Source organism: Micromonospora sp. NPDC049107 (genome assembly GCF_040648595.1).
Classification (GTDB): domain Bacteria; phylum Actinomycetota; class Actinomycetes; order Mycobacteriales; family Micromonosporaceae; genus Micromonospora.
The window spans coordinates 228640-285851 of the sequence record NZ_JBEZEC010000001.1 but is presented as its reverse complement, the minus strand read 5'-3'; the positions used below and the strand labels follow the sequence as shown (position 1 = coordinate 285851).

General features: G+C 72.7%; 40 protein-coding genes. 21 read left to right on the top strand and 19 right to left on the bottom strand.

All coding sequences use genetic code 11. From position 1 onward, the window contains the following. Positions 1–152: 152 nt before the first annotated feature. Positions 153–686, bottom strand: coding sequence for a pyridoxamine 5'-phosphate oxidase family protein (locus AB0B55_RS01140; protein WP_357125690.1), 534 nt, complete (start codon positions 684–686; stop codon positions 153–155). Between the two features lie 70 nt (positions 687–756). Between AB0B55_RS01140 and AB0B55_RS01135 the strand changes: the two genes are divergently transcribed. Next, the gene (locus AB0B55_RS01135; protein WP_357125687.1) at positions 757–2667 is read left to right on the top strand and encodes an ABC transporter ATP-binding protein; all 1911 of its coding nucleotides are present in this window, start codon (positions 757–759) and stop codon (positions 2665–2667) included. A gap of 80 nt (positions 2668–2747) precedes the next feature. Here AB0B55_RS01135 and AB0B55_RS01130 read toward each other — a convergent pair whose 3' ends face one another. Both AB0B55_RS01130 and AB0B55_RS01125 read right to left on the bottom strand, forming a co-directional pair. Next, a complete protein-coding gene (locus tag AB0B55_RS01130) occupies positions 2748–3305 on the bottom strand; it encodes a PepSY domain-containing protein (protein WP_357169282.1) in 558 nt (185 codons plus the stop codon). A gap of 97 nt (positions 3306–3402) precedes the next feature. Next, entirely contained in the window at positions 3403–3882 is a 480-nt protein-coding gene (locus tag AB0B55_RS01125; protein WP_357169279.1) for a GNAT family N-acetyltransferase, read from the bottom strand. Positions 3883–3953: 71 nt separating this feature from the next. Between AB0B55_RS01125 and AB0B55_RS01120 the strand changes: the two genes are divergently transcribed. Continuing rightward, positions 3954–4862, top strand: coding sequence for a LysR substrate-binding domain-containing protein (locus AB0B55_RS01120; RefSeq protein ID WP_357125678.1), 909 nt, complete (start codon positions 3954–3956; stop codon positions 4860–4862). On the opposite strand, the gene AB0B55_RS01115 is transcribed toward AB0B55_RS01120, so the two are convergent. From AB0B55_RS01115 to AB0B55_RS01105, 3 genes are read right to left on the bottom strand one after another with little or no spacing between them, the layout of a single operon-like run. Continuing rightward, positions 4846–5400: a DUF5872 domain-containing protein gene (locus AB0B55_RS01115; protein ID WP_357125675.1), complete on the bottom strand. Its 555-nt coding sequence runs from the start codon at positions 5398–5400 to the stop codon at positions 4846–4848. The genes AB0B55_RS01120 and AB0B55_RS01115 overlap by 17 nt on opposite strands. 28 nt (positions 5401–5428) lie before the next feature. Next, positions 5429–6715, bottom strand: coding sequence for a HAMP domain-containing sensor histidine kinase (locus tag AB0B55_RS01110; RefSeq protein WP_357169276.1), 1287 nt, complete (start codon positions 6713–6715; stop codon positions 5429–5431). Continuing rightward, on the bottom strand, positions 6712–7407 hold the full coding sequence (locus tag AB0B55_RS01105; RefSeq protein WP_357125669.1) for a response regulator transcription factor: 696 nt from the start codon (positions 7405–7407) through the stop codon (positions 6712–6714). The genes AB0B55_RS01110 and AB0B55_RS01105 overlap by 4 nt, the downstream gene beginning before the upstream one ends. A 103-nt stretch (positions 7408–7510) precedes the next feature. Here AB0B55_RS01105 and AB0B55_RS01100 point away from each other — a divergent pair, with 103 nt between their 5' ends. Beyond that, a complete protein-coding gene (locus AB0B55_RS01100; RefSeq protein WP_357169273.1) occupies positions 7511–7975 on the top strand; it encodes a septum formation initiator in 465 nt (154 codons plus the stop codon). A gap of 57 nt (positions 7976–8032) precedes the next feature. On the opposite strand, the gene AB0B55_RS01095 is transcribed toward AB0B55_RS01100, so the two are convergent. Both AB0B55_RS01095 and AB0B55_RS01090 read right to left on the bottom strand, forming a co-directional pair. After that, positions 8033–11968 (bottom strand): ThuA domain-containing protein, encoded by a 3936-nt coding sequence (locus tag AB0B55_RS01095; protein WP_357169270.1) that lies wholly within the window; start codon positions 11966–11968, stop codon positions 8033–8035. A gap of 150 nt (positions 11969–12118) precedes the next feature. Then, a complete protein-coding gene (locus AB0B55_RS01090) occupies positions 12119–12712 on the bottom strand; it encodes a hypothetical protein (RefSeq protein ID WP_357169266.1) in 594 nt (197 codons plus the stop codon). Positions 12713–12835: 123 nt separating this feature from the next. Between AB0B55_RS01090 and AB0B55_RS01085 the strand changes: the two genes are divergently transcribed. After that, a complete protein-coding gene (locus AB0B55_RS01085; RefSeq protein WP_357169263.1) occupies positions 12836–13444 on the top strand; it encodes a class I SAM-dependent methyltransferase in 609 nt (202 codons plus the stop codon). A gap of 113 nt (positions 13445–13557) precedes the next feature. Here AB0B55_RS01085 and AB0B55_RS01080 read toward each other — a convergent pair whose 3' ends face one another. Beyond that, positions 13558–14169 carry a TetR family transcriptional regulator gene (locus AB0B55_RS01080; protein WP_357125721.1) on the bottom strand — a complete coding sequence of 204 codons (612 nt, stop codon included), beginning with the start codon at positions 14167–14169 and terminating at the stop codon, positions 13558–13560. Between the two features lie 66 nt (positions 14170–14235). Here AB0B55_RS01080 and AB0B55_RS01075 point away from each other — a divergent pair, with 66 nt between their 5' ends. The 12 genes from AB0B55_RS01075 (at position 14236) to AB0B55_RS01020 (ending at position 32890) form a co-directional block, all read left to right on the top strand. Continuing rightward, a complete protein-coding gene (locus AB0B55_RS01075; RefSeq protein WP_357125654.1) occupies positions 14236–15177 on the top strand; it encodes an NmrA family NAD(P)-binding protein in 942 nt (313 codons plus the stop codon). Positions 15178–15793: 616 nt separating this feature from the next. Then, positions 15794–16609 carry an alpha/beta fold hydrolase gene (locus AB0B55_RS01070; RefSeq protein WP_357125651.1) on the top strand — a complete coding sequence of 272 codons (816 nt, stop codon included), beginning with the start codon at positions 15794–15796 and terminating at the stop codon, positions 16607–16609. Then, a complete protein-coding gene (locus AB0B55_RS01065; protein ID WP_357169260.1) occupies positions 16606–23238 on the top strand; it encodes a condensation domain-containing protein in 6633 nt (2210 codons plus the stop codon). The genes AB0B55_RS01070 and AB0B55_RS01065 overlap by 4 nt, the downstream gene beginning before the upstream one ends. Positions 23239–23250: 12 nt before the next feature. Next, entirely contained in the window at positions 23251–24639 is a 1389-nt protein-coding gene (locus AB0B55_RS01060) for an MFS transporter (protein ID WP_357169257.1), read from the top strand. Beyond that, entirely contained in the window at positions 24636–24866 is a 231-nt protein-coding gene (locus AB0B55_RS01055) for an acyl carrier protein (protein ID WP_355048096.1), read from the top strand. Before AB0B55_RS01060 ends, AB0B55_RS01055 begins: the two co-directional genes overlap by 4 nt. Then, on the top strand, positions 24863–26566 hold the full coding sequence (locus AB0B55_RS01050; protein ID WP_357169253.1) for a hypothetical protein: 1704 nt from the start codon (positions 24863–24865) through the stop codon (positions 26564–26566). Before AB0B55_RS01055 ends, AB0B55_RS01050 begins: the two co-directional genes overlap by 4 nt. Continuing rightward, positions 26563–27591 carry a 3-oxoacyl-[acyl-carrier-protein] synthase III C-terminal domain-containing protein gene (locus tag AB0B55_RS01045; protein WP_357125637.1) on the top strand — a complete coding sequence of 343 codons (1029 nt, stop codon included), beginning with the start codon at positions 26563–26565 and terminating at the stop codon, positions 27589–27591. Before AB0B55_RS01050 ends, AB0B55_RS01045 begins: the two co-directional genes overlap by 4 nt. Before the next feature lie 38 nt (positions 27592–27629). Continuing rightward, a complete protein-coding gene (locus AB0B55_RS01040; RefSeq protein WP_357169250.1) occupies positions 27630–29513 on the top strand; it encodes an HAD-IIIC family phosphatase in 1884 nt (627 codons plus the stop codon). Continuing rightward, positions 29506–29754: an acyl carrier protein gene (locus AB0B55_RS01035; RefSeq protein WP_357125631.1), complete on the top strand. Its 249-nt coding sequence runs from the start codon at positions 29506–29508 to the stop codon at positions 29752–29754. Before AB0B55_RS01040 ends, AB0B55_RS01035 begins: the two co-directional genes overlap by 8 nt. Then, complete coding sequence (locus tag AB0B55_RS01030; RefSeq protein WP_357125628.1) at positions 29751–30689, top strand: thiamine pyrophosphate-dependent dehydrogenase E1 component subunit alpha; 939 nt, start codon at positions 29751–29753, stop codon at positions 30687–30689. The genes AB0B55_RS01035 and AB0B55_RS01030 overlap by 4 nt, the downstream gene beginning before the upstream one ends. Beyond that, positions 30682–31695 (top strand): transketolase C-terminal domain-containing protein, encoded by a 1014-nt coding sequence (locus tag AB0B55_RS01025; protein WP_357169247.1) that lies wholly within the window; start codon positions 30682–30684, stop codon positions 31693–31695. Before AB0B55_RS01030 ends, AB0B55_RS01025 begins: the two co-directional genes overlap by 8 nt. Then, positions 31688–32890, top strand: coding sequence for a 2-oxo acid dehydrogenase subunit E2 (locus AB0B55_RS01020; RefSeq protein WP_357169244.1), 1203 nt, complete (start codon positions 31688–31690; stop codon positions 32888–32890). Before AB0B55_RS01025 ends, AB0B55_RS01020 begins: the two co-directional genes overlap by 8 nt. Positions 32891–32898: 8 nt before the next feature. Here AB0B55_RS01020 and AB0B55_RS01015 read toward each other — a convergent pair whose 3' ends face one another. The 3 genes from AB0B55_RS01015 to AB0B55_RS01005 all read right to left on the bottom strand — a co-directional run bounded on the left by AB0B55_RS01015 (position 32899) and on the right by AB0B55_RS01005 (position 35235). Further along, positions 32899–33369, bottom strand: coding sequence for a hypothetical protein (locus tag AB0B55_RS01015; RefSeq protein WP_357169241.1), 471 nt, complete (start codon positions 33367–33369; stop codon positions 32899–32901). Positions 33370–33450: 81 nt separating this feature from the next. Further along, a complete protein-coding gene (locus AB0B55_RS01010; RefSeq protein WP_357169238.1) occupies positions 33451–34677 on the bottom strand; it encodes an MFS transporter in 1227 nt (408 codons plus the stop codon). 78 nt (positions 34678–34755) lie between these two features. Continuing rightward, positions 34756–35235, bottom strand: a complete 480-nt coding sequence (locus tag AB0B55_RS01005; RefSeq protein WP_357169235.1) for a hypothetical protein — start codon at positions 35233–35235, stop codon at positions 34756–34758. 400 nt (positions 35236–35635) lie between these two features. Between AB0B55_RS01005 and AB0B55_RS01000 the strand changes: the two genes are divergently transcribed. Continuing rightward, a complete protein-coding gene (locus AB0B55_RS01000) occupies positions 35636–36397 on the top strand; it encodes a hypothetical protein (RefSeq protein WP_357125610.1) in 762 nt (253 codons plus the stop codon). Positions 36398–36736: 339 nt separating this feature from the next. On the opposite strand, the gene AB0B55_RS00995 is transcribed toward AB0B55_RS01000, so the two are convergent. Genes AB0B55_RS00995 through AB0B55_RS00980 form a run of 4 tightly spaced genes read right to left on the bottom strand, consistent with a single transcriptional unit; the run spans position 36737 to position 45783 of the window. After that, on the bottom strand, positions 36737–36928 hold the full coding sequence (locus tag AB0B55_RS00995) for an MbtH family protein (RefSeq protein ID WP_355048249.1): 192 nt from the start codon (positions 36926–36928) through the stop codon (positions 36737–36739). Then, the gene (locus AB0B55_RS00990; RefSeq protein WP_357169232.1) at positions 36921–40010 is read right to left on the bottom strand and encodes a type I polyketide synthase; all 3090 of its coding nucleotides are present in this window, start codon (positions 40008–40010) and stop codon (positions 36921–36923) included. Before AB0B55_RS00990 ends, AB0B55_RS00995 begins: the two co-directional genes overlap by 8 nt. Next, complete coding sequence (locus AB0B55_RS00985; protein WP_357169229.1) at positions 40007–43294, bottom strand: amino acid adenylation domain-containing protein; 3288 nt, start codon at positions 43292–43294, stop codon at positions 40007–40009. Before AB0B55_RS00985 ends, AB0B55_RS00990 begins: the two co-directional genes overlap by 4 nt. Continuing rightward, positions 43291–45783 carry an amino acid adenylation domain-containing protein gene (locus tag AB0B55_RS00980; protein ID WP_357169226.1) on the bottom strand — a complete coding sequence of 831 codons (2493 nt, stop codon included), beginning with the start codon at positions 45781–45783 and terminating at the stop codon, positions 43291–43293. Before AB0B55_RS00980 ends, AB0B55_RS00985 begins: the two co-directional genes overlap by 4 nt. Positions 45784–46081: 298 nt before the next feature. Between AB0B55_RS00980 and AB0B55_RS00975 the strand changes: the two genes are divergently transcribed. Continuing rightward, positions 46082–48379, top strand: coding sequence for a BTAD domain-containing putative transcriptional regulator (locus AB0B55_RS00975; protein ID WP_357169224.1), 2298 nt, complete (start codon positions 46082–46084; stop codon positions 48377–48379). Between the two features lie 153 nt (positions 48380–48532). On the opposite strand, the gene AB0B55_RS00970 is transcribed toward AB0B55_RS00975, so the two are convergent. Next, complete coding sequence (locus AB0B55_RS00970) at positions 48533–49606, bottom strand: glycerophosphodiester phosphodiesterase family protein (protein WP_357125595.1); 1074 nt, start codon at positions 49604–49606, stop codon at positions 48533–48535. A 176-nt stretch (positions 49607–49782) separates the two neighbouring features. Beyond that, positions 49783–51849, bottom strand: coding sequence for a PQQ-dependent sugar dehydrogenase (locus AB0B55_RS00965; RefSeq protein WP_357125592.1), 2067 nt, complete (start codon positions 51847–51849; stop codon positions 49783–49785). Positions 51850–52914: 1065 nt separating this feature from the next. On the opposite strand from AB0B55_RS00965, the gene AB0B55_RS00960 reads away from it, so the two are divergent. After that, positions 52915–53958 carry a polysaccharide deacetylase family protein gene (locus AB0B55_RS00960; RefSeq protein WP_357125589.1) on the top strand — a complete coding sequence of 348 codons (1044 nt, stop codon included), beginning with the start codon at positions 52915–52917 and terminating at the stop codon, positions 53956–53958. A 141-nt stretch (positions 53959–54099) separates the two neighbouring features. Next, on the top strand, positions 54100–55563 hold the full coding sequence (locus tag AB0B55_RS00955; protein ID WP_357125586.1) for a PepSY domain-containing protein: 1464 nt from the start codon (positions 54100–54102) through the stop codon (positions 55561–55563). Between the two features lie 47 nt (positions 55564–55610). On the opposite strand, the gene AB0B55_RS00950 is transcribed toward AB0B55_RS00955, so the two are convergent. Next, entirely contained in the window at positions 55611–56078 is a 468-nt protein-coding gene (locus AB0B55_RS00950) for a MarR family transcriptional regulator (RefSeq protein WP_357125583.1), read from the bottom strand. Between the two features lie 98 nt (positions 56079–56176). Here AB0B55_RS00950 and AB0B55_RS00945 point away from each other — a divergent pair, with 98 nt between their 5' ends. After that, positions 56177–57022 (top strand): SDR family oxidoreductase, encoded by an 846-nt coding sequence (locus AB0B55_RS00945; protein ID WP_357125580.1) that lies wholly within the window; start codon positions 56177–56179, stop codon positions 57020–57022. Positions 57023–57212: the final 190 nt, after the last annotated feature.

The window sequence follows — 57212 nt, the reverse complement described above, 5'->3', positions numbered from 1 at the left end:
GGGGGGGGGCCCCCGGGCGGGGGGGGGGCGGGGGGGGGGGCGGGGGGCCCCCCCCCCCCCCCCCCCAACGCCGCCGGTCGTCGTCCGGGCCCGCCGCAGGCCGGCCAGCTCTTATGAAACAGGCCCTAGTGCGCTGGGCCATTTGTCAGGGCCTAGGTGCACTGCCGCGCGGGTGGCGTGCGGCGCCAGACCTGGCGGGGTGCGAACCCTTCACGTCGCAGCCAGTGCTCGGTATAGACAATCCGCTCGGGCTCAACGACCACAAGGGTGTCTTCGGGCGGCTCGGACACCGAGCGTCCCCGCTCGGCGTGCTCGTTCTCCCATCGGAACGCCTCCCAGTAGTGCGTACGGTCCGGATGCGCCGGATCGAGCACCCGGGCGGTACCGAACACCTGCGCCCCACGGCTGCTGGCCAGCCCGACCAGCGGCGCGAAGATCCCGACGGACACTCGCGGATCGGCGGCGATGTTGCGCATCTTGGGCGAGCGCGGCGAGGCCGTGAACAGCACCGTGAAGCCGAGCGGGTAGTACCGCACCGGGGTGGCCAGCGGGCCGTCCGGACCCGTGGTCGCGAGTACGCACATGTTCTGCGACGACAGCAGGTTGAGAATGCGCTCGTCGAGCCGTTCACGATCGAGCCGCCCAACCGGCGTGGGCCCGGCCAGCCATGGATTGGTCAATGGCACGCGGGAACCTTATCGCGCGGCTTGACCTGAAGCTTGGATGAGGTCCTAGCCTCCGGTATCGGAGGTACGCATGAGCATGGAAGTTACCGCGTGGACGTCTCTGCGCCACGCGATGAACGCGCGGGACGAGCGACCGCTGTCCCGCGCCACCCTGAAGCGGATCGCGCGGTTCGCCCGGCCGCACCGCGCACTGATCGTCAGATTCCTGCTGTTGAGTGTGGTGACGGCAGTCCTCACGGTGGCGTCGCCGATTCTCGCCGGTCGGGTGGTCGAGGCGATCGTCGACGGCGCCGACGGCGGCGTCGTGGTCCGGTTGGCCGTACTGATCGCGGTGATCGCCCTCGCCGAGGCCGGCCTCGGGCTGGTGACCCGATTCCTCTCCGCCAGCATCGGTGAGGGGCTGATCGTTCAACTGCGGACGGCTGTCTTCGACCACGTCCAACAGATGCCGGTGGCGTTCTTCACGCGGACCCGCACAGGTGCGCTGGTCAGCCGCCTGAACAACGACGTGATCGGCGCGCAGCGCGCGTTCAGCGACACTCTGTCCAGTGTGGTCGGCAACGCGGTCACGCTGATGCTGACGTTGGCCGTGATGCTCAGCTTCTCGTGGCAGATCACGCTGTTGGCGCTCGTCCTACTGCCGATCTTCGTGCTACCGGCCCGCCGCATGGGCTCACGGCTCGCCCGCTTGCAGCGTGAGGCCGCCGAACACAACGCGGCCATGAGCACCCGCATGACGGAACGGTTCTCCGCGCCCGGCGCCACCCTGGTCAAGCTGTACGGGCGACCGGCCGAGGAGTCCGCCGAGTTCGCCGCCCGGGCACGGCGGGTACGGGACATCGGCGTCCGTACGGCGATGCTGCAGTGGGTCTTCATCACCGCGCTCACCGTGGTCGGCTCGCTGGCGCTGGCCCTGGTCTACGGGCTGGGCGGCCTGTACGCCCTGCGCGGCAGCCTCGACGCCGGGACCGTGGTCGCCCTCGCGCTGCTGCTGTCACGCCTCTACGCGCCGCTGACGTCGCTGGCCAGCGCCCGGGTCGAGGTGATGAGCGCGCTGGTGAGCTTCGAGCGGGTCTTCGAGGTCCTCGACCTCAGGCCGCTGATCCTCGACAAGCCCGACGCCCGCCCCCTCCCCGACGGACCGGTCGCGGTCGAGTTCGACGGGGTACGGTTCGGCTATCCGTCCGCGGACCGGGTGTCCCTCGCCTCCCTCGAGGACGTGGTGAAGCTCGACACGCGCGGCGGCGAGGACGTGCTGCACGAGGTGTCGTTCCGCGCCGAGGCGGGTCAGATGGTCGCGCTCGTGGGCTCCTCCGGGGCGGGCAAGTCGACGATCGCGCAGTTGGTGCCCCGCCTGTACGACGTCGATGACGGGACCGTGAAGCTCGGCGACGTCGACGTACGCGACCTGTCCGCCGAGTCGATCCGGACGGCGCTGGGCGTGGTCACCCAGGACGGGCACCTCTTCCACGAGAGCATCCGCGCCAACCTGGCGTTCGCCCGGCCCGACGCCAGCGAGGACGAGATGTGGGACGTGCTGCGGCGGGCCCGACTCGACGACCTGATCCGTACGCTTCCCGATGGTCTCGACACCATCGTCGGCGAACGCGGATACCGCCTGTCCGGCGGCGAGCGGCAACGGTTGACCATCGCGCGACTGTTGCTGGCCCGGCCGCGCGTGGTCATCCTCGACGAGGCCACCGCGCACCTCGACTCCACGTCGGAGGCCGCGGTCCAGGACGCCCTCGCCGAGGCCCTGACCGGTCGCACGAGCGTGGTCATCGCGCACCGGCTGTCCACCATCCGGGCGGCCGACCAGATCCTCGTCGTGGAGGCCGGCCGGATCGTCGAACGCGGACGACACGGCGACCTGCTCGCGGCGGGCGGTCGCTACCACGAGCTGTACCGCACCCAGTTCGCCCAGGAGCAACCGACGGCCCAGGAGCAACCGACGGTCCAGGAACAACGCGTGCCGATCTAGACCACCGCGCCGGGGCATCTGCTCCACGACGTCGCCGCCCGCCTCGGGTCGCCCCCGGGGCGGGCGGCGAGATTCGACGATCAGTCGTCGTCGCCGTCGTCGCTGTCGTCGCCGTCGTCGCTGTCGTCGCCGTCGTCGTCCGCGTCGTCGTTCTTGTCATCGGCGTCGTCATCGACATCGACCGGCTCCTGCTCGGCCTTGACCACCGAGCCGTCCGCACGGTCAACGTCCACCTCGTGCTCGGTGTCGCCGACGACGACCTCGACGCTCCAGACCGCACGGCCGTGCTCCTGCTCGGCCTCGATCTCGACGATCTGACCGCCGCCAGCCTTGGCGAGCGCGATCTCCCCGGCCCGCTTCTCGTCGACAGCGGCGCCGGCCGGCGCCCCGCCCGCAGACGGGGCTCCACTTGGCGACGGGGCACCGCTCGTCGGCGTACCCGATGGTGTGCCGGTCGACGACGGACCGCCGGTCGCCGGCGCGGCGGTCGTGCTCTCGGCCGTCGGCGCGACGGTCGCGGCGGCGAGCGTCGTGTCGGTGCGCGAGTCCTTCGCGGCGGTGACGCCGAGCGCGGCCCCGGCCACTGCCAGCACCGCCACCCCGCCGGCCGACGCCAGGAGCAGATTGGTCCGCTTCATCGTGGTGTCCACCTTTCCTCGGTTGTCGACTACGAGGATCGGCGGAACCGGGATAGCAGCGCGCTGTCCCAACGCTAAGGCCGGGTTAAGCCGGCGGTCAGAGCGCCATCCGCATGAAGACGTCGGCACGGTCGTACGGCGCCAGCGGGATCTGTTCCGCGGCGACGTGCTGGAAGCCGGCCGTTTCGTAGAGGTGTACGGCGTTCGGGAGCTTGGTGCTGCTGCCGAGGAACAGGGTGGCCGCGCCGAGCTCGCGGGCGCGCCCGATCGCGGCCTCGATGAGTTGCCGGCCCAGGCCCCTGCCGCGCAGCGCCGGGGTCACCGCCATCTTCGACAACTCGAAGACGTCCGCCGAGCTGCGTACCAGGGCGACACAACCGACGATCTCCCCGCCGTCGCGCAGGACGAGCACGTCGCCGCCCGGCGCGACGATGGCAGCGAACGGGTCACCGAGCGTCTTACGGTCCGACTCCTCGATGGTGAAGCGGTGGGAGATCCACTCTTCGTTCAGCGTCCGGAAGGCATCGGCCTCCTCGGGGGTCGTCATGGACGTGACGGTCAGCGTGCTCGGATTCATGACCCCGATTCTCCGGCCGCCCTCATTCGAACGTCCAATATCTTGTTTGGACTGATTCGTATCCTCGACGTATGGATCCCGAGTTGCGCCACCTGCGGTACTTCGTCGCGGTCGCCGAGGAGCTGCACTTCGGTCGGGCCGCGGTGCGACTGCGGATGGCCCAGCCGCCGCTGTCGCAGCAGATCCGACAGCTCGAGGCGATGATCGGTACGCCGCTGTTCGTCCGCACCTCCCGGTCGGTGGCGCTGACGCCCGCCGGTGAGGCGTATCTCGTCCGGTGCCGGCGGGTGCTGGCCGCCGTGTCCGACGACGTGCACGAGGCGAGCCGCATCGGGCGCGGGGAGCAGGGACGCTTCGACATCGGCTTCGTCAGTTCGGCCATCCAGCTCGGGCTGGCCGGGCCGATCCGTCGTTTCCGTGAGCGCCATCCGGCCGTCCACCTACGCCTGCACGAGGCGTACACGGCGCAGATCGTCGACCGGCTGTTGAGCGGCGAGGTCGATCTCGGCGTGGTTCGGGACGCGGACGACCACGACGACCTGGTCGGCGTCACCTTCGCCACCGAGTCCTTCGTCGCCGTCCTGCCGGCCGACCACCCGCACGCCCGAAGCCGCGCGATCAACGCGGCGGTGCTGCGGGACGACCCGTTCGTCTTCATCCCGCGAATGGCCGGCGAGCGGGCCTACCAGCGCAATCTCCGGCCGTGCCTGGAAGCCGGCTACACGCCGAGCATCGTCCAGGACGCCGGCAACTGGACCACGGTGGTGCACCTGGTCGCGGCCGGCCTCGGGGTGACGATCGCACCGGCGAGTATCACCGCCGTGACGCCTCCTCCGGTGGCGGTGCTGCCGTTGACCGGCACCGGGGCCACCACCGAGGTGCGGATCCTGCGTCGCCGGGATGACGAGCGGGTCACCGCGACCGGCTTCGGGACCGCAGGGCGATCTCCGGGCCTGCTGGCGGCTAGCCACGCCGGTTGAGTTCCGCCTCCAACCGCTGGACGAGGGTCTTGCGGTCCTTGCCGGCGTGCTCGTTGCGCAGGGCGGTCCGGAGCTGTCGCGTGTCGAGGCCACGGACGAGTTTGCTGGCCTCGGCCACCGACATCTCCGACATCCGGCCGGAGGTGGTGGCGTCGCGTCGTGCCTTCTTGGCCGGGCCGGTGTTGGCCACGTACTGCCGGCCGGTCCGGGACGCCTCCCGCTTCTTGGTGTCGGTCGCGCGTTTCTGGCTCTCGGACATCTCGTCCCAGGCCTTCTTGGGCAGGTAACGGCTCGTCGTGCCGTCCTTGCGGGCCCGGGCGTCGCCCTCCTTCGTCTGCCACTTCTCGTTGCCCCAGCGCTGCAACGCCTTCTGCCGATCGTCCTTTTCGCCCAGGAACGCACCGCCGCGCCGCTTGTACTCCTGCGTCACCAGCTGTGACTTGCGCGCCGACCACTGACCGGGCTTTCCGCCCTTGTCGGACGCCTTGATCTCTTCCTTGATCTGCTCTCTGAGCTCGGGTTTCGTATACCGCGCCATGGGTGGCAGCTACCCGGCAGCGCAGCGGCTATGCCTGGCGCCGCGGTGGCGGGCCGAGCCGCAGCAGCACCTGCGCCCCACCATGCGGGCCGGAGCGCAGCTCCAGCCGGCCGCCGCCGGCCTGGGCGGCCCGCCGGGCGATGTCCAGGCCGAGCCCGGTCGAGCCGGCCGCGCTGGCCCCTCGCTTCACGGCGCCCGGCGGCATCCCGGGGCCCTCGTCGGCGACGGTGAGCAGCACCTCGCCGGCGGCGGACACGAGGCGGACCGTGAACGGCGTGCCGTCGGGGGTGTGCGCGAAGACATTGCCGAGCAGGGCGTCCACGGCGGCCGTCAGGTCGTCGGCGGCCACCCCGACGGTCAGCGGGCCGGGGGCCAGGTCGAGGTGGACGGCCCGGCCGGTGTCCTCGGCGAGCACCGACCAGAACGCGACCCGGTCGGCGACGATCGCCGCGGCGTCGGAGGTGACCGCGCCCGGCACCGGAGCGCGACGCCAGCGGGCCTGCTCGATCAGCCCGGTGACCGCCCGTTCGAGCCCGTCGGCGGCGGCCGCGATCCGGACCGCGTCGTTCGGGTCGCGCAGTGACTCCGCCTCCAGCCGCAGCGCCGTCAGGGGTGTCCGCAGCCGGTGGGACAGGTCCGCGACCTGCTCGCGCTCCTGGAGCAGGAGGACCTGGATCCGGCTGGCCAGGTGGTTGAGCGCCCCGGCGACCTCCCGCAGCTCGGCCGGGCCGGCGGGTACGACCCGGGCGTCCAGCTCGGCGTTCGCCAGGCGGTGCGACACGGCGGACAGGTCGCTGATCGGCCGGACCAGCGTGCGCGCCAGCCGGTCGGCGACCGCCAACCCGATCAGCACCAGCACCACACCGAGCAGCGCCAGCACCAGCCAGGCCCGGGTCACCCCGGCGGTCAACTCCTGGCGGGGCACCACGATCCGGATGACGCCCGTGCCGTCCGCCCGGCCCTGCACGGCGATGACCACCTCCCGTCCGGCCGCCGACTCGCCGGTGAGGCTCTGCCCTCGTGCGGCCAGGGCCACCGCGGGCGTACGGGGCGCCTGGGCGCCGAGCACCGTGCCGTCGGGCAGAAACACACTCACCGGACGGCCGGACTCCGCCGCCAACTGCTCGACGGTGAGCCGGATGGTGGGCGCGTCGGCGGTACCGACCACCGGCACGAGGCTCTGCGCGTCGGCGGTGGCCCGTACGGTCGCCCGGTCCTGCGCGACGGTGCGCACCAGCAACGCCAGCGGCACCAGGAACGCGACGAGCGTGAGGACGCTGACCGCGGCTACCAGCAGCGCCAGACGCGCCCTCACGGGCGGGCCGAGGGCGCTTCGAGACGTACGCCGACGCCGCGCACGGTGTGCAGGTAGCGGGGTTGCTGGGCGGTCTCCCCCAGCTTGCGGCGCAACCAGGACAGGTGCACGTCGACGGTCTTGTCGGCCCCGCCGTACGGGATCTGCCAGACCTCGGTGAGCAGCTCGCGTTTGGTGACCACCTGACCGGGTCGCCCGGCCAGGTGGTGCAGCAGGTCGAACTCGCGCGGCGTCAGCTCCACCGGCGTGTCGTCCAGGGTGACCTGCCGGGACCGGGGATCGACGCGCAGACCGCCGACGACGAGGGCCGGGTCCGGCGCGTCGACACCGGCGGGGCCCCGCCGCAGCACCGCGCGGGCGCGGGCGTCGAGCTGCGCGGCGGTGAACGGCTTGACCACGTAGTCGTCGGCGCCCGCGTCGAGGACCCGGACGATCTCGGTCTCGTCGTCACGCGCCGTGGCCACGATGACCGGCACCGAGCTGACCGCGCGCAGCATCCGCAGCAGCTCACGTCCGTCCAGGTCGGGCAGGCCCAGGTCGAGCACCACCAGGTCGGGCCGGTCGTCGAGGGCGTCGCGCAGGCCCGCCATCGCGGTCGAGGCCGCGGCGACCGCGTGGCCGCGTTCCCGCAGGGCACGGATCAGCGGGGTACGGATCGTCAGGTCGTCCTCGATGAGCAGCAGGCGGGCCACAGCAGGCAGGCTAGCCGCTGTCACTGCCGGCGGGGCCCACGTTAACCGTGCCTTAGCCTCCGGATGTGCCGGCGACAACCGTGGATCGGGGATAGTCGGTGGCATGAGCCGTCGTTCGGTCCTCGTCGCCGCCGGGTGGGTGGCCACCGTCGCCGTGGCGACCCTGATCGGGTTGGGCGCGATCCGGCTGGTGGGTGAGAGCATCACCGGCACACCGGGCGGGGTGCGCAGCGAGGCGGAGATCGAGCGGGCGCTCGCCGCGCCGGAGCCGGGGCCGAGTGGCACCGTGGGCACCGCGCCGGGCGGGCCGTCCACGGCGAGCGCCGCACCGAGCGCCAGCGCCGGGGTCCGCCGGAGTTTCGCCACCGGCGGCGGCACCGCCGTGGCCGAGTGCGGCCCCGACGGGGTACGCCTGGTGTCGTGGGCGCCCGCGCAGGGTTACCGGGTGCACGAGGTGGACCGGGGCCCGGACGACGACGTCGAGGTCACGTTCGAGGGTTCGGCCGGACGGCACGAGTTGAAGGTCCGCTGCATCGGCACCGAACCGGTGGCCGTCGCCGACGACTGACGGAGCCAGCGGCGTGGCCGGCACGGAGAACCGTGCCGGCCACGTCGTGGTGGTGGTTCAGCTCGTGTACGCCTCCACCTCCCAGAGGGAATGGCCGTAGCCGGTCCCCCGGGCCGTGCCGTAGATGCGCAGGTAGCGGCCGTTCGTGCCGAGGCCGCTGTGCTCGTCCACGCCACCGTCGGCGCCGGTCACCGTCTTCACGGTGGTCCAGGTGGTGCCGTCGTTGGAGGTCTGGATCTGGTACGCGCTGCTGTACGCCGCCTCCCAGGCCAGCTTGACCCGTCCGATCGCGGTCGGGCTGCCCAGGTCGACGCGGATCCACTGCGGGTCGGAGAACGCGCTCGACCAGCGGGTGGCGAGGTTGCCGTCGACGGCCTGCGCGCCGGTCACGTCGGCCCCCTCGCTGCTGGACGTCGTCGTCGGCTTGTTCAGCAGCAGGTTGCCGCCGGTCGGGGTGCCGGTGCCGCCGTACACCTCGAACTCGTAGAGCGAGTAGCCCCAGGCCGTGCCGCGGCCGGTGCCGAGGAGCCGGACGTACCGGCCGGAGCCGGTGAGCCCGGTCAGGTCGTCCACCCCTCCGTCGCCGCCGGTCACCGTGCGGATCGTGGTGAAGGTGACGCCGTCGGTCGAGGTCTGGATCTGGTACGCGCTGCCGTACGCGGCCTCCCAGGTCAGCTTGACCCGGCTGAGGGCGTACGTCGCGCCCAGGTCCACGTCGATCCACTGTGGGTCACCGAAGGCGCTGCCCCAGCGGGTGCCGGCCACACCGTCGAACGCGTTCGCCGCGACGAAGGCGCCCTCGAAGCTGGAGGCCCGCGCCGGCTTGCCCCTGGCCAGGTTGGTGCCCGTGCCGGGATCCGGGTCCGGGTCCGGGCCGGGACCGCCGGGGCTGGTGGAGAGGGTGAACTCGTCGATGTCGAACCACGGCCCGGCACCCTTGAAGACCAGGTACAGGGTGCGGGTGCCGGTCGGCGCGGTGACCCCGCCGGTGACCGTGGCGAAGTTGGCGTACCCGCCGGTGGAGGTGACGGTCGCCGAGCCGACCAACTGCCCGGTGGGTGAGTCGACGCGCAGCTCCAGCGTCCCGCCGCCGCCGGCCGGCGCGCCGACCCGGGCGCTGAACGACTGGATGCCGGTCAGGTTGTACGGACGGAACGAGATCCAGTCGTTGTTGTCGATGTAGCCGACGGCGGCACCGCCGTGCCCGGCCGCCCCGGCGACGATCTGGACGCCGGACGAGTCACCGAAGTGCTCGGCCTGGCGGATGCGGGGTTGCAGCACCGCCTGGGTGTGCGTGGTCAGCGCCGGCTGGCCGCCTCCGCCCAGGTCGGTGTACTCGGCGTCGATGATGCCGAAGATGTTCGCCGCGGTGTCGTGCTCGCCGTCGGCCGAGGTCTGGATGACCCCGGTGCAGCCCTGCGCGCTGGCGAGCTGGTGGCCGTGCGAGTCGTGCCCGAGGACGTAGTTCACCTTCACCCGGGCGCAGTTGATGGTGCCGTCCTGGGCGTCGGTGACCGTGACGGAGAACGGGATCGCGTCTCCGAAGGTGAAGGTCTGCCCGTTCAACGGGGTGTTCACGGTGACCACCGGGGCGCTGTTGCCGACGGTGACGACCACGCTCGCGGTGGCGGTCTTGCCGGTGGTGTCCCGCACGGTCAGCGTCGGGCTGCGGGTGCCGTTGGTGGTGTACGTGAAGCTGGGGTTCGCGGCGGTCGAGTCGGTGGTGCCGTTGTTGTCGAAGTCCCAGGCGTAGGTGAACGGGTCACCGTCCGGGTCGAGGGTGCCGGCCGAGGAGAAGGCCACGGTCAGCGGCGCGGTGCCGCTGGTGGGGGTGGCGGTGACCTTCGGCACGGGCGCGCGGCCGCCGCGGGCGTATTCGATGCGGTAGAGCGCCGAGTTGGCGTCGCCGTTGAACCAGCCGGTGCCGTAGTCGAGCACGTAGAGCGCGCCGTCCGGGCCGAACTCCATGTCCATGACCTGGGTGCCGGTCCACGGGAACGGGTTGATCTTCAGTGGCTGACCGCTGGAGTCGAGCTTGACGTTCTTGATCCAGCGGCGGCCGAACTCGCCTGCGAAGAAGGTGCCGTCGTAGTACTGGGGGAACGCCACGGGCGAGGTGTTGTTCGGGTCGTACCGGTAGACCGGGCCGGCCATCGGCGACAGGCCACCGCCGGTGAACTCGGGCGGCGAGCCGGAACCGCCGTACGGCAGCCAGGCCGGGATCGCCGGCGGGAGCTGGGTGATGCCGGTGTTGTTGGGCGAGTTGTTGACGGGCCCGCCGGCGCAGTTGAACTTCGCCCCGGACGGCCCGGACGGGAAGGTGTAGTCGTTGTAGGCGTCGTTGCGGGCGGTGCAGTACGGCCAGCCGTAGAAGCCGGGCCGGTCGATCCGGGCGAACTCGACGTTGCCCGCCGGACCCCGGTTCGGGTCGGCGGTGCCCGCGTCGGGTCCGTAGTCACCGAGGTAGACGATGCCGGTGGCCTTGTCCACGCTCATCCGGAACGGGTTGCGGAAGCCCATGGCGTAGATCTCCGGGCGGGTCCGGGCCGTGCCGGGCGCGAACATGTTCCCGGCCGGGATGGTGTAGCCGCCCGCCGCGCTCGGCTTGATGCGCAGCACCTTGCCGCGTAGGTCGTTGCTGTTGCCGGCCGTGCGCTGCGCGTCGAAGGCCGGGTTGCGGCCGGACCGCTCGTCGATCGGGGTGAAGCCGGCCGAGTCGAACGGGTTGGTGTCGTCCCCGGTGGACAGGTAGAGGTTGCCGGCCGCGTCGAAGTCCATGTCGCCGCCGACGTGGCAGCACATGCCCCGGCTGGTGGGCACGTTGAGGATCAGGGTCTCGCTGGCCAGGTTGATGGTGTTGTCGGCGTTCACGGTGAAGCGGGACAACCGGTTGACCCCGTCCCAGACGGCGAAGTCGGCCGGCGTGCCGGTGGCCGGCGCCCCGCCCCCGGGGGTGCTCAACGGGGGCGCGTAGTACGCGTACACCCAGCGGTTGGTAGCGAAGTTGGGGTCGGCCTTGATGCCCTGGAGCCCCTCCTCGTCGCCGCTGTAGACGGCGAGGGTGCCGGCGACCTTGGTGTTGCCGGCGGCGTCGGTGTGCCGGATCACGCCATCGCGGGAGGTGTGCAGCACACCCCGGTCGGGCAGGACGGTCAGGCTCATCGGCTCGCCGGTCTCGGCCGCGCCCTTGGCCAGCGCCACCTGCTGGAATCCCGTGGTGACCGTCGGGCCGCAGTCGGCGGTGACCGCCCCGGCGGCGGTCTGGATGCCGCCGAGCAGGTGCTGCCGGAAGGCCGCGTCGGTGTACGAGGCGTCGGTGTGGCCGAGGCCGGTGTACCAGGCCCGGCCGCCGGAGTAGTTCTGGCACCAGGAGATCGGGTGGTCGTACCCCATGCTGCCGCCGGTGTAGGTGCTCTCGTCGAGGGTGGCCAGCACGTGCACGGTGCCCCGGGGGTTGGCACGGTAGTTGTACAGCTCGTCGAAGCGGCTCCACCGCTGCGGCAGCCCCTTGGTGGACGGGTGCACCTGGTCGGCGACCGTCACGGTGGCGGTCTGCTCGGCCGGGTGCGAGGCGAAGTACGCGCCGACGAGCCCGCCGTACCAGGGCCAGTCGTACTCGGTGTCGGAGGCGGAGTGCACGCCCACGTACCCGCCGCCGGCCGTGATGTAGCGCTCGAAGGCCGCCTGCTGGGTGGCGTTGAGCACGTCACCGGTGGTGGACAGCCAGATCACCGCCGCGAACCGGGCCAGGTTGGCGTCGGTGAACTGGCCGGCGTCCTCGGTGGCCTCGACGGTGAAGCCGTTGGCCGCGCCGAGTTGCTGGATCGCCGTGATGCCGGGGGTGATCGAGCCGTGCCGGAATCCGGCGGTCTTGCTGAAGACCAGGACGGTGAACGGGGCGGCGCTGGCCGCGGGTGGCGTGGCGACGACGCCGCCCAAGACGAGGATCGCGCTCAACACAGCGCCGAGCCATGCTCTCGGGGATCTGCGCACGGATTGGTCCTTTCGCGGGACGACGTGCGCCGATCACGCCGGTGGTGGTGTGCATGCATCGTTACGGGTCGATTACCACCTCGTCAAGGACTTCCGCACTATCCGAGAGAGCGTTATCTCGGCAGGTCAGGGCGACTGCGGCAAGAAAGATCAGATTACGGTTTCCGCGCGGTCCCGCGCGTCGTCCCGGCGCAGGGCCGGCAGCGTCGGCGCGAGCGCCACCGCCATGCACAGGCCGCCGAGCGGCAGCAGGTCGAGCGTGACGGCCGGTAGGACGATGCCGACGAGCAGCAGGGCCACGCTCCACCAGGGCAGCCGCCGGTGCGCCGCGAGCATGCCCGCGAGGACGAGCAGACCGAGGAAGAACAACTGCGGTACGACGTCGTAGAACAGCACCTCGACGCCGGGCACGTCCTTGAAGTCCGCGCCGAGCGCCGACATCTCCGCCCGGTCGGCGGCCAGCAGACCCTCGACGATGTCGGCGCCGAACTGCACCATCGTGGCGGCGAGCCCGACCAGCGTGACGGCCACGACCGACGTACGCCACGGACCGGGGCGTAGCAGGCCGGCCAGCGCCAGCACCACCGGCACGAACAACACCATGCCGGCGAGGCCGACCAGGTGCGCGGCCTGCCAGTCGAACCCGGGACCATACGTCCCGTCGGACCTACCCCACAGGCGGACGAGCCCGTAGCCCACGATGCAGGCCGGACCGGTGATCACGAAGAATGCGGCGCGTCTCATGATCACCATCATCTGGCCGTCCACACCCGTCCAGCCTCCGGGCGCAGCCCCGGTACGGCCCCGGTTTCCGCCTCAGGTCTTCCACCGAGCAACCCTGATCCCGGTGGTCTCTATAGTCGCGCGGTGAGCATGGAACGGGTACGGCAGGCGTACGCCTCGGTCGCGGATCTCTACATCGAACTGTTCGGCACGCGTGAGCAGGTCGACCCCGACGACCTCGCCCTCATCTGCCGGCACCTGGCGGGTCGACCCGGGAAGGTGCTCGACCTGGGTTGCGGCCCCGGCCACCTCACCGACTACCTGCGGTCGTCGGGCGTCGACGCCACGGGCATCGACGTGGTCCCCGAGTTCGTCGCCCACGCCCGTGCGACGTATCCGAGCGGCAACTACCGCCTCGGGTCGTTGGGCGACCTCGACGTGGCCGACCACTCCGTCGCCGGCATCCTGGCCTGGTACTCACTGATCCACCTGCCGCCGGAGCGCCTCGACGGCGTGCTGACCACGTTCCGGCGTGCCCTGGCCCCGTCCGGGAGGTTGGTGCTGGGCCTCTTCTCCGGCGACGAGGTCGACGCCTTCGACCACAAGGTCATGACCGCCTACCGTTGGCCGGTCGACGAGATCGCCGCGCGGCTGGCGCGCGCCGGCTTCACCGAGGTCGAGCGTTTGGAGCGCCCCGACGGTGGCGCCCATCGGCCGCACTTCGCCATCGCGGCGGTCACCATCGACGGGTGAGCGTACGGCGCCTCCTCAGCCGTGTCGGGAAATGCGGCGAGGCGACCGGATCGCCGGTCGGCCAGCCGCCTGGACGCATTGCGGGGCTGTTCTGTGTGCCGCTGCGCGGCGGGCTAGGAGACGCCCGTTCCATGGCGCAGTTGGGCGAAGGCTCGGTCTGCGTCGGCGATCGCCTCGGGTTGCACGTCGTGTGCGGTTCGCCCATCGGCGATCCTCTGCCAGTTGGTCCGGGCCAGGACGCGGTGAACCGCGATCACCTGGGCGGCCTGCAGTAGGGCGTCGATGCCCGGGCCGAGGGCCGCAGCCAGCGCCTCCTCATCGTCGAGCAGGTACTGCGTGAGCCGTCCCGCCAGGCTCGGGGTGGTGAACACCAGCCGATGAAACGCCACCACCTCGGGATGATCATTGAGGCCGGTGACCGGCTCGAAGCGATCGAGACCGGCTCGGAAATGCCGGTGCAGGGCTGTCATCGGCGCGATGTCGGGCCGACGGTCGCGCACCACACGTGCGGCCTCGCCGTTGTGGTCCGCGAAACGGTGCAGGACCAGGTCTTCCTTGGTGGCGAAGTAGCGGAAGAGGGTCGGTTTCGACACCTCGGCCGCGACGGCGATGTCGGAGACCGATACCTGCTCGAACCCGCGCGCCAGGAACAGCGAGATCGCCGCGTCGGCGATCGCGTCCCGCGTACGCAGCTTCTTGCGGGCGCGTAGCCCGACAGGCTCCATCACCGTGTCAGACTAACATTCGTTACCGAGTTGCTTTTTTAACTCGGTAACGGTTTCATGGAAGCCATGGAACAGGTAGACACCCCGAAGCACTCCGTCAACCAGGGCGAGGTCGCCGCGACACCACTAGGAGGACCTCCGGTACTTGTCACTGGGGCGACCGGCCGCATCGGGCGCAGCGTCGTCGATCTGCTGACCGATGCGGGTGTGCCGGTCCGTGCCCTCGTGCGCCGCTCCGAGACGGCGGCGACACTGCCCGCCAACGTCGAGATCGTCACCGGCGATCTCACCGTGCCCGAATCGCTCGACGACGCACTGCACGCCGTCAGCACGGTCTTCCTGGTCTGGACCGCTCCGGCGCAGACCGCGGCGGCGGTCGTGGACCGGCTGGCCGCCCAGGCGCAGCGGGTCGTCTACCTGTCCGCACCACACCAGACCCCGCACCCGTTCTTCCAGCAACCGAACCCGATGGCGGCGTTGCACGCGGAGATCGAGCGGCTCATCTCGGCCGCCGGGCTCGACTCGACGATCATCCGACCAGGGATGTTCGCGTCGAACGCCCTCCTCTGGTGGGCCGCCGCCATCCGTGGCAACGGCGTGGTCCGGTGGCCGTACGGCGCGGCCGAGACAGCCCCCGTTGACGACCGAGATGTGGCCGAGGTCGTCGCGCGCACCCTGTACGAGGACGGGCACGCTGGCGGTGACTACGTCCTGACCGGCCCCGAATCACTCAGTCAAGCTCAACAGGTAAGCATCATCGGTGACACGCTGGGGCGCCCGATCGCGTTCGAGGAACTGTCGCCCGACGACTTCCGGCGCGAGACTCCGGAAGCCGCGCGCGCGGCAGTGGACATGCTCCTCGCCGCGTGGGACGCCACGACGGGACACCCGGCATACATCACGTCCACGATATTCGACATCCTCGGAACACCACCGCGAACGTTCCGCCAGTGGGTCACGGACCACGCCACCGCCTTCACCGAGCATCCCCACCCACGGAACCCCTGACCACCCTCGACGTCAGCTGACCAGTACCGAACGGCGGATTTCTCGTTCCACTGGCGGCTCGGCGCAGGGGGCGAAGCGGCTCGACCATCCCTCGTCCGGCATCCCGTCGAGGGCCAACAGCTCGAACACGTTGCCATCGTGGCTGACCGGAAGCGGGCCGGCGGCCGTCGAAGTAGGTGCGCCAGATGTATTCGTCGGTCCACGTCACCCGGAGGCCCTGACGACGTGAAAGAGGTAGGCGTCCGAGATCGCGTCCAGCCGCGCCGACCCGTCCTCGCGCAGATCGATCCGGTCGCCGGAGGATCCGCACCAGGTACCCGTCAGGTCAGCCTTCGTAGGCTGTGGCGGAGGGTCGAGGGCGCACAGCCGACCAGATTGGACGCTGAGTCGTAGTCGCTCGGCTGTTCTTGCCGCCTCTTGGATCGGGGTGGTTGTTGCGGTCGGCGCAGTTGACGGCCAGGCCGCGAGCGAGGTTCTGAAGCCCTGCCCGCTTCTCGTTGCCGCCGTATTCGTTGACGTTCAAATCCACCTCACGCGTCGCGCGCAGCGGACACCGCCAGGAACCCTCAGCCGACGCTAAGACCGCTCTCACGGCCCGTTCCTAACGTGTGCGGGCATGGCGACACCACCCGTATCCCCGCCGACGACCGCCGCCCGCGCGGCCGACGTCACCGCCTGGCTGACCTGCGTCGCGCCCCGCCCGGCCGCCCGGCTGCGGCTCGTGTGCCTCCCGTACGCCGGTGCCGGCGGCGGCGCGTACCGGCCGTGGGCCGCGCTGCTGGGCGACGACGTGGAGGTGTGGGCCGCGCAGTTGCCCGGCCGTGAGCGTCGGCTGGCCGACCCGCCGCTGAGCACGATGGACGAGGTGGCGACGCCGCTGGTCGACGCGATCGTCGCGCGGGTGCCGACGCCGTTCGCGATCTTCGGGCACAGCATGGGTGGCCTGATCGGGTACGAGGTGGCGGCCCGCCTGGTCGCCCGGGGCGGCCCGGTACCACAGCGGCTGGTGGTCTCGGCGGCCCGTCCGCCGCGCGACGCCGCGCCGCTCGGCACGGCACACCGCCTCGACGACGCGGCGCTGACCCGCTGGCTGCACGACCTCGGCGGGATACCCGACGAGGTGCTCACCGACCCCGGTCTGCTGGAACTGATCCTGCCGACCGTGCGGGCCGACCTGAGCGTGGTCGCGTCCTACCGCCCGACGACCGTGCCGCCGCTGCCGCTGCCCGTGGACGCGGTGGCGGCCGCCGACGATCCCCTGGTCGCCCCGGACGAGGTGGCCGGCTGGGCGGCCTGCACCGCGGCCGGTTTCTCGCTGACCGTCGTCCCCGGAGGCCACCTCTACCTCCACGACACGCCTCCCCCGCTGTCCCGCCTGCTCGACGGCGGGCCGGCCGCCGACCGCGCGTACGTCGAAGGGGCCACCCGATGACCCAGGACCTGCACCCGGACCTCGCCGACCTCACCCCCGAGCAGCGGGAGCTGCTGGCCCTGCGGCTGCGCCAGAGCCGCGCCGGCCAGAGCCAAGCCGGCCAGGCCCGCGCCGGTCGCGCCGATCCGACACCGACTCCCGCGACGGCGGCCTACCCGCTCTCCTTCACCCAGGAGCAGCTCTGGTTCCTGGACCGGTTGGAGCCCGGCACGCCGGTCTACAACGTGCCCTTCGCCGAGCGGATCACCGGTCCGCTCGACGTCGCGGCGCTGCACCGGGCGGTCAACGCGGTGGTGGCCCGGCACGACGCGCTGCGGGTCGTCTTCGCGACCGTCGACGGCGTCGTCACCCAGCGGGTGTCGGACGCGCTGGAGCTGCCGTTGCCGCTGCTCGACCTGACCGGGCTCCCCGCGTCGGAGCGGGAGGCAACGGCCGAGCGGGAGATCGCGGCGCACGCGGCGGTCCGCTTCGACCTGACCAGCGGGCCCCTGCTCGCGGCCCGGCTGGTCGCCCTCGCGGACCACGAGCACCTGTTGCTGGTGACCGCGCACCACATCGTCTTCGACGCCTGGTCGGCGGGTGTGTTCGTCGAGGAGCTGGTGCGCTGGTACGGCGAGTTCGCCGGGGACGCCCCGGCCGGGTTGCCCACGCTGCCCACCCGGTTCGTCGCGCACGTCGCCGCCCGCCGCCGGCCGGAGGCCGAGCGGGAGCTGGCGGGTCACCTGGCGCACTGGCGGGAACGACTCGCCTCGGCGCCGACCCGGTCCACGCTGCCGCCGGACCGGCCCCGGCCGCCGGTGCAGACCCACCGGGGCCGGAGCCTGCCGTTCACCGTCGACGCCGAGCTGACCGACGCCCTCGGCGGGTTGGCCCGCCGCGCCGGAGCCACCGTCAACGCGGTGGTCCTCGCCGGGCTGACCGCCCTGCTGCGCCAGGCCACCGGCCAGGACGACCTGCTGCTCGGGATGCCCGCCGCCGGCCGGGCGAGCACCGATCTGGAGCCGCTGATCGGCTGCTTCGCCACCATGCTGGTGCTGCGCGTGGACACCACCGGTGACCCGAGCGTCCGCGACCTCGTCCGCCGGGTGCACCGGACGGTGAGCGAGGCGTACGCCCACCAGGAGGCCCCGTACGCGCGGGTGGTGGAGGAGGTCCGCCCGGTCCGCGATCCCAGCGTGAACCCGCTCTTCCAGGTGCTGGCGACCATGACCGACGGCGGCGTACGGCAGCGGCAGGCGGCCGGTGCGACGTTCCGTCCGGTGCCGGCGGAGAGCGGGCTCACCGACTTCGACCTTTTCGTCAGCCTGACCGTCGAGGGTGACCGGATCGACGGCGCGGTCGACTTCAACGCCGACCTGTACCTCGACGAGACGATCGCCGCGACCGTGGGCCGGCTGCCGGAGCTGCTCCGCGCCATGGCGGACGACCCGGACCGCCCGTTGTCGCAGGTGCCCGGCCTGCGCCGGCACCGGATCGCCCTGGCGGCCACCTTCACCGTGGACCCGCTGCGCGACCCGGTGGAGTTCTGGCTGCGCTTCCTGCGCGTACCCGCGTCGGTGGAGCTGGTCGGGTACGGCCAGCAGGTGGCCCACCTGCTGGCCGGGCCGACGGCCGACGCCACGGTCTGCCTGCTGCGCTTCGAGGACTGGTTGCGCCGCCAGGACCACACGGCCGGGGACGCGGCCCTCGACGCGGCGATGGACGACCTCGACGCGGCGGTGGCGGCGTACCGACGGCGGACCGACGCACCACTGCTGCTTGTGGTGTGCCCCGCGTCGCCGCGCGCCGCCGACCGGCTCGGCGAGCGGTCCGGCCGCCTCGACGACCGGCTGGCCGCGTTGGCCGCCCGTACGCCGGGGGTCCACGCGGCCTGGGCCGCCGACCACGTCAGCGCCTACCCGGTGAGCGAGATCAGCGACGAGCGCGCGGACGAGTTGGGCCATGTGCCGTACACGGGCGAGTACTTCGCGGCGCTGGGCACGATCGTGCTGCGTGAGCTGCGGCGGCTCGCCGGCCAGCCACGCCGCCTCGTGCTCGTCGACGACGAGCGGTTGCCGCTCGACCGGCTCGCCGACGCGCTGCCCGGTCACGAGGTGCGGGCGTACACGGCGGAGGCGCTGGCCGCCGCCGATCCGGCCACCACGATGGTCCTGGACACCGACCCGCAGGCCGTGGCGGCGCTGCGCGGCGCATACCCGGGCGTGCTGGCGTTGGCCGTGCCCACCGGCGCAGCGGACCTGCGCCGGCAGCTCGCCCACGTCTGGGCGCTGGACCCGCCGCTGGCGAGCGCCGGCCCGAATGAGCTGTGCACGACGATCGGATCGGAGCGGGCCGCGTACGTCGTCGAGGAGCTGAGCACCGCCGCGGCGGTCGCCGAGCGGAGCCGTCCGGCGCGCGCCGCCACGACGGACGACGGCGAGGTGGTCGCGCCGCGCACCGCCACCGAGGAGCGGCTCGCCGGCCTCTGGGCCGCCGCGCTCGGCGTCGAACAGGTCGGCGTGACGAGCGACTTCTTCGGCCTCGGTGGACACTCGCTGCTCGCCACCGGGCTGCTGTCGCAGGTACAGGCCGAGTTCGGCCGGGAGGTGTCGCTCTACACCCTGTTCACCAACCCGACGGTGGCCGGGCTCGCCGCCGTGCTGGACGCCGATGAGGACGCCACCGCGCTCGCCCCGCTCACCCCCGCCCCGGCGGGTACGCCGGCCGTGGCGTCGTCGGCGCAGGAACGGCTCTGGGCGCTCGACCAGCTCGGCGACGACGTGGTACGGCACAACACCACGGCCGCCGTCGAGCTGCGCGGCGACCTCGACACGACCTCGCTGCGCCGGGCGTTCGAGGACGTGCTGGCCCGACACGAGGTGCTGCGGACCACCTTCCGGGGCCGTGACGGCGAACCCGAACCCGTCGTGCACCCGCACGTCGACCCGTGGCTGGAGACGCTGGATCTGACCGCGCTGCCGGCGGCGAAGCACGCCCGTGCGCTGCGCCGGGCGGCCGCCGAGCTGGCCGCGCACCGGTACGACCTGGGGACCGGCCCGCTGGTGCGGGCCCGCCTGCTGCGGCTGCCCGACCAGCGCTGGCACCTGCTGCTCGGCATGCACCACATCGTCTGTGACAACACCTCGTGGAGCATCCTGCTCGACGAGCTCGCCGCCCGGTACGCCCACCACGCCACCGGCGTCGACCGGCCACTGCCGCCGCTGCCCGTGCAGTTCACCGACCACGCCCGACACCAGCGCGACTGGCTGGCGTCGGCCGCCGTCGAGCCGCACCTGACGTACTGGCGCAAGCGGCTGGCCGACGCGCCGCCGCTGCTGGACCTGCCCACCGACCAGCCCCGCCCCGACGAGCGCTCGGACGTCGCCGGGTACCAGGCCCAGCGGCTGGGCGTCGGGCTCGGCGCGGCCGTGCGGGAGCTGGCCCGGGCCGAGGGGGTCACCCCGTTCGCCGTCCTGCTGGCCGGTTTCGCGGCCCTGCTGCACACCGAGAGCGGGCAACCGGACCTGGTGCTCGGCACGCCCACCGCCGGCCGGGAACGCGCCGAACTCGCACCGCTGATCGGGTGCTTCGCCGACCTGCTGCCGTTGCGGATGGACGTGGCGGGACGGCCCACGTTCCGGCAGCTCGTGACCCGGGCCCACCGCACGGCCCGGGAGGCGTACCGGCACCAGGGGCTGCCGTTCGCGACCATCGTGGAGGCGCTGCGGCTACCCCGGCAGGCCGCGTACCACCCGCTGTTCCAGTGCGTGCTCAACGTCCTCGACGGCGCCGACGAGCTGCCGGAGTTCGCCGGGCTGACCGCCACGCCGGTCGAGGTGCCGAGCGTCGGTGTCGACTTCGACCTCTTCCTCAGCGTCACCTGGCAGGGCGACGACCTGCACGCCGACCTGGCGTACCGGGCCGACCTGTTCACCCCGGAGCGGATGGTCCGGCTGTTGACCGGGCTGGCGAAGGTGCTCGACGACGGGGTGCGTCGACCGGACACGCCGATCGGCGCGGGTCGACGTGCGCCCGTCTCGCGGCGGTCGACACCGCCCGCGCCCCGGCTGGTGGTCGGCGGCACCGTCGAGGTTCCGCGGCTTGCCCAGGCCGTCCGCTTCTGGGCCGGGCTGCTCAACCTGCCGCACACCCTCGAACAGCTCGCGCCCGGCGCGCTGCTGCGGCTGCTGCGCGACCCGGCCGCCGGCCTGGCGACCGGCCGGCGCGACCGCAACGCGCTGGTCCTGCGCTGGGAGGACCGGCTCACACCCGGCCCGCTCGCGGCGGGCATCGTCGGGCTGCGCGACTTCCTCGCCGAGCTGCTGGCGGCGCTGGACGTGCACCGGGCGCACAGCGTGGCGGCGCTGACGATCGCCATCTGCCCGCCGTCGCCGCCGTACCGGACGTCGCCGTACACCGCCGTCTTCGCGGAGCTGACCGCGCGGCTGGCCCAGGCCCGGCCGGACGTCGACGTCGTCTCCGTGGCGGCGTGGGCGCGGCGCTACCGGGTGCCCGAGCTGCCCGGCGACGCCTGGTCGCCGGAGCTGGCGGCGGTCACCGCGACGCTGCTGGTGCGGCGGGCGGTGCGGCATCCCGCGCTGCGCCGGCTGGTCGTGCCGGCCGGCCCGGCGCACCGGCAGGCGGAGCTGGCACGGCTGCTCGCCGCCCAGGCCCACGCCGGGCGCGAGGTGCTGCTCACCACGACGCCGCAGCGCGCCGAGCTGTCCGCGCTGGTCACCGCCGGGATCATCGGGTACGCCCCGACGCCTCCCACCGACGCGGCCACCCTGCTCCTGCATCCGGCCAGCACACCCGCGCCGCCGGACGTCCCGGCGCTGCCCGTCGACGAGCGGGTCGGGCCGGTGGAGCTGCTACGGGGTCTCTGGTCGCTCGACGCCGGGACCACCGTGGACGGGAACGCGCCCGTCGACCGGATCCCCGCCGGCCTGCTGGCCGAGGTCGCCACCGAGTTGGCCGATGCGGCGGCGGTGCGCGGCGCGGTCACCGACGGGTACCGGCGCTCGGCCGACCGGGCCGCCGCCGCGCCGCGCACCGACCGGGAACGCCAGCTCGTGGCGATCTGGTCGGAGCTGCTGCGGACCAACCAGCTCGGCATCACCGACGACTTCTTCGCCTCCGGCGGCGACTCGCTGCTCGCGATGCAGCTCGTGGCCCGCTGCGCGGCCGCCGACATCCACCTCACCCCGCGACAGCTCGTCCGCCACCCCACGGTGGCCGAGCTGGCCGCCAGCCTCGGGGAGGCCACCGCGACGCCGAACGCCGAACAGGGCGAGGTGCACGGCGACGCCCCGCTGACCGGCGCGCAGCGCTGGTTCACCGACGTCATCGCCCCCTGCATGGGTCGGCCCGCCCTGTTCAACCACCCCTACTACCTCGAGCTGGCCCGGCCGCTCCCGGTCGGCCTGGTCCGCGAGGCGGTACGTCGGCTGGTGGCCCAGCACGACGCGCTGCGGCTGCGCCTGACCCGGCAGGCGGACGGGAGCTGGCGTCAGCGCCACGGCGACCCGGCCGACGCCGTGCCGTTCGTCAGCCACGACCTGACCGGGCTCGCCGTCGACGAGCGGAAGGCGGCGGTCGAGGCCCACTGCGCCGAGGCGCAGACCGCGCTGGACCTCGAATCCGGCCCGCTGGCCCGGGTGGCGCACTTCCGGCTCGGCCCGGAACTGCCCGACCGGCTGCTGCTCGTCAACCACCATCTCGTCGTCGACGCGGTCTCCCGGGGGGTCCTGCTGGCTGATCTGGAGACGCTCTGCGACCAGCTCGAACGTGGTGTCGAGCCGACGCTGCCGGCCAAGACCACGTCGTACCGGGACTGGGCGCGGCGACTGGCCGGGTACGCGGGTTCGCCGGAACTGCGCGAGCAGGTGCCGTTCTGGCTGGCCCAGGCCGACGAGGGGGTGCTGTCCCGGTTGGCCGACGAGCCGTCCGCCACGCCGTTCCGCCTCGGTGACCTGGGCCTGGCCACCGTGACCCTGGACGAGGCCGCGACCCGGGGACTGCACGCCGCCGCCCGTCGACTGCGCGCCAGCGTGCGGGACCTGCTCGTGTGGGCGGTGGTGGACACCGTCGCGGGGCGTACCGGCGGCGCGGTCACCGTCGCCACGACCGGTCACGGCCGGGAACCGCTCTTCGACGACGTCGACGTGAGCCGTACGACGGGCTGGTTCCAGGTGCTCTACCCGTTGCGCCTGGAGCTGCCCGCGACCGCCGACGCGACCCGCTCGGTCCGCTCGGTGATCCGCCAGCTCGGCCGGGTTCCGGACAACGGCATCGGCTACGCGCTGCTGCGTCACCTCTGCCCGGACGACGAGGTGCGCGCCCGGCTGGCCGCCACCGCCGCGCCGATGGTGGCGGTCAACTACATGGGCGGGTACGGCTTCGACGACGTCGCCCCGGCCAACCAGCTCCTCGACGTCTGCGCGGCGCCGTTCGGACCGACCGAGGACCCCGACGGGCACTGGCCCTTCCCCTTCGACGTGACGGGGTCGCTCACCGGCCCCACGCTGCGCGTCGATCTGAGCTATGCCACTCCGGCCTTCCGGCCGGAGACCGCCCAGAACCTGCTCGACGGCATCCGACAAGGCCTGTTGCGCCTGGCCGGACGCCCCGGGCAACCGCCACGGCAGTAGGAGGAGACCCCCATGGCGTTCCGACGCCCGTCCCGGTTCGCCGGGTTCACCACGATCTGGTTCGGCCAGCTGCTGTCGGCGCTCGGCACCCGGATGACGAACTTCGCCCTGAGCATCTGGGTGTGGGACGCCACCGGCCGGGCCTTCGACCTGACCATGCTGATGGCGTTCGCGTTCGGCGCGACAGTCATCTTCAGCCCGATCGCCGGCGCGCTGGTCGACCGGTGGGGCCGACGACTGACCATCGTGCTCAGTGACATCGGCTCGGCGCTCACCACCGCCGTCGTGCTGCTGTTGTTCCTCGGCGGCTCGGTCGAGGTGTGGCACCTCTACCTGGTCAACCTGGTGACCGGCGCGTTCCTCGCGTTCCAGCTCCCCGCGTACCAGGCGACCATCACGGTGATGATGGAGAAGGGCCAGTACCCGAGGGCCAACGCGATGATGTTCGCGGTCCGGACCATTCCGGTGATCTTCGCTCCCGGCTTCGCCGCCGCCCTGCTGGGCTTCATGGACATCAAGGTCATCCTGCTCGTCGACGCGCTCTCCTACGTGGTGGCGATCGGGGCGGTGCTGCTGGTGCAGCTCCCACCCCGGCCCCGCTCGACCCAGCCGGACGAGGGCGGCTTCTGGTACGACACGATCTACGGCTTCCGCTACATCCTGGCCAGCCGGGCGTTCACCGGGCTGGAGGCGATCATGTTCGCCATCAACGTGCTCGCGGCCGTCGGCTTCGCCCTGCTGGTGCCGCAGATCCTGGCCCGCACCGACAGCAGCACCAACGCGGTCGGTCTGGTGCAAACCATCGGCGCGGTGGGCGGCGTGGCCGGCGCGCTCCTGCTCGGGCTTTTGCCCAACACCCGCCACAAGATCCGCCGGATGCTCGTCGCCATCCTGGTCTTCAGCGTCCTCGGCCGGATCGTCTACGGCGTCGGGGACAGCATCATCGTCTGGTCCGTCGCCCTGCTCTTCCTGCACCTGTCCATCCCCTTCATCGACGGGTACGCCCAGTCGGTGTGGCAGGAGAAGGTCGAGCCGTCCCACCAGGGCCGGGTCTTCGCCGCCCGCCAGTTCATCGAGGACCTGGCGTACCCCGGCGGCACCGCCCTGGCCGGTATCGCCGCGGACCGCTGGTTTGAGCCGATGATGCGCGAGGGTGGCCCCGGCGTGCCGTACTTCGGGTGGCTGGTCGGCAGCGGACCGGGCGCCGGAATGGGCCTGATCTTCGTGATCGTCGGCCTGTTCGGCATCGGTGTGGCAGCCGCCGGGTTCGCCTCGCCGAGCATCCGCCGGATGGAGACCGACCTGCCCGACTACGACGAGCCGACCGACCCGCCGGCCCCGCTGCCCTCGCCGACCGGCACCGACGAGCTGACCGACGACCGCGCGGTGGTGGCGAAGTGACGCTGACCGAGGTGGTGGCCGGGGTCCTGGAGGTCGACCCGGCCGAGGTGACCGACGAGTCCGGGCCGGAGACCATCGGCACCTGGACCAGCCTGCGCCACCTGCAACTGGTGGTGACCCTGGAGGAGGTCTACGGGCTCTCCTTCGCCTTCGACGAGATCCGCGACGTGCGCAGCGTCGGCGAACTGCGGACGGTGCTGCGCGCCAAGGGCACGGAGACGCGATGAGCACCGTCCTGTTCACCCGACGCGCCCGCTGGCAGGCGCTCAGCCGCCGGCGGCCGGCCCCGACGCTGCGCGTCGCCCTGCTGGCCAGCTACACGGCGGACCCGCTGGTGCCGTACCTGGGCCTGGACCTGCACGAGCGCGGCCTTTCCGCCACGCTCACCGTCGGCCCGTTCCAGCAGGTCGTGCAGCAGTGCCTGGCCACCGACGGCTTCCTCGCCGAGGTCCGGCCGGACGTGCTGGTGGTGGCGCAACGCCTTGAGGAAGCGGGCGAACCCGGCGCGGGCGGCGACGCCTGGGCGACGGAGCTGCTGGCCGGGGCCGAGGCGGCCGTCACCGCCGCACGTCGGCACGGCGCCCTGCTGGTGTACGTGCTGCCGGCGATCCCCGCGGCCCGCCCGTCCGGGCCGGCCGACGCGATGCACGCCGACGGGGTGGCCGCCAGCGCCACCGTCGTCCGGCAACGCCTGCGCGACCGGCTGGCCGGCGACCCGTGGGTGCTGCTCGTCGACGCCGACGAGGCGGTACGCGCCGTCGGCGACGAGCGGGCGCATCACCCGGTGCTGTTCCGCCTCGCCAAGGTGCCGTACACCGAGGAGGTCTTCGCCCGGCTCGGGGCGACCGCCGCCACGCTGGTGGCGTCCTGGTTCGGCACGGGCTGCCGGGCGCTGGTCGTCGACGGCGACGGGCTGACCGGCGCGGCGCACCTGCTGCCGGCGCTGCGCGAACTGCGCGCCGCCGGCGTACGGGTGGCGCTGCGGGCCACCGGCGACGGGTGCTGGTCGGACGGCGATGCCGTCGACCTGCTGGGCGTGCTCGACGGCTGGGTCACCGACGACCGGCCGATCGGCGCACAGCTCGCCGAGATCGCCGAGGCGCTGGACGTGGCACCGGCGCAGCTCGTCCTGGCCGGCGTCGACGCGGCCCAGCTCAAGCCGCCCAGTGCTGGGCCGCCCAGTGCAGGGCCGCCCAGCGAAGGGCCGACCAGCGAGCGGTCGACCAGCGAAAGGCCGACCAGCGAAAGGCCGACCGGCGATGAGCCGACCGGCGACGGGCCGGCGGTCGAGGGGCCGCCGCGGCGCGTGCTGCTCGGGGCCGACCCGACGGCGTGGCCGGACGAGCTGCGGGCGGCGCGGTTGACCGACCGGCTGCCGGAGCGACGGTGGATGGGCGGCGGGACCGGACCCCTCGCCGCGCCCGCCGAACTGTCCCTGGACGACTTCGTGGCCGGCCTGGACGTCCAGGTCGACTACCGGCCCGTCGCCGCGGACGGCGTCGGCGAGGTCGCCGAGGTGGTGGCCCGCGCGCACGACTTCGCCCTCGCCCCGGCCCCACCGGCCGCCGCGTTGGCCCAGCGGGCCGCCGATCTCCTGGCCATCCGGGTCCGCGACCGGCTGGGCGACTACGGCACCTCGGGCCTCGTCGCGCTGGACCGCGGCGCCGACCGCTGGACCGTCGACGTCTTCTCACTCTCCTGTCCCGTGCTGGGCAAGGGCGTCGAGGCGGCCGTGCTGCGGGAGGTGACCCGCCGGGCCGGCGCGGCCGGCGCGGACGAGGTGGTCGTCCGGTGGACCGACACGGGCCGCAACGGCACCGCCCGGCGCTTCCTGTCCGAGGTGGACGGTCTCGCGCCCGCCGATCCTCGGGTCCGGCTACGCGCCATCCACGCGAGCGACGACCGGACCACGGGGGTACGGCCATGAGCGCGCCGCCGGTCGGCGTCGGGGTGGCCGCCCTGGCCCACGTCCTCGGCGAGCCGGTCGACGTGGCGGCGGCCGCGGCCGCGTACACCAAGGATCTTGATCGTCTGCGGTCCTGGGAGTACCGGACCTTCCACCGGGCCGGTCCCACCGTCGGGGTGACCGACCTGGCGGTGGTGGCCGGCGGCACGGCCCTGGACCGGGCCGGGCTGTCCGCCGCCGACGTGGACCTCGTGGTGCTGGCCATCCCCGACCTGGCCGAATACCTCTACTGGGATCCCGCCGCGCACACCCAGGCCCGCCTCGGCGCGCACCGGGCCGAGGCGGTGCTGCTCAACCAGGCGTGCGGCGGCGGGGTGGCCGCGTTCGACACGGTGGCCGGGCGGTTCGCCACCCATCCCGACTACCGGACGGCGCTGGTGATCGGCGCGAACCGGGTGTGCGAGCCCTACTGGAACCGGATGGAGGTGAACACCAGCGTCTTCTCCGACGGCGCGGCGGCGGCCGTGCTGGTCCGTGACCACGACCGGTGCCGCTGGCTGGCCACCGAGACCATCACCGACGGCCGGTACGCGGGCTTCATGCGGATGCCCGTCGGCGGCGCCGCCCAGCCGTTCACCCCGGACGCCGGCACCCCCCGCGTCGGTGACCCGGCGGACCGGCTCAACGAGTTCTTCGCCGGGGACGTACGGCGGATGTTCCGGTTCGTCGCGACCATCCGGGAGCGCAACCGGCAGGTGGTCCAGGCGGCCTGCGACCGGGCCGGCGTCACGCTCGCCGACGTCCGCCGCTTCGTGCACTTCCACGACAACGCCCGGCAGTTCGCCGAGCTGGCCAAGGACCTCGGCGTGGAGCTGGAACGCACGAACGTCGAGCTGGCCCTCGCGCACGGTCACATCGGCTGCGCCGACCAACTCATCAGCCTGGAGCGCCACCTCGACAGCGGCGAGGTGGCCACCGGCGACCTGGTCGCCCTGACCAGCACCGGCAGCGGCATGCACTGGGTCTGCACCCTGCTGCGGGTCTGACCGGCCGCCGCACCCACCCACGGGAAGGAACACCGAACATGAGAGTCGAGGAGGTCCTGCACCGGATCCGCCGGCTGCGCCGACCAGGCGCGGCCGCCGACCCGGAGCTGGCGCCCGGCCTGGTCCACCTGGACGACGCGGCGGTCACCGCCGTCGCGTCCGCCGGTCGGCTGCTCGCCGACGTACCCGTCGAGAAGCTGGCCAGCCCCGACTTCCCGCTGCGCCCGCTGCGGGTCGCGGTCACCGGCACGTTCACGCCCGGCACGCTGGAACCGCTGCTGCGGGTGGCGCTGCTGCGGATCGGCATCGCCGCCGAGATCCACGTCTCCGGCTTCGACCAGCTCGTGCTCGACCTCAGCGACCCCGGCTCGGCACTCGCCGAGTTCCGGCCGGACGTCACGCTCTGCCTGCTGCACGACGGCTGGTTCCTGCCCGCCGAGTGGGACCCCGGCGACCTGGCCGGCCTCGCCGACGTGCTGCGCGAACGGGCCGGCGTGCTCACCGCCGCGCTGCGCGGGTACGCCACCCGCACCGACGGCGCGGTGCTGCTGCACACCGTGCCGCTGTCGCCGTTGGAACACCGCAGTCTGGTCAGCTTCCGGGGGCGGGCCGAGCTGGGCCTCCTCTGGCGGGAGCTGAACGCCCAGCTCCTGGAGCTGGGTGGACGGGACACGACGTACACCCTGGACCTGGAAGCGCTGCTGGTGGACCACGACGGTCCGGTGCGCGACGAGCGCCTGTACCGGTTCGCCAGCATGGCGTGGACGCCCACCGTGGAACGCCGGTACGCCCACGAGGCGGCCACCTTCTGCCGGGCGGCCCTCGGCCGGACGGCCAAGGTGCTCGTGCTGGACCTGGACAACACGCTCTGGGCGGGCGTGCTCGGCGACGACGGGCTCACCGGCATCCGACTCGGCGCCGACTACCCGGGCAACTGCCACCGGGACGTGCAACGTCGCGCCCTGGCGCTGCGCCGGCAGGGCGTGCTGCTCGCGGTGTGCAGCAAGAACGACCCGGACCTGGTGACCGAGGCGTTCGCGCAACATCCGGACCTGCTGCTGCGCGCCGACGACTTCGTCGCGCAGGCGGTCAACTGGGGGCGCAAGGACGAGAACCTGCGCCAGCTCGCCACCAGCCTCAACCTGGGCCTGGACGCCGTCGTGTTCGCCGACGACAGCCCGTTCGAGTGCGAGCTGGTACGCCACGAGCTGCCGAGCGTACGGGTGGTGGAGCTGGCCGGCGACCCGGCCGGCTTCTCCACGCGGCTGCTCACCGAGGGGCACTTCACCGTACTGTCCACCGGCGCAACCGACCGGGAACGCACCGAGCTGTACCGGGCCCGCGCCGGGCGGGAGCGGTTCGCCGCCACGTTCGACTCCGCGGCCGACTACCTGCACGAGCTGAAGTTGCGGGTCAGCGTCCGGGACGTCGACGCGCACAGCCTGCCCCGGGTCGCGCAGCTCGGGCTACGCACCAACCAGTTCACGATGGCCGAACGGGCGCACACCGAGGCGCAGACCCGGGCCCGCGCCGACTCCCCCGACCACCTGGTGCTCACCGTCGAGGTGGCCGACCGGTTCGGCGCGGAAGGGCTGGTCGGCGGCCTGTGGCTGGACCGGACCGATCCGGACGCCTGGGTGATCGAGAACTTCGTGCTGAGCTGCCGGGTGTTCTCCCGGGGCGTTGAGCAGGCGGCCCTGCACCGGGTGACGGAGCTGGCCCGCTCGGCCGGCGCGACCCGGCTGGAGGCGCTGTTCCGGCCCACCGCCCGCAACAAGCCCGGCGGGGCCGTCTGGCCGTCCGCCGGCTTCACCGTGGCCTCCGTCGAGGACGGCACCACCCGGCACGTGCTGCCACTGCACCCCCCGCCCCGGCTGCTGCCGGCGTGGATCGCCCTGGAGGAGGGAGACATCCGTGCCTGACCTGTTCACCACCGTCGCGGGCCTCATCGAGCAGGTCGCGGACGTACCGGCCGAGGAGATCACGCCCGACGTCCGGTTCGCGTCGTTGGCCCACTGGACCAGCCTGGAGGCGCTGCGGCTGCTCTCCGCGCTGGAGGACGACCTCGGCGTACGCCTGGACCTGCGGGCGTACCTGGCGGTGACCGCCGTCGGCGAGCTGGTCGACCTGGTCGCCGCCGAGCGGGACGGGGTCGTCCGGTGACCGCCACCCGCACCGAGGTGGCGCCCACCGCGCCGACCCGGCTCACCGACGCCGACCTGGACCTGCTGCTGCTCATCCGGCACTTCGAGCTGGCGCTGCTGGACATGTTCGGCCGGGGCGAGCTGCACGGCACCACGCACACCTGCCTGGGCCAGGAGTACGTGCCGGTGGCGCTGCGCCCGCTGCTCGACGACGACGACTTCGTGTTCAGCAACCACCGGGGCCACGGCCACTACCTGGCCCGGTTCGACGACCCGCACGGCCTGCTCGCCGAGGTGATGGGCCGCGACGGCGCGGTGTGCCACGGTGTCGGCGGCAGCCAGCACATCCTGCGCGAGCGCTACCTGTCGACCGGGGTGCAGGGCGAGAGCGCGCCGGTGGCCGCCGGGGTCGCGCTGCACCTCAAGCGCACCGAACCCGGCCGCCTGGCGCTGGTCTACCTGGGCGACGGCACGTGGGGCGAGGGCGCCGTCTACGAGGCGCTGAACATGGCCGCGCTGTGGGGCCTGCCGCTGGTGCTGGTCGTGGAGAACAACGGCATCGCCCAGTCCACGCCGACGACCGCGCAGCTCGCCGGCAGCATCGGCGGCCGGGCGCGGGCCTTCGGGGTGGACCACCTCCGGATCACCTCCACCGACACCGAGGTCGTCCGCGCCGCGCTGACACCGGCGCTGCGCCGGGTCCGCGAGCGGTCCACGCCGTACGTGGTGGAGCTGCTCACCCACCGGGTGGGGCCGCACAGCAAGGGGGACGACAGCCGTCGCCCCGAGGAGATCGCGCACGCGCGGGCGCACGACTGGTACGCGCGTTACGCGCGGGCGTACCCGGAGCAGTTCGACGCGCGCGACGAACGCCAACGGGCGTACGTGGCCCAGGTCGTCGCCGACGTCGCCGGCCGCCCGGCGAGCCGCTGGACGGAGGAGAACCGTGGCTGAGCGGGTGGTGGAGAACCTCAACCAGGCCCTGCACGCGCTGCTGGCCGACGACCCCACGCTGAGCGTGCTCGGCGAGGACCTCGTCGACCCGTACGGCGGGGCGTTCAAGGTGACCCGGGGACTGTCGGCGCGCTGGCCGGATCGGGTGCTGTCCACCCCGCTGAGCGAGGGCGGGATCGTCGGCGTGGCCGGTGGGCTGGCCCTGGCCGGGCAGAGCGCGATCGTCGAGATCATGTTCAGTGACTTCGTGGCGCTGGCGTTCGACCAGATCCTCAACTTCGCCAGCAAGTCCACCGCCATGTACGGCCGGCGGGTGCCGATGCGGCTCGTGGTGCGCTGCCCCAGCGGTGGCAACCGCGGGTACGGCCCGACGCACAGCCAGAGCCCGCTGAAGCACTTCATCGGCATCCCCGGCCTGAGCGTGCACGAGGTGTCGCCCTTCCACGACAACCGGGCGGTGCTCGCCGGGATGCTCGCCACCGGCCGGCCGGGACTGCTCTTCGAGGACAAGGTCCTCTACACCACCCGCATGTACGCCGACGGCGTCGTGGACGAGCTGTTCCGCTACGACCTGATCGGCCCGGACGCCGACGTCGCCCGGGTTCGGGTGGACGAGGAGGAGCAGGCCGACTGCGTGCTTGTCGTACCCGGCGGGTTGGCCGCCCGGGCCGTGTCGGTGGCCCGGGAGCTGCTGCTGCGCGACGACGTCGTCTGCCAGGTGCTGGTGCCCTCGCGGCTCTGGCCGCTGGACACCGACGCCCTGCTGCCGCCGATCGCGCGGGCCGGACGGGTCGTGGTGGCCGAGGAGAGCACCGCCGGCGGCACCTGGGGCGCGGAGCTGGCGCAGGTCGTGCACCGGCGGCTCTGGGGATCGCTGCGCGCGCCGGTACGTCTCGTGCACTCCGCGGACAGCGTCATCCCGACCGCCGCGCACCTCGAACGCACCGTGCTGGTGCAGGACGCCGACATCCACCAGGCCGTGAAGGAGGTCGTCAGTGGTGACTGACCTGGTCGTCCCCAAGCTCAACAACAACGACACGACGTACGTCCTGCTCGACTGGCTGGCCGAGGACGGCGAGCGGATCCGCGCCGGCGAGCCGATCGCCGAGGTGGAGACGTCCAAGGCGGCCGAGGAGCTGCTCAGCGACGGCGACGGCGTGCTGCACCGGCTCGTCGAGGTCAACCAGGAGTGCGCCCCGGGCGACGTCATCGGGCACGTCTTCGACGACGAGGAGGCGCGGCAGCGGTTCCTCGCCGCAGCGGTCACCGCGGCCGCCCCGACGCCCGACACCCGACCGGGTGGGCCCGTACTCACCGACTCGGCCCGGGAACTCGCCACCGCGCACGGCCTGGGCGACGACGAGTTGCGCGGGCTCGGCAAGGCGGTCGTGCGGCGTACCGACGTGGAACGCCTGCTGGCCGACCGGTCGGCGGCGCCCACGGCCGCGACCGAGCCGGTGGTGGTGGCCGCGGCCGCCGCGCTGGCGGCCGGCGACGGCCCGGAGCCGGACGACCCGCGCCCGGTGCACACGCTCTCCCGCGCCCAGCGCGCGGTGGCTGCCGTGGTCACCGAGTCGCACCGCGAGGTGCCGGCGGCGCTCGCGGTGATCAAGGTACGGGCCGACGCCGCCCTCGCGGTCGCCCGGCAGCTCACCCGCGCCACCCGCACCCTGGTCGGTCTGCCGGAACTGCTGGTCAAGGTGATCGGCGGGCTGCGCGAGGACCACCCGTTGCTGTTCGCCTCCCCCGGCGACGGCAGCAGCGTACGGCTGGCCGAGGCGGCCCACGTCGGCGTCACCATCGACGTCGGGACGGGCCTGTTCATCCCGGTGGTCCGCGACGTCGAGGAGCTGACCTGCGCGGAGATCGCCGAGACGCTGATGGACTTCCGCAGCCGGGCCGGCGGCGAGGGCTTCCGGGCCGGCGAGCTGGCCGGCGGGACCATCGTCGTGTCCCTGCACACCGATCCCGACGTGGTGCTCGCCGGGCCGATCGTCTTTCCCGGTCAGACCTGCGTGGTGGCGATCGGCGGGACCCAGGACGAGCTGGCGCTGGACGCGGACGGTCAGGTGGTGACCCGCCGGTTCGTCAACCTGAGCGCCGTCTACGACCACCGGGTCGTCAACGGCCGGGAGGCGGTCGCCTTCCTGCAGGCGGTGAAGGCCGCCCTGGAGTCCCCCGACCACCTCGCCGAGGAGTGACGCGCCGGTCAGCCGAAGAGCTTCTCGTCGCACACCTGCCAGCCGACCTCCGACTCCAGCCGCAGGTCGAGCCGCAAGGTCTGACCGTTCCGGCCGGTCAGTTCGACGGTCACCGAGGCGCTGTTGCTGGCCTCGTTGGTGAAGGCGGCCCGGCCCATGGTGTGCGACACGGGCCGGCCGAGGCGCTGCACCGCCGAGGTGAACGCCGCCAGGTCGGTCCGCTCCCTGATCTCCTGGCACAGGGATTCGTGGGCGGCGGCGTCGTCGTTGCGCTCCAGCCGATGGACGAACTGGTCGGCCGCCGCGCGCGGCTCGTCCACGTCCGGTCCGGCGTACATCCACAGGAGAAAGCCGCCGACCGGCACGGCGAGCGCCGCCAGGCACCCGAAGATGATGGCGCCCGCGACGATCCATCCCGTACGCGAGGCCCTGGGCGGTGGGTCAACCGACGGGGGGTGCGGTGACAGGGCTGGGCGCATGGCGAAAGGCTAATTCCGGCGGGTACCTGACCGACGACGGTACGGCCACGAATCGATCTCGCTGTCCGTGGAGCCCGCCGGTCAGCCGGTCACGCAGGTCTGCCGGTCGTGATCGTTGGCCGCCGAGCAGCGGCGTGGACGGCGTGTCGTGATGCTGAGCCGCCAACGATTACGAGCGGCGGCGGTGGTGGCAAGCACGCACAGCGCGGCGGCGCCGAGCAGGGGTGGACGTCCGCCCAGGTGGACGGCCGCCGAGCCGAGCGGGATCGCCAGGACGAGCGGCCCGAACATCGCGGTGTTGGCCGTCGCGGCGACCCGGCCGAGCAGCGCCGCAGGGGTGTGCGTCTGCACGGCGGTCACCGCCGCGACCACGGTCCACGGCAGTCCGACGCCGACGGTCGCCGCGCCCGCCACCGTGACCGGCCACCAGGGCAGACACCGGGCCAGACAACCCGTCGCGAACAGCACCGTTCCAGCGACCCCGACGGCCACGGGACCCCGTCGGGTGAGGAGCCGACCGACGACGAGTCCGCCCAGGATGGAGCCGGCGCCCTGGGCGCTGGCAAGCACCCCCAGAAAGCTCGTTGGCAGGCGCAGTTCCGTGACGACGATCGCGTAGAGAGCGGCGGTCACGAAGCCGGACATGGCGATCGACACTCCGGCGAGCAGGACCGGAACGCGGATGGTCCGCTGTCCGGCCAGGACTGCCAGTCCGGTACGGAGGCTGTGAGCCCGCCTCGTCGGTCGCCCGGATGGCGGCCGGTTCAGGCGGACCACCAGGTAGAGGAGGGCGACCAGAATCGGCATCACCGCGCTCAGCGCGGCCACCGCGTGCCCGCCCTGCCAGGCGTAGAGGCCCGCGCCGACCAGCGGCGCGACGAGCTTCATGCCCTCCTGGGCGCTGGAGCGCCACCCGTTGACGTCGCCGAGTTCCGCTGCCGACAGCGCGGACGGCAGCAGCGCCGTCTCGCCCGCGTCGATGAGTACGTAGCTGACACCGTAGGCGCACGAGACGGCGAAGACGAGCCAGGTCTGCCCCGGCCCACGGACGGCGAGGAGCGAGAACAGGGCGGCGGCCAGCGCGAGGTTGACGGCGATCACCAGTGGTCGCCGGGACGCCCGGTCGAGTAGGCCGCCGAGCCACGGGCCGGCGAGGACCGGGGCGTACACGCAGAGCCCGGTGAGCGCGGCGACGGCGGTCGAGCCGGTGAGGTCGAGGACCCAGAGGCCGGCCACCAGCGACATGGCGCTGCTGCCGAAGCCGGACAGCATGGAGATCGCCACGAACAGGTAGGCGTTGCGCCGCATTCAACCCTCCAGGTTGAGCCGAGTTCACTCACATCCTGTTGGGTTGAGCCTCGATCAGGCAATGCTGGCAGTGCGGTGTCAATGCAACATTGACAAGGCGGTGTCGAGGGCGTCCGCCACCGTGTGCACCGGCTGCGGCAGTCGGTCGCCCGCCTGGTCGAGGTCGGCGCGCAGATGCAGGGCCAGCGCGTAGAGCGACCCCGGGTCGGCGTCCAGAGCCGCGTCGACCGTGCTCCGCACCAGTGTCGCCCGACGGAAGCGGGAGTCCCACCGCCGGTCCGTCGCGATCCACCGCCCCAACTCGGCCACCGCGGCCCGCAACGCCACAATCCGCGGCGAGTAGCCCCGGTCCAGGTCCTGCCGCCGCGCACGCCGTGCCACGGCCAGGCGCTGCCGGCGCTGCTCGGCCGCCTGCCGGCTGCCGAGGCCCAGGGCCGTCGCGATCTGCGCCCAGGTGACGCCATCGTGGCGGGCCCGGTCGATCAGCTCGGCCTCGCGCTCATCCAGACGGGTACGAGCGGCACGGACCTCAGCCAGACCGGCCAGCGGCGTCGTCACCGTGTCAACATTACATTGACAGCTCGACGTCGCGAGGGTGCGGCAGTGCAGGGCTCAGGCGAGTCGCGGTCTGCGATCTGCGGTCCCGGCCGGACAGCTGCCTGTTGCCACGGTTTCCCGACGGGCGGGGTGGCCCCCACTATCCGACGACGCTGTCGAGCTGCCCCATCTCTGGGACGGCCGAACGCTGGCGAGCTGACCCCTCTTGCGGGACGACCAGCCGCCGTCGAGCCGCACCGCTTCCGGGACGACCCAACGCTGGCGAGCTGCCCTGAGGAAAATTCACCCGTCGTGTTGAACCGTTGTCATGGACACGCCGTTGAGAGCCAGACAGCAATCACCCACACGGGAGGACCACAAGCATGCCCCCCGCGAACGACGCGACCGCGGTTATACGCCAATGGCCTACGAGGAAATCATCGCAGACCCGAGCCTCGCCGATCCCCAGATCGCACTCGCCTGGGGACATGCCACAGGCCGACTTCCACCTAGCGTCAGAAGATTCAGCGCGTTGAGCGAGGAAGTCTTGGATGACCTTGCTGACGCGCACGGAATCCGCCACCGCTACTACACGCTTGCGCGGGAGGGCAGGAATTTTGTCCTCAGGAAGAATACCGATTTTGCCCCCCACGGCGCCAATCGGAATCGTGCGGCAAATGTGCGGATTGCCCCGCCCGCTGGCTGGTCGCCGCAGACATCGGCTCGGGCGACCTATCAGGACATCACGGACTGGGCTCGACCCTCCGGCCAACTCGCCGAAAGCAGCCGCTCAGCAGACCTGCCCAGGATGCTGAATGATTTTATTACTGCCAGCGAATCCAGACAAAATCCATACACCGTGACCCGAGACGGCAACACCGCTGGTCTAGCCATCACCGGATCGAGCACGATGTATCAGGATCCCAATCCCTATTCGGTCGCGGCTCAGTGGGCCTCCCACGGCCAGTACGCCAACAGCGCGGGCCCCGCCTCCTCCCCCTCCATCAGCGACATGACTTCACGCTTCGAGTCCATGAGCATCGGCGACCCCTCGTCGCGAGCCGAAGTGGCAGGCATTCCCTCATCAGGAGCCCCAACACACCAGTACCAGGACAACGACAACGTCACCGGAAGGAGGGCACCGGCTCCTGACCAGGGCACCCCCAGACTCCGACGCCGCTAGGTGGCAGTGGGCAACGATTCGGACGGCGGCTCGAAACGCTCCACCGAGGTCGGGGTCTGTCAAGTAAGCGGCTCTGTCTCAGGACGACCCAACGCTGGCGAGCTGCCCCACCCACAGGACGACCGAACGCTGGCCGGCTGCCCTACTTCTGGTACCACATGGGGCTGTGGGGCTGCCCCACTTCTGGGGCAGCTCGACAGGCAGCACGGACACTTACCTCCGTCGACCGGGCTCACCGCCCAGGCCGGGCCCAGACCAACGCCGAGACTGAGCCAGCGCTGAGGCCGGGCCAGCGTCGGGCTGGCGGACGGCTTCGCGCGGCGAGGCGGTGACCGGCCGTCAGCTCGCGGCGAGGTGTTCGCGGACGCTGCGGGGGCGCATGTCGGTCCAGGTGCGCGTGACGAAGTCCAGGCACTCCTGGCGGCTGCCGGCGCAGCCCGCGTCCCGCCATCCGTCCGGCGCCTCCCGGTGCCGGGGCCACAGGGCGTACTGCTCCTCGTCGTTGACCACCACGCGGTGTTCGTCAGCCATCAGGGTTGCCTTCCTCGTGTCGGGCCAGGTGCAGCTCACGGGCGAGACTCTCGGGCGAGAGCGCCCGGATCTCCGCGAGCAGGTCGGTGAGGTCCCCGTCCGGTACGGCGGGAGCCGGCCGGGCCAGGTCGGCGACGGTACGCGCCAGCGCGGCGGGGGTGGGTGACTCGAAGATCGCGGCGGGCGGCAGGTCGACGCCGAACGCGTCGCGCAGCCGCGCCACCACCCGGGTGCCGAGCAGCGAGTGGCCGCCCAGCTCGAAGAAGTCGTCGTCGGGACCGACCTCGTCCACCCCGAGCAGGTCCACCCAGATCCGCCGCACCACCTCGTACGGATCGTCGGTTGGCGCGACGGCGGTGTCCGGGGTGGTCGGTGGTGGGGCGGCGGTGACCGGCGCGCTCTCGCCGAGAGTGACCGGACCGGGCCGGTACGCGTCGACCCAGTGCCGCTCGCGGGCGAACGGGTACGTGGGCAGGGGCACCCGCCGTCGTCCGGTGGGCCAGTCGACGGGCGCCCCGGCGAGCCAGAGCCGACCGACGGCCAGCGCGACCGTCTCGTCCTCCCCGGCCGGGGTGCGGTCGGCGGGCAGGCTGGTCAGCACCGTCGTACCGCGGGCCGCCCCGTGCTGACGGACGAGGGTGGCCAGGGTGCGGCCCGGTCCGGCCTCCAGCAGCGCGTACCGCTCGCCCAGCAGCAGTTCGGCGGTGGCGGCGAAGTTGACCGGGCGGCGGAGCTGCCGCACCCAGTAGGCGGGGTCGGTGGCCTCGTCGTCGGTGAGCCAGCGTCCGGTCACGTTCGACACGATCGGCACGGCGGGCGGGCTGAGCGGAACCTCGCGCAGGTGCGCGGCGAAGCCGGCCAGGGCGGGCTCCATCATGGCCGAGTGGAACGCGTGCGAGGTACGCACCTCGCGGCAGGCCACTCCGCGCCCCCGCAGGTCGGCGGCGAACGCGGCGACGGCGGCCGTCGCGCCGGAGACGGTGACGAGGCGCGGCGCGTTGGCGGCGGCCACCTCCACGCCGTCGGGCAGCAGCGCCGTCACCTCGTCGACGCCGAGCGCCACCGACAGCATCGAGCCGGGGCTCTGCGCCTGCATGAGCCGACCGCGTACGGCGACGGTGGCGAGCGCGTCGGGCAGCGTGAAAACGCCGGCCAGGCAGGCGGCCACGTACTCGCCGAGGCTGTGTCCCGCCATCGCGACCGGACGTACGCCACGGTGCCGCAGCAGCTCGGCGAGGGCGTACTCGACAGCGAACAGGGCCGGCTGGGTGAGTCGGGTCTCATCCAGCTCCGGTACGGGCGGGACCGGTTCGCCGGGTGGGCAGAGCAGCGTGCGCAGGTCCACGTCGAGGTGCGGGCGCAGCAGTTCGGCGCAGCGGTCGAAGGCCGCCCGGTAGACCGGCTCGGCGCGGTACAGGGTGCGGCCCATCCCCGCGTACTGCGCGCCCTGGCCGGGGAAGAGCAGCGCCACACCGGCCGGCGTACCGGTGGCGACGCCGGTGCGGACCAGCGACGAGCCGCGGTCGGCGAGCCGGGCGGCGGCGGTGCGGGCGTCCGGGGCGACGGCGACCAGGCGGTGACCGAACGCCCGTCGCGTGTGGGCCAGGGTGTACGCGGCGTCGGCCAGCGGCACGTCCGGGTTCCCCTCCAGGTGGGTGGCGAGCTGGCTACGGGCCTCAGCGAGCCCGTCGGCGTCCCGGGCGGAGAGCACCAGCACGTGCGCGGACCGCTCGTCGTCGGGGAGTTGCCGCGCCGGTTCGGCGGCCTGGAGCACGACGTGGGCGTTGGTGCCCCCGATGCCGAAGGAGCTGACCGCCGCGCGGGGCGGTCCGCCCAGGTCGGGCCAGGGCTGCGGCGCGGTGGGCACCCGGAACGGGCCGCCGGCCAGCTCGGGGTGCGGCTCGGTGCAGTACGGGCTGGGTGGTACCACCCGGTGGTGCAGCGCCAACGCGGCCTTGATCAGCCCGGTGACGCCGGCGGCGACGTCGAGGTGACCGACGATCGACTTGACCGAGCCGAGCGCACACCGACCCCCGCCAGCGCCCCGACCCTCAGCGCCCCGACCCCCGACCGCGTGCTGGAACGCCTCGGTCAGGGCGCGTAGCTCGATCTGGTCGCCCAGCTCGGTGCCGGTGCCGTGCGCCTCGACGTAGCCGATGGTGGCGGGGTCGACCTCGGCCACCTCCTGGGCGGCCCGGATCGCGGCCACCTGACCGTCCACCCCGGGCGCGGTGAACCCGACCTTCACCCGGCCGTCGTTGTTGATGGCGGAGCCCCGGATGACGGCGTACACCGTGTCGCCGTCGTCGCGGGCGTCCGCCAGCCGGCGCAGGACGACCACGGCGGCGCCGTCGCCTCCCACCGTTCCGGTGGCGCGTACGTCGAAGGGCCGGCAGTGCCCGTCGCGGGACATGATGCCGCCGACCTCGTGGCGGTAGCCGGTGCCGGTGGGCAGCAGGATGTGCGCCGCGCCGGCGAGCGCGACGTCGCATTCGCGGGCGAGCAGCGCCTGCGCGGCGAGGTGTACGGCGACGAGCGACGACGAGCAGGCCGTCTGCACGGCCACGGCGGGTCCCCGCAGGTCCAGGTGGTACGCCACCCGGGTGGGCAGCGAGTCCTTGTCGTTGGCGAGCATCAGCTCGTACTCGGAGACCGAGTCGAGCCGTGGATTGCGGAACAGGTGGTGCAGGAGGTAGCCGCTGGCCGCCGCGGCGGCGTACACGCCGACCAGCCGGTCGGGGTCACCGGCGAGGTGACCGGCGCGTTCCAGGGCGGTCCAGGCCGTTTGGAGGAAGAGCCGCTGTTGCGGGTCGAGCAGCCGTGCGTCGCGGGGCGAGTAGCCGAAGAAGCCGGCGTCGAAGCGGTCGACGTCCGGCAGCGCGCCGTGCGCCGGCACGTGGTCGGGGTGCCGCCGCTCCTGTTCGCTCAGCCCGTTGGCGGCCAACTCCGCGTCCGTGAACCGGGTGATGGTCTCCTGTCCGGCGAGGACCCGACGCCACAGTTCGTCGACGTCGGCCGCGCCCGGAAAGCGGCCGGCCATCCCGACGATGGCGATCTCCAGTCCGGTCTCCTGCTCGCTCACGCTCGTCCCTCCCCCGCCGGCACCGGGCGGGCCCGGCGGGCCCGGTCGGCCAGCGCCTGCTTGCGTTCGTCTCGTCGGCGGCCGCCGGTCGGCGTCGCCGTGGGCGCGGACCCGCCGTCGAGGAAGCGGGCCAGCTGCGCGACGGTCGGGTAGCGGAACAGCTCCACCGCCGGAACCGGTCGGCCCAGCCGGTCGGCGAGTCGGGTCTGCACCCGTGCAAGCAGCAGGGACGTGCCCCCGAGGTCGAAGAAGTTGTCGTCCGCACCGACGTCGTCCAGCCCGAGCACCTGTCGCCAGGTGTCGGCGATGGTCCGTTCGACGGCCCCGTCGGGCGCCACGTACCTGGCGCCGAGATCGGCGCGGGCCACGGCGGGGGCCGGCAGACGCGACGCGTCGAGTTTGCCGCTGGACGTGAACGGCAGGTCGGGCACCACCACGAACGCGCTCGGCACGAGGTAGCGGGGCAGCCGCCGGAGCAGGCTCTGGCGTAGCTCGTCCACCGCCAACCCGTCGCCCACGAGGTAGCCGACGAGTCGTCGGCCACCGGGCGAGTCGGTCCGCACCACGGCGGCGGCGCGGCGTACGCCCGGGTGCTGCCGCAGGTGGGCTTCCACCTCACCCAGCTCGATCCGGAAACCGTTGATCTTGACTTGGTTGTCCGCCCGGCCGAGGAAGACGAGTTGTCCGTCGGCACGCCAGCGGACCAGGTCACCGGTGGCGTACATGCGCGCCCCCGGCGTCGGCGCGTACGGGTCGGGCAGGAAGCGTCCGGCCGTGAGCGCGGCGTCGCCGTGGTAGCCGCGGGCCACGCCGAGGCCGCCGAGGTGCAGCTCGCCGGGCACCCCGGGCGGTACCGGCCGCAGCTCGGTGTCGAGGACGTAGGCGCGTACCCCGGTCAGCGGGCGACCGATCGGCAGCTCGCTGTCGGTGGGCGCGCAGTGGGCGGCCGTGGCGGTGACGGTGGCCTCGGTGGGGCCGTACCCGTTGATCAGGAGCCGGCCGCGCGACCAGGCGGCGGCGACGTCCGGCGCGCAGGGTTCCCCACCCACGGTGAGTACCCGCAGGTCGGGCAGGGCGGTGGGGTCCAACGCGTCGAGGACCACCGGCGGCAGGTCGGCGACCGTGACGCGGTGCCGGACGAGCGCGGCGGCCAGGTCGGGGCCGGGTGTGCGCTCGTCCGGGCCGAGCAGGCGCAGGGTCGCGCCGACGGTGAGCGTGGTGACCACGTCGGACAGCGCGACGTCGAACCCGATCGAGTGGAACTGCAGGACCCGGTCGCCGGCCTGGACGCCGACCAGCCGGGCCTGCGCCTCGGCGAGGTTGGCCAGCCCCCGGTGGGTGCCGATGACGCCCTTCGGCAGCCCGGTCGAGCCGGACGTGTAGATCAGGTAGGCGGCGGCGTCGGGGTGGACGGGCGCCGGGAGCGTGGCGTCGACGGCCGGCGGTTGCTCGTCGAGGCGCAGCAGCGGCACGTCGGTGGTCGGCAGCGCCAACTGCGCGTCGGCGGTGGTGACCACCAGCGCGGCGGCCGAGTCGGCGAGCAGGTGCGCCAGCCGGGCCGCCGGTAGCTGCGGGTACAGGGGCAGGTACATCCCACCCGATCGGAGTACGGCCAAGAAGGTGACCACCCAGTCGGGGCCGGCGGGCAGGCAGACGCCGACGGTCGTCTCGTCCCGCACACCCCGGGCGGCGAAGGTCCGGGCCAGGCGGTCGGCCCGGGCGTCCAGGTCCCGGTAGGTGACAGCCTGATCGCGGTACGCCACCGCCACCGCGTCCGGGTTCGTCCTCGCCTGGCGGGCGACCAGTTCGCCCAGGCTCGGCTGCTCGGGTGACGCGGGCGCGGTGGCGGCCCAGCGGTCGACCAGGTCCCGACCGGCGGCCGGGTCGAGCAGCGGCAGCCGGTCGACCGGGGTGTCCGGGGCGGCGAGCGCGGCCATGAGCAGGGTGTCGAGCTGGTCGGCGAGCGCGCGGGCGGTGGACTCGTCGAAGAGTCTCATCCGGTACTCGATCCGCCCGTCGATCCGCCCCTCGTGTGCGACGACGGTCAACGTCAGGTCGAACATGGACGTACCGGTGTGCGTCTCGCCGCTGGTCAGCACGGTCACACCGGGCAACGTCAGCCGCTGTTCCCAGCCGTCCTCGACGGCGAACATGACCTGAGCGAGGGGATGACGGCCGGGATCGCGGACCGGGCGCAGCTCCTGCACCAGGGCGTCGAAGGGCACCGGATCGGTCAGCGCGGTCAGCGCCGAGTCGCGGAGCCGGTCCAGCAGCGCGGCGAACGTCAGTCCACCGTCGACCCGACTGCGCAGCACCAGGGTGTTGACGAAGAAACCGACGGCAGTCTCGCTGTCGATCGTCTGACGGTTGGCCACCGGCGTGGCGATGAGCAGGTCCGACTGCTGGCTGCGACGGTGCAGCAACGCCGCCCAGGCCGCCGCGAAGATCATGTACGGGGTCGCGCCGGTGCGTCGTTGCGCCTCGGCCACCCGGTCGGCCAACCCGGGAGGCCAGGAGAATTCGATCTCGTGGCCGGCGTCCTCCAGCTCCACCGGACGGGGCCGGTCGGTGGGCAGGTCGAGACCGGGCGGCGCGCCGGCCAGCGCGTCACGCCACCAGTCGAGCCGCCGGGCCAGCTCGGTCGGGCCGAGCAGCCGGTCCTGGGCCAGCGCCGCCGGCACGTCCCGGGGGACCGTCGGCAACGCCACGGCACGGCCCTCCCGCAGGGCCGCGTACGCCGCCGACAACTCCTCGAAGAGCAGACCCATGCTCCAGCCGTCGCAGACCACGTGGTGCAGGCTGAGCAGCAGCGAGAAGTCATCCGGGCCGGTGCGGCACAGGGTGGCGCGCACCAGTGGCCCCCGGGACAGGTCGAACGGGCGTACCGCCTCGGCGGCGGCGTACCCGTCGATCCGCTCCGGCGCGACGTCCACCACCGTGAGCGGCAGACCGGTCGCCGGCAGGACCAGCTGGTACGACTGGCCGTCCAGCGGCACGAAGACCGTGCGCAGCGCCTCGTGCCGCGCCACGATCTCGTCGAGCGCGCCGCGTAACGCGGCCACGTCCAGGTCACCGCGCAGGTCCACCCGGTACGGCACGTGGTAGGCGGGGCTGTCCGGTCGGAGCTGGGCCAGCAGGAGCATCCACTCCTGGGCGGCGGTGAGCGGGTGGATGCCGTACCGGTCGCCGTCCGCGCGGATCGCCGCGAGGAACGTCCGCCGCCGCTCGGGTGGCAGGGCCTCCACGCGCTGGCGCAACTGGGCGGGGGTGAGCGCGCCGATCATCGGGCGGCGTCCTGTTCGAGCTGGTCGAGCAGGCCCGCGAGATCGGCGGGGGGCGGCCCGTCCAGCACGACCGGCGCGACCGGATCGGCGGACTCGGCGGGCGTGCCACCGATCTCGTCCAACGCGGCGGCCAGCGCGGCAACCGTCGGGTGGTCGAAGATCAGCCGCAACGGCACCTCCGCGCCGATCGCGGCGGCGAGCCGGGAGCGGACCCGGGTCGCCTTGAGGGACCGTCCACCCAGGTCGAAGAAGTCGTCGGCGCGGCGGCGCACCGGCACGCCGAGGACGTCCTGCCAGATCTCGGTCACCGCCCGCTCGGTGGGCGTACGGGGAGCGTCGTCGTCGGCTGCCGGGGTGGCGTCGGGGGCGGGCAGCGCCGCGACGTCCACCTTGCCGTTGCGGTTGAGCGGCAGCCGGGGCAGCACCACGAACACGGCCGGCACCAGGTGGTCGGGCAGTTGCTCGCGGGCCCGTTCCCGGATCGCCGCGACGCCCACTTCCTCGTCGGGCACGACGTACGCGACCAGCCGGGCGTCACCGGCGGCGTCGCGATCGGCGCGCACGATCGCGTCGCGAACCAGCCCGCCGCGGCGCAGCGCCTCGGTCACCTCCCCCGGCTCGACCCGGTACCCACGAATCTTCACCTGGTGGTCGGACCGGCCGACGAACTCGATCAACCCGTCCGGGCGCTGCCGGACCACGTCCCCGGTGCGGTAGAGCCGGCCCCCGGCGCGGGGGCCGAACGGGTCGGGCACGAACGTCTCGGCCGTCGCGTCGGGGCGGCCGAGGTAACCACGGGCCACGCCGTCGCCGCCGATGAACAGCTCGCCCAGCACGCCGGGCGGTACCGGTCGCAGGAGACGGTCCAGCACGTACACCCGGGTGTTGGCGATCGGACCGCCGATCGGCACGACCGGGTCCGCGGCGGTGAGCCGGGCGCAGTCGTACGTGGTGCTGTAGGTGGTCGCCTCGGTCGGGCCGTACCCGTTGACGAGCGTCGTGTCCGGGCACGCCGCCCGCAGCCGCTCCACGGCGGTCCGGTCGGCCTGTTCGCCACCGAAGGTCAGGTAGCGCAGCGCGGCCAGGGCGTCCGGCGCCTCGGTCGCCACCTGCCGGGCCACGGAGGTGGCCAGGAACATCATCGTCACGCCGGTGTCGCGCAGCCGGGCGCGGAGCCGGTCCGGCACGATCACGTCGTTGATGTCCAGGTCCGCGAGGCAGGCGCCGTTGAGCAGCGCGCCCCAGACCTCCAGCGTGGCCGCGTCGAACGACATCGTGGCGGCCTGCCCCATCACGTCGTCGGGGCGCACGTCGATGAAGGTGGTGTCGCGGACCAGCCGGACGATGTTGCGGTGGCTGACGCCGGTGCCCTTGGGGCGGCCGGTGGATCCCGACGTGTACATGACGTACGCGAGTTGGTCGGGGTGAACCGTCACCGCCGGGGGCTGGGCCGGGCCGTCGTCGGTCGGCAGGCGGTCCACAGCGATCCGGGGCGTGCCGTCGTCGGGAAGCCGGTCGGCCAGCGCGGCGGCGTGCAGGATGACGCCCGGCGCGGCGTCCTGGCACATCAGCGCCAGCCGCTCCGGCGGGTAACCCGGGTCCAGCGGCAGGTACGCGGCGCCCACCTTGAGCGTCGCCAGGGCGGCGACCACCCAGGTCGTGGTGTCGGCGAGGCAGATCCCGACGATCGTCTCGGCGCCGATGCCGCGCCGGAGCAGACGCCCGGCCAGGTGGTTGGCGCGCCGGTCCACCTCGCGGTAGTCGAGCCTCTGGTTGTCGTCGCGCAGCGCGGGCGCGTCCGGGGTTCGCCGGGCCCACTCGGCGAACAGCGCGGGCACCGACGACTCGCGCGGATAGGCGGTGTCGGTGGCGTTCCAGTCACGCACCACCCGCCGTTCGGTCGCCGGGTCGAGCAGCGGTAGGTCGGACAGCCGCGCCCCGGGGCGTTCCCGCGCCCGGTCGAGCAGGACGGCAAGGGCCGCCGCGATCGACGCGACGTGCGGGTGTCCGGCCACCGTGGCCGTCGGCCGTTCGTCGGCGTCGTCGATCAGCAGCCGCAACACACCACGATTACCGGGCGGCGGTTGATCGGAGCCGATCGATACCACCGGCCGATAGCCGAGAGGAGTTTCGGGCAATTCCCTGTCATGCGCCCGGGCTTCACGTAGCGCCGTTCGGACCAGGTCCCGCAGCTCGGTCCAGGTGGGATCCTCGGGCAGCCGAACCCGGACCGGCAGCCAGCGTCCACCGTCGGTCGGGGCGGCCGGCGTCGCGGCGAGCAGATCCCGACCACCGACCCAGCGGTGCAGCAGCGCGAACAGGCCGGCCAACACGCTGACCTGCGGCTCGACCTCCTCGCCCAGGTCAACTCGGGCGTCGCCGGGCGGGTCTGCCGTCGGCGGGAAGGGCAGGTCCGGCGGGTCCGGGAGGGCGGCGAGCTGCCGCTCCCAGAAGGCGGAAAGGACAGGAAGAATTGTCTGTTCGGTCATCGGATCTCAGCTCCGATCGGCGGGTGACACGCAATGACCGAGAGTCTGGCCCGCGCCCGTGCCAGTTGCTTGTACGGACAGTTCGGGTGCCGTTGCGGCGACCTGAGGGAAACCTGAGCGCGGCTTTATGCCGATAGCGCATTGCAGTCAGTAAGTACACCGACTCTTTTGGTTATGGCGATGCCGCTCGATGAAGGCAATGATCGTGCCGGGGGGAAGCCACGCCGGGTGACGACTCGCAGGGCCCGGTTGTCTCTTCGCTCGCCTGAGCCTCCACGAGAGAACACAGGAGCGGTGCATGTCCGGAGACCATGTCAACCATGCCTGGCGCGCGTCGCCGCCGGCTCGCAGCGAAGGTGGAGGCGACGCGTCGACAGCAGAACGACAACCCACGAGTGGTGATCCGGGGCGGACGCTGCGCCACCTCGCCGCCGCCGGTGACCGCAGGGCGGCGCACCTGTGGCTCGCCACCCAGACCGACCTGCTCGCCGTACGCCCTGGAGACGCCGACGTCCCGGTCGCCCAGATCTGGCGCACGGCGCTGCGGCACCACCTCGCCGGGGAACCACACCTGGCGACAGCCCTCCTGGCGACCGCGCCGATCGGCGCGACCGGGCCGCACGCCGTGCAGATGTACTGCCACGCCGCGGTGCACCACCTGCTCGACGACGACATCGAGCGGGCCAGCACCGACGTCGAGGAGGCGGCCCGCGCCGCCCACGCGTGCGGCGTACCGACCGCCCACCAGGCGTACGCCCGGGTGGTCGTGCTGCTCGCCGCCGCCACCGGCGACCCGACGGCGACCCTCGGGCGGGCGGAGGCGACCGACGGGCTGCGCCGCGCCGACGCCAACCTGTTCCGGCTGATGGTCCACCTGGACCTGGCCGGCCACCTGCTGCGGGCCGGCGACGCCGCCGACGCGCTGCGGCAGGCCGAGGCCGCCGTACGACTGACCGAGGTGGCGGGTGACTCCGGCTACGAGCCGTACGCGCTGACCCTGGCCGCCGTGGCGAAGTGCCAGCTCGGACGGTTGGAGGAGGCGCTCGCCGACGGCGCCGCCGGGCTTCGCCTGCGGGAGCTGGCGGGCGTCACCGCCGACGAGGCGTTCTCGCTGGCCGCCCTCGGCATGGTGCACCGCCGACGGCGCGAGCCACGCCAGGCCCGGCAGGCGTTGGAGGGCGCCCTGAGCGCCATGGCCACGTCTCCGTCACGCCCCACCTCGCCGGCCTGGGTGCTCGCCGAGCTGGCGCGGATCCGCGCCGCCGACGACCTGGCCGCCGCGCAGGACCTCGCCGACCGGGCGGTCACCCTGGCCCGGGAGCTCGAACGGCCGTACGCCCTGCTGGCGCGCGGCTGGGTGGCGCTGCTGCGGGGCGACACCGCCGCCGCCCACTTCGACGCCGCCGAAGCCCGTACCGGGGCCACCGTCGGGCGGCGACGCGCCACCCTCATCGAGGCGCTTCAGCTCACCGTGCTCGCGGCGGACGACCCACGCGCGTCCGCCGGGCTGCTCGACGACGCGGCGGCGCTCTGCCGAGAGCTGGGCGACCCGGCCGAGGAGGCCACCGTCCGGCTGATCGCCGCACGCCTGCAGGGTCGGCAGGCCCGTCGCGGCGCCGAGGGCGCCGAACAGAAACTGCGCCGCTGCGGGGTACGCCTCGACCCGGGCGTCGCCGACGGGCTCAGCGCGATCACACTGCGCGTACCGGCGGTGGTCATCCACACCCTCGGCGACTTCCGGGTGTTCCGGGCCGGCGCCGTCGTCCCGTACGGCGAGTGGCAGTCCAAGAAGGCCCGGGACCTGCTGAAGATCCTCGTCGCGCACCGGGGCCGCGCCGTGCCCCGGGCCCGGCTGATGGAGCTGCTCTGGCCGGACGAGTCACCGTCGCGCACCGCGAACCGACTGTCGGTGCTGCTGTCCACGCTGCGTCGGGTGCTCAGCACCGGTCATCGCACCAGCGGTCGGGGGGCAGTCCTGGCCGACCGGGGTTCGGTGGCGATCGACCTCGACGTGATCGACGTGGACGTCGAGACGTTCCTCACCGCGGCCGAGGAGGCACAGGCCGCCCTACGGGCCGGGCACCCCGACACGTCCCGCGCGCTGATGCGCGCCGACGAGTTGTACGGCGGGGACTTCCTCTCCGACGACCCGTACGAGGACTGGGCCCAGCCGCTGCGGGAGGAGGCGCAGGCCGCCCACACCAGTGTGCTGCGGGCCCTGGCCCAGCACACCCCGGACACCGACCAGAAGCTCGTCTACCTGATGCGGCTGGTGCACCGCGACCCGTACGACGAGGACGCCCACCTGGAGTTGGTGCAGGTACTGCGCTCGGCCGGGCGGCACGGCGAGGCGCAACGCCGCTACCGCACGTACGTCGAGCGGATGCGGGAGCTGGGCATCGCCCCGGCGGGCTGCCCGGGGACGGACGCCGACACCGGGCAGCACGCGGACTCGGCGGCTGCGCCGGAGGCGCGGGTCGCCCGGTGGCGGACTCCCGACGCGCAGCCCCCGTGGACGGCAGAGGTGGACGCGGGCCGTCCGGCCGGTGTCCCGGCGCAGCGGACGTCGAGGAGGCTCATCGAGCATCCAGCCTGACCGGCGCTCGTGGGTGACCCTGCGGGCTCACCGCGAGCAGGTCCAGGCGGGTTCCGGCGATGACACGTATGGGGGTCCCTTCTCCGTGATGTCACCTGTCACAGAGTGGGATGCCCCGACCCGGTGGCGGTTCGCGGATCGGGGCAGACCCGATCAGTGGCGGGGCTGGTAGCTCTTGGGCAGGCGCATGCCGCGCTCGGCCATGATCGCCCGCACCCGGTTGGGATAGTTGGTGATGATCCCGTCGACACCCATGTCCATCAGCGCGGACACGGTGGCTGGGTCGTCGCAGGTCCACGGGATGACCTTCAGGCCACGGGCGTGCGCCTCCGCGATCATGGTGGCGTCGGGGTAGAAGCGGAAGTTCGGGTCGGCGATGGTGCCGTTCTGCGGGAAACCGTAGTTCGGCGACAGGGCGGTGACGCCGGGGATGGCGGCGGCCGCCTTGACGAAGTCACCGTCGTAGTCGTCGGCGTCGATCCCACCGAGCCAGGGGGACGCGCCGGGCTTGCCGACCTGGAGGAAGTCGTAGTTCGTCAGGGCCACCAGCGGCCACTTCGGCGCGAGCCGGTGCATTTCCTTCAACGCGCCCCAGTCGAACGACTGGATGGTGACCTGCTTCTCGAGGCCGGAGGCGTGGATCTCCTCGAAGACGCGCCGGACGAACAGCTCTCGGGGCGCGGTCTGCTCGGGTGCTCCCGCCTCGACCTTCGTCTCGATGTTGAGGGTGACCTGCTTCGCCCGGTAGCTCTTGACGAGGTCGAGGACGTCCCTCAACTCGACCATCCGGAAGCCCTTGACCTGCTCCTGCTCGGGAAAGCCCGGGAGCTGCTGGTAGCCGCAGTCCATGGTCTTGACCTGGGCGAGGGTGAGGTCCTTGAGGTACTTGCCGACGTACGGGTACATCGGGTCGCCGGCCGTGACCGGCGCGGTGTCGGCGCACTTCTGCGCGCTGACCTGGCGGTCGTGGTTGACCACGACCTTCTGGTCCTTGGTGATCTGGGTGTCCATCTCCAGGGTGGTGACACCGAGGCGCAGGGCCTTGGCGAAGCCCTCCAGCGACTCCTCGGTGGTCATGCCGATGCCACCGCGGTGCGCCTGGAGGTCGAAGTGGGTCTTCTGCGGGAGCAGCGCGTTGGCACTGTCGACGGTCGACGCGTGCGCGGCCACCGGAACGGCGAGCGCGGGCAGGACGACGAGGCCCGCCAGAATGTGACGCAGGGACATGGTACGAGAACCTCAGCTCTTCAGGTGCAGATGCGCTGGCCACGCTAGGTGGGAGACGGTCGGCCCCGATGACCTCGCCGCGTGCGGAGCGTGAACGCTCGCCGAACCTCAGAAGCACCTGCCGTTCGCCGACGGCCGCCCTGTCGATGCGGTGACCGTCGGCGAACGCCCCACGGCTAACCGCCGAGGGTGACGTGCAGGACGCGCTCGTTGCTGTTGTTCGGGGTGCTGTCCTTGTCACCGGTGTTGGTGGTGGTCAGCCACAGACCCCCGCCCGGGGCCGGCTCCACGGTGCGCAGCCGACCGTAGGTGCCGCTGAAGTACGTCTGCACGTTCGTCAGGCTGCTGCCGCTGATCACGGCGCGGTACATCCGCGCGCCACGAGCGCAGGCGACGTAGAGGGCGTCGCGCACGATCGTGATGCCGGAGCAGGAGCCCTCGGCGGTCGGGTAGGTGCGCGCCGGCGCGAGGTAACCGGCGGTGCCGCAGGTGCCGCTGGTGCCCTCGCAGGCCGGCCAGCCGTAGTTCCCACCCTTGGTGATCAGGTTCGTCTCGTCCATGATCGAGTTACCGAACTCCTGCTCCCACAGGCGGCCCTGCGAGTCGAACGCGAGCCCCTGCGGATTGCGGTGCCCGTAGCTCCACACGTGGTTGCCGAACGGGTTGTCACTCGGGACGCTGCCGTCCGGGTTGAGGCGAAGGATCTTGCCCTCCAGAGCGGCACGATCCTGGGCGTACGCGCCGTTCTGCGCGTCGCCGGTGCTCGCGTAGAGCTTGCCGTCCGGGCCGAACCGCAGCCGGCCGCCGTTGTGGTACTTGTTACGCCGGATCCCGCTCAGCAGGACCTGTTCGCCGGAGGTGGTGAGCCTGCCGTTCTCCAGCTTGATCCGCACGATCCGGTTGTCGCTCGGCGAGGTGTGCATGATGTAGAGCCACCGGTCGCTGGCGAAGCTCGACGAGATCGCGAGGCCCATCAGTCCACCCTCGCCGTCGGTGCTCTGCACGTTCGGCACGGTGCCGACGGTGGTCTTCGCCCCCGTGGCCGGGTCGAGCTGGATGATGTCGTGCGCGTCGCGGCGGTTGTACAGGACGGTCCCGTCCGGCAGCGTCACCAGCCCCCACGGAACGTCGGTGTCGGTCGTGACCTGGCGCACCGTGCACACCGGGTTGGCGCAGGTGGCACCGGTGCTCACCGCGACGGAGGCGCTGCGCGAGGAGGCGTTGTCCTGCCCGTCGCGGGCCGCCACCTGGTACTGGTAGGTGGTGTTCGCCGCCAGGCCGCTGTCGGTGAAGGTGGTCACCGGCGGAGCGCCGGTCACGGCGCCGATCTTCACGCCACCGCGGTAGATGTCGTACGCCCGGACCCCGACGTTGTCGCTGGACGCGGTCCAGCGCAGGGTGACGGTGGTGCCCGAGGCGCTGCCCGTGAGCTGCGTCGGCGTGCTCGGCGGCACCGTGTCGGCCTGGCACTGCGGCGGGGTGATCGTCACGGTGGAGCTGGCCTGCGACACGTTGCCGGCGGCGTCCCGCGCGTTGACGTAGAGGCCCCAGGTCGCGCCGGGCACGACGGTGAGGTTGGCGGACAGGGTGCTTGCGCTCACCGACGTCATCAGCTGGCCGTCGTGGTAGATGTCGTAGTACGCCACCGCCACGTTGTCCGTCGAGGCGTTCCAGGCGAACGTCACCGAGTTGCAGGTCAGACCGCTGACCCGGGCGTTGCCGGGCGGCGTGGGTGGCTGGCTGTCGGCGCTGCCGAACGACGACGTCCAGCGCTGGTTGGCCTGCCCGTTACAGGTCCAGAGACCGACCGTCGTGCTGTTGGCGGTGCCGCCACCCGTCACGTCCAGGCAGAGTCCCGACTGGACGCCGACGATGGTCCCGTTGGTGTTGATCTGCCAGCGCTGGTTCGCCCCGCCGGTGCAGCCGTAGATCTGCACGGCGGCCGGCGCGGTGGTGTCCTGCCCGACGACGTCCAGGCACATCGTCGCGTCGTAGACCCGCAACTCGCCGGCCGCGGTGAGGGTCCACGCCTGGTTGGCCTGTCCGCCGCAGTCATAGATATTGATCCCGGTGCCGGCGGTCCGGCCGCCGCCCACCACGTCCAGGCATCGGCCGGACGCCGCGCCGACGATCGTCGACGGACCGGCCGCCGACGCCGGCACGCCGAGCGTCACGGCCACCAGCACCGCCACGGTCACCGGCGGCAGGAGCCGTCGTGGTCTGAGCCGCGCGAAAATGCTCATCCGTCCTCCAAGGTCGGGGCATCGACCGGCCCGACCCGACGCCGGGCGACCCAGCGCCCGACCAGACCGACGAGAAGGCAACATCGACCATCAAAGATGGATTCCCGACACATGTCAACGATCTCGTTCGATCGAGGACAAACCGCGTCAACAAAGCCGGCTCTCCACGGATCGGCCTTCATGCGGCGTAATGGTGCAGCGACACGGCGTGGCGGGGCCTGCGCGGGGTGCGGCGTGGTGGGGCCTGCTCGCGGCGGCGTGGTGTGGCGGGGCCCGCTCGCGGCGGCGTGGTGTGGTGGGCCGGCATGGCGGCGCGGCGTGGCGCGGCGGCCCAGCAACCGCCGCGCCACCAGCGCCTGTCGGCGCCGAGCCGGACCGCCCGGTCCGCCGCTCCGGGCGGCCCCGCAGCGCAGTCTCCACCCGACCGGGCGGGCCTCCCGGCGGATGGATCCCTGCGCGTACCGACGTCGTGCGCCGCGATGGCGTCGGCCGGCCCGCCCCGCCAACAGCGGCCGGCGCTCGGGTCGCCGTGGACGACCTTGATCGACGCTCATCGAGGTCCGTCGGTGGCGAAAGTATTGGTACGGCGGAACTGCGATGTCAACGTTTCTCGGAAAGTTTGCGAAAGGTCAGACGGCACGCGGGTGCCAACCAATAGCCGTCTTCGCTGGCCCTGACACTGGCCAGGAGATTGAACTCACAACCGACGTTGCAGAACCTCGTCAGGCGATCTGATTGACGCCGATAGTTCCGATGAATTTCCGGATCACCGTGATCGACGCTCGACCTTCGGCAGCCGACGCGCCTGCGGTCCGCGCATCGCCGCAGGTGGATCGCCACTGCTCGGCACCAGGATGACCGCGCTGCGACGGCCCTGCGGCGCTATCGGAGGACTTCCGGAACTTATTGACGGCCTCGAATTTGCGCTGCGATACTCCGATCCACCGTGATCGATGCACCCGGTGTCCGTGGGGTAGCCGTCGATCTCCCACCCACCACCAACCACGTCCGGACCGTGCTCTCCTTCCACACCGGGACGGGACCGGGCCGGTAGAAGGGGCACAGATGAGCACTGTCTCCGCTGGCACGCTCGTACGGTCCAGGCCACTACGGGCGGCGCTGTCCATCCTCGTCACCGCCGCCGCGGCGTGCGCCGTCGTCGCGGCCACCGCCACCCCGTCGAACGCCGCCACCTGCAACGGCTACGTCGGCCTCACCTTCGATGACGGCCCGACCGGCAGCACCAGCGCTCTGCTGAACGTGCTGCGGGCCAACGGCGTACGGGCCACCATGTTCAACGTCGGGCAGAACGTGCAGAACAACCGGTCGGCGGCGCAGGCGCAGGTGTCCGCCGGCATGTGGGTCGGTAACCACAGCTGGAACCACGCCCACATGACGTCGATGAGTCAGTCCCAGATGCAGTCCGACCTGTCCCAGACGAGTTCGGCCATCCAGTCGGCGACCGGCGTCCGACCCCAGTTGTTCCGGCCTCCGTACGGGGAGACCAACTCCACCCTTCAGTCGGTCGCCTCCTCGCTCGGGATGCGGCAGGTGATCTGGGACGTCGACTCCCAGGACTGGAACGGCGCCAGCGTCAGCCAGATCGTGTCGAACGCCAGCCGCCTCCAGGCTGGTCAGGTCATCCTCATGCACGACGGCATCCAGAACACCCGGGACGCCATCGGGCAGATCATGGCCAACCTGACCAGCCGCAACCTCTGCCCGGGCATGATCTCGCCGTCCACCGGCCGGGCGGTCGCGCCCGACGGGGCCACCCCGCCGCCGAGCGGCACCACGCCGCCCCCCAGCGCGACGACCCCACCGCCCAGCGGCGGATCCTGCACCGCCACCGCGTCGACCCCCAACGTGTGGGGCGACCGGTACAACACCTCGGTGACGGTCAGCGGCAGCAACACCTGGACCGTGGTCATCGCCCTCACCTCGCCGCAGCGCGTCTCCACCGTCTGGAACGGCAACGCCAGCTGGGACAGCAGCGGCACGGTGATGACCGTGCGGTCCAACGGCAGCGGCAACACCTTCGGCTTCACCACGATGTTCAACGGCAACAGCAGCGCCCGACCACAGATCCGCTCCTGTAGCGCCGGCTGACACCCCGGACGCGTCCCGCGTGGCGGCCACGGCAGCGCCACGCGGGACACGTCCCCTGACCGCGGCCCACGCCGCCGCCGCGACCCCGGTCCGATCCGGAAGTGGCGGGAACCACACCGGCCGATGTCGCGACTACCAGACATGTCACTGACCGAGCTGTCCGGCACGCCGACGCCGGAGGAGTCCATCCCGGCGGAACCCCCGACCCAGCCGACCCGGCGCACCTCGCCGTTCGGTGCGCTGCTGGTCCGGCTGCACTTCTACGCCGGCATCCTCGTCGCGCCGTTCCTCGTGGTCGCCGCGCTGACCGGGCTCGCCTACACGGTCGCGCCGCAACTGGACGGCGCGCTCTACGGCGACCAGTTGACCGTGGCCGCGCGGGGTGACCGTCCACTCCCCCTCGCCGACCAGATCGCCGCCGCCCGCGCCGCGCACCCCACCGGCACCATCGCCACCGTCCAGCCCGGGGACGGCGACCGGACCACCCGGGTGGCGTTCTCCCTGCCCGAGCTCGGCGAGAAGGTGCACACCGTCTACGTCGACCCGTACACCGCCGAGGTCCGAGGTCAGCTCACCACCTGGTTCGGCTCCACGCCGGCCACCACCTGGCTGGACGACCTGCACCGCAACCTGCACCTCGGCGTGGTGGGCCGGCACTACTCGGAGCTGGCGGCGAGTTGGCTCTGGGTGCTGGCCCTCGGCGGCCTGCTCCTGTGGTGGCGACGACGCAGCGCCTCCCGGTCCGCCGCCCGGCACCTGTTCGTGCCGAACCTGTCCACCGGCAGGGGTGTCCGCCGTACCCGGGGATGGCACGCCACGACCGGCGTCTGGCTGGTCGTCGGCCTGCTGTTCCTCTCGGTGACCGGCCTGACCTGGTCCCGCTACGCCGGAGCCAACTTCGGCGCCGGCCTCGACGCCCTCGACGCCCGCTCCCCCGAGATCTCCACCAGCCTCACCGCCGTCCCCGCCGAGAGCGGCGGCGGCCACCACCATGGGGACGCCCCGGCGGAAGGGGTCGTCGACCCGGCGGCCTTCGACCGGGTCCTGACGGCTGCTCGTACGGCCGACCTCTCCGGCCCGGTCGAGATGACCCCGGCAGAGGCGGGCACCGCGTGGACCGTCACGCAGATCGACAACACCTGGCCGGTCGCGAAGGACCGGGTCGCCGTCGACCCCACCAGCGCGATGATCACCGCCCGCAGCGACTTCGCCGACTGGCCTCTCCTGGCGAAACTGAGCGGCCTCGGCACCCAGGCCCACATGGGTGTCCTCTTCGGCCCGGTCAACCAGATCCTGCTCGCCGCGCTGGCCCTCGGGCTGCTCTGCGTCGTCGTCTGGGGTTACCGCATGTGGTGGCAGCGCCGGCCGACCCGCGCCGACCGTCGCGCGCTCGTCGGCGCACCGCCGGCCCGTGGAGGCGTACGCCGGCTGCCCTGGTGGGCGGTGCTGCTCGGCGCGGCGGCGACCGTGGCGGTGGGTTGGGCCCTACCCCTGTTCGGCCTCAGCCTGCTCGCCTTCGGAGTCGTCGACGTCGTCGCGGGCGTGGTGTCCCGGCGTCGGCGTCCCGACGCCATGCCCGTCTCCCCGGCGCCGGCCGGGAGCTGACCCGTCGGACCCGAGTGGGTCGGGCCGGCCCCGGCCTCCGGGGGCCTTCAGCCTTCGGTGTCGTCGCCGCCGTTCGGAAGGGCCGCCAGGCTGCCGCGCAGGGCGGTGCGGAACTCCGCGTACCGGTCGGGGCCGAGCGCGTCGGAGAGTTGCCGTTCGATCGCCGCCACGAAGTCGTCGGACGCCTCCATGAGCCGGAGCCCCCGCTCGGTCGGCACGATCAGTTTCGCCCGGCGGTCGGCCGGGTCTGGCGTACGTCGCACGTAGCCGAGCCGTTCCAGCTCGTCGAGGATCGCGCCCATCGTCTGCTTGTTCCGCCCGGCCAGTCGCGCCAGCTCGCCGGGGCGCGTCCCCTCCGGATCCAGGTAGGCCAGGACGGCGCCATGGCGGGGTCGCACGTCGTCGAAGCCGTAATCGGCGGCGCGCGTGAAGATCTCCCGCTGGACACGCCCGGAGAGCTGCACGGCCAGGATGCCGAGGTCGGGATCCTGCTCCTTACGTGTGCTGCGCTTCATATTTTGGTCCAATCATTGGACGGTACAAGTTTTGGACTATAACGTCTCACCGGTGACCAGCGGGCCCGTCCGGGTCCGCGCGAATCCGGAGGACGACCATGACCATTCTGATCACCGGAGCGACCGGCACGGTCTCGCGGGAGGTGCTGCGCGAACTCGCCGGCAGCGAGCAGGTACGGGCGCTCGTGCGGGACCCGTCGCGAGCATCCGCGCTCGACGGCGTCGAGTACGTCGTCGGCGACCTGGACCGCCCCTCGACGCTGACGCAGGCGTTCGAGGGCGTACGCACCCTGTGGCTGCTCACTCCGATGGGCCCGATCGCGCCCAGTCAGAGTATGAACGCGGTCTGGGCCGCGCGGCAGGCCGGCGTGCAGCACATCGTCCGGCTCTCCGCGATCGGCGCCGCGCACGACGCCCCCACCCGCAACGGCCGCCTGCACGCGCTGTCCGACGCCGAGGTACAGGCGTCCGGCATCCCCTGGACGATCCTGCGACCGAGTTACTTCATGCAGAACCTGCTTGGGTCGCTGGCCGGCGAGCAGCTCTACGGACTCTTCGGCGCGGCGCGGGTCGGCCTCGTGGACGCGCGGGACATCGCCGCCGTCGGGGCCGCGATCCTCGCCGCGCCGCGGCCGCACGAGGGCATGATCTACACGCCCACCGGCCCGGAGAGCATCACCCTGGACCAGGCGGCGCAGGACATCAGCCGGACGATCGACCGCCCGGTCCGGTACCTCCCGCAGAGCCCCGAGCAGACGCGTGACGGGCTCCTCGCGGCCGGTCTGGACCAGTGGTCGGCGGAGGTCCTCACCGAGTACCGGGTCGCCTACGGCAGCGGCTGGGGCGACTTCACCAACGACCACGTCGCCCGGGTGACCGGCCGACCGCCGCGAACCTTCGCCGAGTTCGCGCACGACCACCGCGAGCGGCTCGCGGCGGCCTGAGCCGTCGCGCCGGCGCGCTGCGGCCGGCACGGCTCCGCGACCCGGACGCCGCAGCGGGGCGATGCGCTCTCCGGTGGCCGTGCCGGAGAGCGCATCAGCGGCGGCCAACGCGTCGGTGTCGCGCGAAGCACATCATCGGTTCGGCGATTTGTCCGGTTCAGCCGCTCGAACCGACAAATTGGTGGAACGA

Coding starts and splice junctions, on each gene's coding strand:
- AB0B55_RS01135 (WP_357125687.1), top strand. CDS start 757: ATGAGCATGGAAGTTACCGCGTGGACGTCTCTGCGCCACGCGATGAAC.
- AB0B55_RS01130 (WP_357169282.1), bottom strand. CDS start 3,305: ATGAAGCGGACCAATCTGCTCCTGGCGTCGGCCGGCGGGGTGGCGGTG.
- AB0B55_RS01125 (WP_357169279.1), bottom strand. CDS start 3,882: ATGAATCCGAGCACGCTGACCGTCACGTCCATGACGACCCCCGAGGAG.
- AB0B55_RS01120 (WP_357125678.1), top strand. CDS start 3,954: ATGGATCCCGAGTTGCGCCACCTGCGGTACTTCGTCGCGGTCGCCGAG.
- AB0B55_RS01115 (WP_357125675.1), bottom strand. CDS start 5,400: ATGGCGCGGTATACGAAACCCGAGCTCAGAGAGCAGATCAAGGAAGAG.
- AB0B55_RS01100 (WP_357169273.1), top strand. CDS start 7,511: ATGAGCCGTCGTTCGGTCCTCGTCGCCGCCGGGTGGGTGGCCACCGTC.
- AB0B55_RS01090 (WP_357169266.1), bottom strand. CDS start 12,712: ATGAGACGCGCCGCATTCTTCGTGATCACCGGTCCGGCCTGCATCGTG.
- AB0B55_RS01080 (WP_357125721.1), bottom strand. CDS start 14,169: ATGGAGCCTGTCGGGCTACGCGCCCGCAAGAAGCTGCGTACGCGGGAC.
- AB0B55_RS01075 (WP_357125654.1), top strand. CDS start 14,236: ATGGAACAGGTAGACACCCCGAAGCACTCCGTCAACCAGGGCGAGGTC.
- AB0B55_RS01070 (WP_357125651.1), top strand. CDS start 15,794: ATGGCGACACCACCCGTATCCCCGCCGACGACCGCCGCCCGCGCGGCC.
- AB0B55_RS01065 (WP_357169260.1), top strand. CDS start 16,606: ATGACCCAGGACCTGCACCCGGACCTCGCCGACCTCACCCCCGAGCAG.
- AB0B55_RS01060 (WP_357169257.1), top strand. CDS start 23,251: ATGGCGTTCCGACGCCCGTCCCGGTTCGCCGGGTTCACCACGATCTGG.
- AB0B55_RS01050 (WP_357169253.1), top strand. CDS start 24,863: ATGAGCACCGTCCTGTTCACCCGACGCGCCCGCTGGCAGGCGCTCAGC.
- AB0B55_RS01045 (WP_357125637.1), top strand. CDS start 26,563: ATGAGCGCGCCGCCGGTCGGCGTCGGGGTGGCCGCCCTGGCCCACGTC.
- AB0B55_RS01040 (WP_357169250.1), top strand. CDS start 27,630: ATGAGAGTCGAGGAGGTCCTGCACCGGATCCGCCGGCTGCGCCGACCA.
- AB0B55_RS01015 (WP_357169241.1), bottom strand. CDS start 33,369: ATGCGCCCAGCCCTGTCACCGCACCCCCCGTCGGTTGACCCACCGCCC.
- AB0B55_RS01010 (WP_357169238.1), bottom strand. CDS start 34,677: ATGCGGCGCAACGCCTACCTGTTCGTGGCGATCTCCATGCTGTCCGGC.
- AB0B55_RS01000 (WP_357125610.1), top strand. CDS start 35,636: ATGGCCTACGAGGAAATCATCGCAGACCCGAGCCTCGCCGATCCCCAG.
- AB0B55_RS00995 (WP_355048249.1), bottom strand. CDS start 36,928: ATGGCTGACGAACACCGCGTGGTGGTCAACGACGAGGAGCAGTACGCC.
- AB0B55_RS00985 (WP_357169229.1), bottom strand. CDS start 43,294: ATGATCGGCGCGCTCACCCCCGCCCAGTTGCGCCAGCGCGTGGAGGCC.
- AB0B55_RS00980 (WP_357169226.1), bottom strand. CDS start 45,783: ATGACCGAACAGACAATTCTTCCTGTCCTTTCCGCCTTCTGGGAGCGG.
- AB0B55_RS00975 (WP_357169224.1), top strand. CDS start 46,082: ATGTCCGGAGACCATGTCAACCATGCCTGGCGCGCGTCGCCGCCGGCT.
- AB0B55_RS00970 (WP_357125595.1), bottom strand. CDS start 49,606: ATGTCCCTGCGTCACATTCTGGCGGGCCTCGTCGTCCTGCCCGCGCTC.
- AB0B55_RS00965 (WP_357125592.1), bottom strand. CDS start 51,849: ATGAGCATTTTCGCGCGGCTCAGACCACGACGGCTCCTGCCGCCGGTG.
- AB0B55_RS00960 (WP_357125589.1), top strand. CDS start 52,915: ATGAGCACTGTCTCCGCTGGCACGCTCGTACGGTCCAGGCCACTACGG.
- AB0B55_RS00955 (WP_357125586.1), top strand. CDS start 54,100: ATGTCACTGACCGAGCTGTCCGGCACGCCGACGCCGGAGGAGTCCATC.
- AB0B55_RS00950 (WP_357125583.1), bottom strand. CDS start 56,078: ATGAAGCGCAGCACACGTAAGGAGCAGGATCCCGACCTCGGCATCCTG.
- AB0B55_RS00945 (WP_357125580.1), top strand. CDS start 56,177: ATGACCATTCTGATCACCGGAGCGACCGGCACGGTCTCGCGGGAGGTG.